General features: G+C 29.8%; 53 protein-coding genes (2 of these 53 running past the window's edge). 50 read left to right on the plus strand and 3 right to left on the minus strand.

Annotated features, from left to right (window positions below; translation table 11 throughout):
• From B0A65_RS04035 to B0A65_RS04165, 27 genes are all read left to right on the plus strand, one after another.
• Positions 1 to 860: the 3' portion of an NAD-dependent epimerase/dehydratase family protein gene (locus B0A65_RS04035; RefSeq protein WP_074659395.1), read on the plus strand. 193 nt of this gene lie to the left of the window's left edge; the window shows 860 of its 1,053 coding nt (coding positions 194–1,053); its start codon lies off the left edge, out of view; the stop codon is at positions 858 to 860.
• 40 nt (positions 861 to 900) lie between these two features.
• The gene (gene rfbH / locus B0A65_RS04040) at positions 901 to 2,205 is read left to right on the plus strand and encodes a lipopolysaccharide biosynthesis protein RfbH (protein ID WP_074659396.1); all 1,305 of its coding nucleotides are present in this window, start codon (positions 901 to 903) and stop codon (positions 2,203 to 2,205) included.
• Positions 2,205 to 3,572 carry a lipopolysaccharide biosynthesis protein gene (locus B0A65_RS04045; protein WP_074659397.1) on the plus strand — a complete coding sequence of 456 codons (1,368 nt, stop codon included), beginning with the start codon at positions 2,205 to 2,207 and terminating at the stop codon, positions 3,570 to 3,572. The genes rfbH and B0A65_RS04045 overlap by 1 nt, the downstream gene beginning before the upstream one ends.
• Complete coding sequence (locus B0A65_RS04050) at positions 3,565 to 4,512, plus strand: glycosyltransferase family 2 protein (RefSeq protein ID WP_074659398.1); 948 nt, start codon at positions 3,565 to 3,567, stop codon at positions 4,510 to 4,512. The genes B0A65_RS04045 and B0A65_RS04050 overlap by 8 nt, the downstream gene beginning before the upstream one ends.
• Before the next feature lie 10 nt (positions 4,513 to 4,522).
• A complete protein-coding gene (locus B0A65_RS04055; protein ID WP_074659399.1) occupies positions 4,523 to 5,650 on the plus strand; it encodes a glycosyltransferase in 1,128 nt (375 codons plus the stop codon).
• Between the two features lie 111 nt (positions 5,651 to 5,761).
• The gene (locus B0A65_RS04060; protein ID WP_123890272.1) at positions 5,762 to 6,604 is read left to right on the plus strand and encodes a glycosyltransferase family protein; all 843 of its coding nucleotides are present in this window, start codon (positions 5,762 to 5,764) and stop codon (positions 6,602 to 6,604) included.
• Between the two features lie 22 nt (positions 6,605 to 6,626).
• Complete coding sequence (locus B0A65_RS04065; protein WP_074659401.1) at positions 6,627 to 7,550, plus strand: glycosyltransferase family 2 protein; 924 nt, start codon at positions 6,627 to 6,629, stop codon at positions 7,548 to 7,550.
• A 190-nt stretch (positions 7,551 to 7,740) separates the two neighbouring features.
• Positions 7,741 to 8,907, plus strand: coding sequence for a glycosyltransferase family 4 protein (locus B0A65_RS04070; RefSeq protein WP_074659402.1), 1,167 nt, complete (start codon positions 7,741 to 7,743; stop codon positions 8,905 to 8,907).
• A gap of 3 nt (positions 8,908 to 8,910) precedes the next feature.
• Positions 8,911 to 10,098, plus strand: a complete 1,188-nt coding sequence (locus B0A65_RS04075) for an EpsG family protein (protein WP_074659403.1) — start codon at positions 8,911 to 8,913, stop codon at positions 10,096 to 10,098.
• Positions 10,088 to 10,855, plus strand: coding sequence for a glycosyltransferase family 2 protein (locus tag B0A65_RS04080; protein ID WP_207556406.1), 768 nt, complete (start codon positions 10,088 to 10,090; stop codon positions 10,853 to 10,855). Before B0A65_RS04075 ends, B0A65_RS04080 begins: the two co-directional genes overlap by 11 nt.
• 86 nt (positions 10,856 to 10,941) lie before the next feature.
• The gene (locus B0A65_RS04085) at positions 10,942 to 12,048 is read left to right on the plus strand and encodes a glycosyltransferase (protein ID WP_083370423.1); all 1,107 of its coding nucleotides are present in this window, start codon (positions 10,942 to 10,944) and stop codon (positions 12,046 to 12,048) included.
• Complete coding sequence (locus B0A65_RS04090; protein ID WP_074659405.1) at positions 12,041 to 12,946, plus strand: NAD-dependent epimerase/dehydratase family protein; 906 nt, start codon at positions 12,041 to 12,043, stop codon at positions 12,944 to 12,946. Before B0A65_RS04085 ends, B0A65_RS04090 begins: the two co-directional genes overlap by 8 nt.
• Positions 12,946 to 13,911: an MraY family glycosyltransferase gene (locus B0A65_RS04095; protein ID WP_074659406.1), complete on the plus strand. Its 966-nt coding sequence runs from the start codon at positions 12,946 to 12,948 to the stop codon at positions 13,909 to 13,911. Before B0A65_RS04090 ends, B0A65_RS04095 begins: the two co-directional genes overlap by 1 nt.
• Complete coding sequence (locus B0A65_RS04100; protein WP_074659407.1) at positions 13,908 to 14,333, plus strand: cupin domain-containing protein; 426 nt, start codon at positions 13,908 to 13,910, stop codon at positions 14,331 to 14,333. Before B0A65_RS04095 ends, B0A65_RS04100 begins: the two co-directional genes overlap by 4 nt.
• Entirely contained in the window at positions 14,326 to 15,465 is a 1,140-nt protein-coding gene (locus tag B0A65_RS04105; protein ID WP_074659408.1) for a DegT/DnrJ/EryC1/StrS family aminotransferase, read from the plus strand. Before B0A65_RS04100 ends, B0A65_RS04105 begins: the two co-directional genes overlap by 8 nt.
• A gap of 23 nt (positions 15,466 to 15,488) precedes the next feature.
• The gene (gene rfbC, locus B0A65_RS04110; protein WP_074659409.1) at positions 15,489 to 16,037 is read left to right on the plus strand and encodes a dTDP-4-dehydrorhamnose 3,5-epimerase; all 549 of its coding nucleotides are present in this window, start codon (positions 15,489 to 15,491) and stop codon (positions 16,035 to 16,037) included.
• Positions 16,037 to 16,882, plus strand: coding sequence for a dTDP-4-dehydrorhamnose reductase (gene rfbD / locus B0A65_RS04115; RefSeq protein WP_074659410.1), 846 nt, complete (start codon positions 16,037 to 16,039; stop codon positions 16,880 to 16,882). Before rfbC ends, rfbD begins: the two co-directional genes overlap by 1 nt.
• A gap of 70 nt (positions 16,883 to 16,952) precedes the next feature.
• Positions 16,953 to 17,837 (plus strand): glucose-1-phosphate thymidylyltransferase RfbA, encoded by an 885-nt coding sequence (gene rfbA, locus B0A65_RS04120; protein WP_074659411.1) that lies wholly within the window; start codon positions 16,953 to 16,955, stop codon positions 17,835 to 17,837.
• 84 nt (positions 17,838 to 17,921) lie between these two features.
• Positions 17,922 to 19,889 carry a polysaccharide biosynthesis protein gene (locus tag B0A65_RS04125; protein ID WP_074659412.1) on the plus strand — a complete coding sequence of 656 codons (1,968 nt, stop codon included), beginning with the start codon at positions 17,922 to 17,924 and terminating at the stop codon, positions 19,887 to 19,889.
• A gap of 176 nt (positions 19,890 to 20,065) precedes the next feature.
• Positions 20,066 to 20,908 (plus strand): ABC transporter permease, encoded by an 843-nt coding sequence (locus B0A65_RS04130; RefSeq protein ID WP_083370424.1) that lies wholly within the window; start codon positions 20,066 to 20,068, stop codon positions 20,906 to 20,908.
• Positions 20,909 to 20,910: 2 nt separating this feature from the next.
• Positions 20,911 to 22,116: an ABC transporter ATP-binding protein gene (locus B0A65_RS04135; RefSeq protein WP_074659413.1), complete on the plus strand. Its 1,206-nt coding sequence runs from the start codon at positions 20,911 to 20,913 to the stop codon at positions 22,114 to 22,116.
• A 279-nt stretch (positions 22,117 to 22,395) separates the two neighbouring features.
• Positions 22,396 to 24,138, plus strand: coding sequence for a methyltransferase domain-containing protein (locus B0A65_RS04140; RefSeq protein ID WP_074659414.1), 1,743 nt, complete (start codon positions 22,396 to 22,398; stop codon positions 24,136 to 24,138).
• A 1-nt stretch (position 24,139) separates the two neighbouring features.
• On the plus strand, positions 24,140 to 25,234 hold the full coding sequence (locus tag B0A65_RS04145; RefSeq protein WP_074659415.1) for a glycosyltransferase WbsX family protein: 1,095 nt from the start codon (positions 24,140 to 24,142) through the stop codon (positions 25,232 to 25,234).
• Positions 25,221 to 26,300: a glycoside hydrolase family 99-like domain-containing protein gene (locus B0A65_RS04150; RefSeq protein WP_074659416.1), complete on the plus strand. Its 1,080-nt coding sequence runs from the start codon at positions 25,221 to 25,223 to the stop codon at positions 26,298 to 26,300. The genes B0A65_RS04145 and B0A65_RS04150 overlap by 14 nt, the downstream gene beginning before the upstream one ends.
• Positions 26,297 to 27,238 carry a glycosyltransferase family 2 protein gene (locus B0A65_RS04155; RefSeq protein ID WP_074659417.1) on the plus strand — a complete coding sequence of 314 codons (942 nt, stop codon included), beginning with the start codon at positions 26,297 to 26,299 and terminating at the stop codon, positions 27,236 to 27,238. The genes B0A65_RS04150 and B0A65_RS04155 overlap by 4 nt, the downstream gene beginning before the upstream one ends.
• Positions 27,239 to 27,259: 21 nt before the next feature.
• The gene (locus B0A65_RS04160; protein WP_074659418.1) at positions 27,260 to 28,384 is read left to right on the plus strand and encodes a glycosyltransferase; all 1,125 of its coding nucleotides are present in this window, start codon (positions 27,260 to 27,262) and stop codon (positions 28,382 to 28,384) included.
• On the plus strand, positions 28,374 to 29,315 hold the full coding sequence (locus B0A65_RS04165) for a glycosyltransferase family 2 protein (protein WP_074659419.1): 942 nt from the start codon (positions 28,374 to 28,376) through the stop codon (positions 29,313 to 29,315). Before B0A65_RS04160 ends, B0A65_RS04165 begins: the two co-directional genes overlap by 11 nt.
• On the opposite strand, the gene B0A65_RS04170 is transcribed toward B0A65_RS04165, so the two are convergent.
• Positions 29,308 to 30,261 carry a beta-1,6-N-acetylglucosaminyltransferase gene (locus B0A65_RS04170; RefSeq protein WP_074659420.1) on the minus strand — a complete coding sequence of 318 codons (954 nt, stop codon included), beginning with the start codon at positions 30,259 to 30,261 and terminating at the stop codon, positions 29,308 to 29,310. The genes B0A65_RS04165 and B0A65_RS04170 overlap by 8 nt on opposite strands.
• Positions 30,262 to 30,337: 76 nt before the next feature.
• Here B0A65_RS04170 and B0A65_RS04175 point away from each other — a divergent pair, with 76 nt between their 5' ends.
• From B0A65_RS04175 to B0A65_RS04285, 23 genes are all read left to right on the plus strand, one after another.
• A complete protein-coding gene (locus tag B0A65_RS04175) occupies positions 30,338 to 31,399 on the plus strand; it encodes a glycosyltransferase family 2 protein (RefSeq protein WP_074659421.1) in 1,062 nt (353 codons plus the stop codon).
• Positions 31,396 to 32,637, plus strand: coding sequence for a glycosyltransferase (locus B0A65_RS04180; protein WP_074659422.1), 1,242 nt, complete (start codon positions 31,396 to 31,398; stop codon positions 32,635 to 32,637). Before B0A65_RS04175 ends, B0A65_RS04180 begins: the two co-directional genes overlap by 4 nt.
• Complete coding sequence (locus B0A65_RS04185) at positions 32,634 to 33,644, plus strand: glycosyltransferase family 2 protein (RefSeq protein WP_074659423.1); 1,011 nt, start codon at positions 32,634 to 32,636, stop codon at positions 33,642 to 33,644. Before B0A65_RS04180 ends, B0A65_RS04185 begins: the two co-directional genes overlap by 4 nt.
• A complete protein-coding gene (locus B0A65_RS04190) occupies positions 33,641 to 34,564 on the plus strand; it encodes a glycosyltransferase family 2 protein (protein WP_074659424.1) in 924 nt (307 codons plus the stop codon). The genes B0A65_RS04185 and B0A65_RS04190 overlap by 4 nt, the downstream gene beginning before the upstream one ends.
• Positions 34,564 to 35,676 carry a non-hydrolyzing UDP-N-acetylglucosamine 2-epimerase gene (gene wecB, locus B0A65_RS04195; protein WP_074659425.1) on the plus strand — a complete coding sequence of 371 codons (1,113 nt, stop codon included), beginning with the start codon at positions 34,564 to 34,566 and terminating at the stop codon, positions 35,674 to 35,676. The genes B0A65_RS04190 and wecB overlap by 1 nt, the downstream gene beginning before the upstream one ends.
• Positions 35,673 to 36,914, plus strand: a complete 1,242-nt coding sequence (locus B0A65_RS04200) for a glycosyltransferase family protein (RefSeq protein ID WP_074659426.1) — start codon at positions 35,673 to 35,675, stop codon at positions 36,912 to 36,914. Before wecB ends, B0A65_RS04200 begins: the two co-directional genes overlap by 4 nt.
• Before the next feature lie 99 nt (positions 36,915 to 37,013).
• A complete protein-coding gene (locus B0A65_RS04205) occupies positions 37,014 to 37,898 on the plus strand; it encodes a glycosyltransferase family 2 protein (protein ID WP_074659427.1) in 885 nt (294 codons plus the stop codon).
• A gap of 81 nt (positions 37,899 to 37,979) precedes the next feature.
• Entirely contained in the window at positions 37,980 to 38,996 is a 1,017-nt protein-coding gene (locus B0A65_RS04210) for an N-acetylneuraminate synthase family protein (protein WP_074659428.1), read from the plus strand.
• Between the two features lie 99 nt (positions 38,997 to 39,095).
• Positions 39,096 to 40,253 (plus strand): UDP-N-acetylglucosamine 2-epimerase, encoded by a 1,158-nt coding sequence (gene neuC, locus B0A65_RS04215; RefSeq protein WP_074659429.1) that lies wholly within the window; start codon positions 39,096 to 39,098, stop codon positions 40,251 to 40,253.
• Entirely contained in the window at positions 40,253 to 40,951 is a 699-nt protein-coding gene (locus B0A65_RS04220) for an acylneuraminate cytidylyltransferase family protein (RefSeq protein ID WP_074659430.1), read from the plus strand. The genes neuC and B0A65_RS04220 overlap by 1 nt, the downstream gene beginning before the upstream one ends.
• Positions 40,932 to 41,882: an NAD(P)-dependent oxidoreductase gene (locus tag B0A65_RS04225; protein ID WP_207556407.1), complete on the plus strand. Its 951-nt coding sequence runs from the start codon at positions 40,932 to 40,934 to the stop codon at positions 41,880 to 41,882. Before B0A65_RS04220 ends, B0A65_RS04225 begins: the two co-directional genes overlap by 20 nt.
• Positions 41,883 to 41,889: 7 nt before the next feature.
• The gene (locus B0A65_RS04230; RefSeq protein WP_074659432.1) at positions 41,890 to 43,290 is read left to right on the plus strand and encodes a hypothetical protein; all 1,401 of its coding nucleotides are present in this window, start codon (positions 41,890 to 41,892) and stop codon (positions 43,288 to 43,290) included.
• Entirely contained in the window at positions 43,272 to 44,360 is a 1,089-nt protein-coding gene (locus B0A65_RS04235) for a glycosyltransferase family 4 protein (RefSeq protein ID WP_242670220.1), read from the plus strand. The genes B0A65_RS04230 and B0A65_RS04235 overlap by 19 nt, the downstream gene beginning before the upstream one ends.
• A 25-nt stretch (positions 44,361 to 44,385) precedes the next feature.
• On the plus strand, positions 44,386 to 45,819 hold the full coding sequence (locus B0A65_RS04240; protein ID WP_074659433.1) for an MBOAT family O-acyltransferase: 1,434 nt from the start codon (positions 44,386 to 44,388) through the stop codon (positions 45,817 to 45,819).
• Positions 45,819 to 46,700, plus strand: a complete 882-nt coding sequence (locus tag B0A65_RS04245; protein ID WP_074659434.1) for a hypothetical protein — start codon at positions 45,819 to 45,821, stop codon at positions 46,698 to 46,700. The genes B0A65_RS04240 and B0A65_RS04245 overlap by 1 nt, the downstream gene beginning before the upstream one ends.
• A gap of 4 nt (positions 46,701 to 46,704) precedes the next feature.
• On the plus strand, positions 46,705 to 47,850 hold the full coding sequence (locus tag B0A65_RS04250) for a glycosyltransferase family 4 protein (RefSeq protein ID WP_074659435.1): 1,146 nt from the start codon (positions 46,705 to 46,707) through the stop codon (positions 47,848 to 47,850).
• 3 nt (positions 47,851 to 47,853) lie between these two features.
• Complete coding sequence (locus B0A65_RS04255; protein ID WP_074659436.1) at positions 47,854 to 49,398, plus strand: glycosyltransferase family 2 protein; 1,545 nt, start codon at positions 47,854 to 47,856, stop codon at positions 49,396 to 49,398.
• Positions 49,395 to 50,393 carry a glycosyltransferase family 2 protein gene (locus B0A65_RS04260; RefSeq protein ID WP_074659437.1) on the plus strand — a complete coding sequence of 333 codons (999 nt, stop codon included), beginning with the start codon at positions 49,395 to 49,397 and terminating at the stop codon, positions 50,391 to 50,393. Before B0A65_RS04255 ends, B0A65_RS04260 begins: the two co-directional genes overlap by 4 nt.
• Positions 50,390 to 51,379, plus strand: coding sequence for a glycosyltransferase (locus B0A65_RS04265; RefSeq protein WP_074659438.1), 990 nt, complete (start codon positions 50,390 to 50,392; stop codon positions 51,377 to 51,379). The genes B0A65_RS04260 and B0A65_RS04265 overlap by 4 nt, the downstream gene beginning before the upstream one ends.
• Position 51,380: 1 nt before the next feature.
• The gene (locus B0A65_RS04270) at positions 51,381 to 52,499 is read left to right on the plus strand and encodes a glycosyltransferase (protein WP_074659439.1); all 1,119 of its coding nucleotides are present in this window, start codon (positions 51,381 to 51,383) and stop codon (positions 52,497 to 52,499) included.
• Positions 52,496 to 53,578, plus strand: a complete 1,083-nt coding sequence (locus tag B0A65_RS04275; protein ID WP_074659440.1) for a glycosyltransferase — start codon at positions 52,496 to 52,498, stop codon at positions 53,576 to 53,578. Before B0A65_RS04270 ends, B0A65_RS04275 begins: the two co-directional genes overlap by 4 nt.
• Positions 53,578 to 54,918: an O-antigen ligase family protein gene (locus tag B0A65_RS04280; RefSeq protein WP_074659441.1), complete on the plus strand. Its 1,341-nt coding sequence runs from the start codon at positions 53,578 to 53,580 to the stop codon at positions 54,916 to 54,918. The genes B0A65_RS04275 and B0A65_RS04280 overlap by 1 nt, the downstream gene beginning before the upstream one ends.
• 71 nt (positions 54,919 to 54,989) lie before the next feature.
• Entirely contained in the window at positions 54,990 to 56,381 is a 1,392-nt protein-coding gene (locus B0A65_RS04285; protein ID WP_074659442.1) for an exopolysaccharide biosynthesis polyprenyl glycosylphosphotransferase, read from the plus strand.
• A 5-nt stretch (positions 56,382 to 56,386) separates the two neighbouring features.
• On the opposite strand, the gene B0A65_RS04290 is transcribed toward B0A65_RS04285, so the two are convergent.
• Both B0A65_RS04290 and B0A65_RS04295 read right to left on the minus strand, forming a co-directional pair.
• Complete coding sequence (locus B0A65_RS04290) at positions 56,387 to 57,523, minus strand: Lnb N-terminal periplasmic domain-containing protein (protein ID WP_074659443.1); 1,137 nt, start codon at positions 57,521 to 57,523, stop codon at positions 56,387 to 56,389.
• Positions 57,524 to 57,560: 37 nt separating this feature from the next.
• Positions 57,561 to 57,671: the 3' end of a putative type IX sorting system protein PorV2 gene (locus B0A65_RS04295; RefSeq protein ID WP_394335681.1), read on the minus strand. Its footprint extends 957 nt past the window's final position; 111 of the gene's 1,068 nt are visible here — the last part of the coding sequence; its start codon lies beyond the right edge, outside the window; its stop codon occupies positions 57,561 to 57,563.

Consider the following 57,671-nt stretch of genomic DNA (forward strand, 5'->3'; position numbering starts at 1 on the left):
GTAGAGATATAGTTAAGTTTAAAGATGAAGTTCCTCATTTAGCAGAAAAAAGCTTTATAAATTTCATAGAGCAAGATGTTAGGTATTTGCATGACTTACCTAGTGACCTAAATTATATTATTCATGCAGCAGGTTCTCCAGATAATAGAGAGCACGTGTCTGATCCATTAAAAACAATTGAAACATTTTATAAAGGAACTCAATCTTTATTAGATGCCGCATCTAGAATTCAGGATTTAAAAAAAATAGTGCACTTAAGTTCACACCAAGTGTATGGTAAAAATGAAACAGAACAATTAATAAGCGAAAATTCTTTTGGACCTTTTGAAGCACTTAATATTGCTAATTGTTATGCTGAATCTAAGAGAATAGCTGAAACTTTATGTTCTTATTACAAAAATAATTTAAGATTGCCTATTATAATCTTGAGACCATTTGCCTTCATAGGTCCATATCAAGACATAGAAAAACCATGGGCAATTAATAGCTTTATTAGAGATGCAATTTTAGGTGGACCAATCAGAATTTTAGGAAATGGTCTAACCGAAAGGAGTTATTTATACGCAAGTGACATGGCATATTGCATTTTAAAATCATTAATTGATGGTAAAATTGGTGAAATATATAATTTAGGCAGTAGTACCCCAATATCTTTAAATGAATTGGCAATCAAGATACAAAATCAATCTGGATCTAAAATGGAAATTTTAACAAGATCATCTAAGGATTATTTAAGTGTTTCAAAACTAGTGCCTAATACTGATAAAATTAAAAAGGAATTAAATTTTAAAGAAGTATTTACAATTGACGAAGCAATCAATAGAACAATTTTGTGGAATCAGTTAAAAAGGAATAATTAAACTAAAAGATAAAAATTAAAAGATTTAATCAATCATTGATATGTTACAAAATTTAAAAGAAGATTCTCTATTAAATAGTTTAAGAGAAATTGCAAAAAAGAAATCAACTCAAATTATTGTTGCTGGAGAAAACTATATACCAGTTACGGGAAAAGTATTAGATGAAGAGGATATTTTAATGGGAGTTGATGCTGCCTTAGACGGATGGTTAACAGCAGGACGCTTCGCAAATAAGTTTGAAGCAGATTTCGCTGCATATTTTGGTGCACACAGATCTCTTTTAGTAAATTCAGGATCCTCTGCTAACCTTGTAGCATTTTATGCTTTAACTTCTCCGAAATTGGGAGAAAGAGCTATAAAACAGGGAGACGAAGTTATTACCGTAGCTGCAGGTTTTCCAACAACAATAAATCCAATAATTCAATTTGGAGCTATTCCGGTTTTTATAGATGTGGATATTGCTACACATAATGTGAAAGCAGATATGATTGAGGCAGCAGTAAGTCCTAAAACAAAAGCAATTATGATTGCACATTCACTAGGAAATCCTTTTGACTTGGATGAAGTAATGCGTGTTGCTAAAAAATATAATCTTTGGGTAGTTGAGGATGATTGTGATTCATTAGGAGCTACATATAATGGAAAAAAAACGGGAACCTTTGGTGATATTTCTACTTTTTCATTTTATCCGGCACACCATATAACAATGGGAGAAGGTGGAGCAGTTTTAATTAATAATCCTGTTTTGTCAAAATTAGCGGAAAGTTTCCGTGATTGGGGACGTGATTGTTACTGTGAACCCGGAAAAGATGATACCTGCGGATGTCGTTTTGGACAGCAACTTGGAACATTGCCATATGGTTATGATCATAAGTATACATATTCTCACATTGGTTTCAACTTGAAAGTTACAGATATGCAGGCAGCTTTTGGTGTTTCGCAGATAAAAAAGATCGATCAATTCGTACAGCGTCGTAAAGAAAATTATGCTGCTTTATATGAGAGAATGAAAGAATTTGAAGAAGTTTTTATATTACCTGAAGCAACTCCAAATTCAGAGCCATCTTGGTTTGGGTTTTTATTAACACTTAGGGAGGGTGATGCAAATGATCGCCATATGTTAGTACAACATCTGGAAAAGAATAAAATTGGTACTCGTTTATTATTTGGCGGAAATTTATTAAGGCAACCTGCTTATGCAAATATTGAACATAGAGTAGTTGGTTCATTAGAAAATACTGATATTATTATGAATCAATCATTTTGGCTAGGAGTCTGGCCAGGATTAAATGAATCACATTATGATTATATTGCTCAGGTAATACGTGAATATTTAAATTCATAATGCTTAAATTAATAAAAAAGAGCTCCTCTAAAATTGGAATTGATGGAGCTATAGCTTATACTGTTTTGTCAAGGATTATTCAAGCTGGTGGCGGAGTGATTACATTATTATTCGTGGCAAGGTGTTTGACTAAAGTTGAACAAGGCTATTATTACACATTTGGTAGTATATTGGCCATACAAATCTTTTTCGAATTAGGGTTATCAGGAATAATTACTCAGTTTGTAGCTCATGAAAATGCTAATCTAACTTGGAACGATCAAACCAGTTTTGTAGGTTCATCAGAATCGAGTTCAAGGTTGGCTTCTTTGTTGCGATTTACTGTAAAATGGTTTGCTGTTCTTTCTGTATTATTAATTTTCGGTCTTTTAATTGCCGGTTATGTGTTTTTTAATAAATATGGTAAAGAAAATGTTGCTGTAAACTGGCAAATTCCTTGGATTATCCTCTCGTTAACAACTTCATTGTCACTAATGATTTCGCCTATCTTAGCCTTTTTTGAAGGTTTAGACCGAGTAAAAGAAGTAGCCAAAATTCGATTAGTACAACAAGTTATGCAACTGGTTTTAGTGTTGTTGATGTTTTTTTTAGGGTTTAAACTTTTCTCTGTTCCAGTAGCTGCAATAATATCTTTTTTAGTGTTTCCAATTTGGATTTTCTTTGGAAACAAAAAAAAGATATTAATTTTTATTTGGAATAAACTTGATAAATGGGGCGTAAACTACCGATTGGAAATATTTCCCTATCAATGGAAAATAGCGTTGAGTTGGATAAGTGGCTATTTTATATTTCAACTTTTCAATCCCGTTCTATTTGCTACTGAAGGAGCAATTGTAGCCGGACAAATGGGAATGACTTTGGCAGTTTTGAATGCGATATTTTCTTTAGCGTTTAGCTGGATGTCAACTAAAGTGCCTGTTTTTTCTGGGTTAATTGCGCAAAAAGAATATGACAAATTAGACAATTTGTTTAATACAACTCTTATACAGTCAACTCTTTTAAACTTGCTTGCACTCACTACCCTTTTTGGAATTGTTTTTATATTGCGTCATTTTGAAGTAAAAATAGGAGGTAAGAATTTTGCAGATAGATTTCTTCCCAATTTACCTATGCTTTTTATGATGATTCCAATTTTACTAAACCATGTTGTTGCAAGTTGGGCAACGTATATGCGTTGCCATAAAAAAGAACCTATGTTAATTCCTAGTGTCGTAATAGGAATACTTTGTAGCGTTTCAACTCTTACTCTTGGGAACTATTTTGGAGTACTTGGTCTCACATTAGGTTATATGATTTTGACTGTAATAGGTTTTATATGGACCTATTTTATTTTTAGAACGAAGAAAAAAGAATGGCATAATGGATAGTAAATTACAAATAGATTATCCAATATTAACTATTGGTATACCTACTTATAATCGACCTGGGGAAATAAAAAAACAAGTAAGATTACTGTTGCCCCAATTGAATGAACGTGTTAATTTGATTGTTTATGACAATCACTCTAATATACCAATAGAAAGTTACTTCACAAGTGGTGAATTATCTAAATTTACTTTGATTAGGAATAAGGTTAATGTCGGAGGTGATGCTAATATCGCACGATGCTTTGAAAATTGTGAAACTAAATGGTTGTGGACCTTATCTGATGACGACTATGTGAGAAAAGATGCTGTTGCGTTCATGTTAGACATTATTGATAAAAAAGGTGATGCTGTATTTCTGAACTTTTGTAAGGGAGTATCGTTTAAAACTAAGGGCTTTGATGAGTTGATAAATAAGTTTAAGTGCCCCACTGTTTTTTCAAGTTCTTTTACTATGTCTTCTTGCTTGTATGATATCAGTAAACTTCAACCTTCATTGCAGAATTACTATACAAATCTTTCCAGTATGGTGGGTACTATTATTTTAGTTTTGAAATATGTACAAAAAAATGAAGACGTTATTTGTGAATTCATTGATGAAACACTTATTGACTCATATAATGATGAAGTAGGTTGGGATTACAGAACTTATATCCCTCGTACAAGAATTTTTTTGGAGGCTTTTTATGATAGTAAACGAAATAGTTTATATAATGGGACTCTTTTTCTGGGGTGTCACTTAACAAATTATTGGTTAATTGCTAATGACAGGAATAAAAAGAAAGTTTCGTATATTGAAAGATGCAGTTTATTTATATTAACACTGAATAATCAGGGCATCTTGAATTCATTTATTTACTGCCCTAAAACAATTGTCCGTCTTACTCTAACTTTGATTTTAGATCATAAATTTCTTAAAGGATTAAAAACAAGAGACAAATAGCAATATAATTATGGAAAATAGGATACTATTTATAGCAAATGATGCAGGACTTTATGGCGCAAATCAGTCTTTGATAAATATTATATCATCGTTAAAGGAGAAGAATGTTTTTGTAACTGTTGTTTTTCCAATTAAAGGTGCTATTTGTGATGTTTTTGATGAGAAAGGGTGGGATTACCATATTGTTTATTTCAGGACCGAGTTATGCGCACGACCTAGTGGAGTTATTGAATTATCGATAAATATATTAAGGAATTATAAAAAGAAATACATAAATGCAAATGCATTGAATGCTTTATTTGATATTGTTGAAGTCAATAAAATAAATATTATTCATTCAAATTCAAGTGTCGTTTCTATTGGTGTTGATCTAGCGAAAAAGATGGTTATTCAGCATGTATGGCATTTAAGAGAACATATACATCCTAATTTTGATATGTATGTATACGGCGGACTTGAAAAATATAAACGTAAAATTCAAAAAAATAAAAATATTATTTGTATAACTAAAAGTGTGGCACATGGTTTTGGTGTTGATAAGACAGCTTTCGTTTTACTCGATGCTGTACGAAAAATGCCGAAATTTAAAGAGCCAGTTCAGAAAGATAAATATTTTTTATTCTGTGGTTCAATAGTTAAAAATAAGGGCATAGAGGAGGCTATAGAAGCTTTTTACGAAATTTCCATAAATTATCCAAATTATAAGTTTTTAGTTGTTGGAGAAGGGGCACCAGATTATGAAACCTATTTAAAAGAAAGGGTGAAAGGTCTGGGGATGGAGAAAAAGATTGAATTTTTAGGATTTAGGAAGGATGTCGATAATTTAATGGCTAATGCGACTGCTTTTTTGATGTGTTCACGAAATGAAGCTTTAGGAAGGGTTACCGTAGAAGCTATGATTAATTTTTGTCTTGTTATTGGCTATAATGATAGCGGTACAGCGGAGATTGTTGAAGATGGTAAAACAGGATTGTTATATAAAAGTAAAGAAGAGCTCGTTAAACACATGGGTTATAGTATTGCTAATTATCCAGCCCTAGAAATAATTTTAAATAATGCCTATAAGTTTGCTTTGAATAATTTTTTGGAAGAAAAATTTAGCACTGATTTAAATAATTATTACAATAATTTGGATTAATTTATATTGTAAAAAATTAATTCTATCATAAAATATTCAGTAAGAGCAATATGTTTAATATAGGTATATAAAAATTTTATTGCATTAAATTTAAATATGGATAATAAAAAAATGAAATTAGCAGCAATAGTAATAATTTATTATCCAGATATAAAGGACTTACAAAAAAATATTTTTAGATATATTGATGATATTGATAAATTGTTAATTTGGGATAATAGTCCAAGTGATAGTCAGACGTATAGAATTGCCTTAGATGGCTATGAGGATAAGGTAGAAGTCTTGACTACAGGAAAAAATGAATTTATCGCCTATCCATTGAATCAAGCCGTTAAATGGTGTATGGAAAATAATTTCACCCATTTACTTTCTATGGATCAGGATAGTTTATTTGACGTGGGAGAATTTAAATTATATAAAAACAGAGTACACAAAAACTTAGGAAATAAGAATGTAATATTTGGAGTTAATCCCAATAATAAGTTTAGAAAGCAAAATGATTTTTTACCTGTTAATTGGTTTATTACTTCAGGATCAATATACGATGTTAATATAATTAACAAACTAGGGGGGTTTAGAGAAGATTATAAAATTGATTGTGTAGATAATGAAATTTGTTATAGGACTAATTTGAATGGATATAGGACAGTAGTAGATACAAAATGCCATTTAAACCAAATATTTGGCAATCATAAAAAAACAATATTTGGATTTACAACCTTGGGGTACTCTCCTTTTAGAACATATTCTATCTTATGTAATCATATCTTGCTATGGAAACAATATCCACAGCAAATTGAGAAAGAATTAAAAAAAGAAATTGTTAAAGAATATTTTATTTACAGATTTGTAAAAATACTATTATCTGAAAATAGAAAAATTGATAAATCAATGGCTTTGTTTTATGGTTTTGTCGATGGTATTAGAGGCGTAAGAAAAAATAGATTTTGTTAAATTTAAATTTTTAATAAATAAAATGAAATGTTTCGTTTCTATAATAATAGTAAATTACAAAACAAAAGATTTACTGGTAGACTGTATCCTTTCCATATATGAAAAAACGGAGGATTTAGATTTTGAAATAATAATTGTTGATAATGACTCATGCGATGGTTCAGAACAACTAATTATTAATAAATTTCCAGAAATAAATTTTATTCAAAGTGGTTCAAATCTGGGATTTGGTCGAGCAAATAATTTAGGAATACATCAAGCAAAAGGGGATTATATTTTTTTTCTAAATTCTGACACAATCTTACTTAACAATGCTGTTACTATTCTTAGTAATTATTTAGATCAAAATATTGATGTTGCTATTTGCGGAGCTAATTTATATGATGAACATAAGAATCCTACCAATTCATTCAATCAGCTAATGCCAGGTCTCTATACTGATGCAGATGTTCTATTAGGTGGTTTTTTTTCAAAGATTTTGCATGGGAAAAATATTATTTTCAATTATTCTGAAAGAAATTTAATTTTAAATGGATATGTAACGGGTGCTGACATGATGGTTAGAAAAGATGTTTTGGATAAAGTGGGTTTTTTTGATCAGGACTTTTTTATGTACTATGAAGAGACTGAGTTAACATGGAGAATTAAAAGAGAAGGATATCTTGTCGTATCTGTTCCAGATGCCAAAATTGTTCATTTAGAAGGAGCCTCCGAAATAATAAAAGAAAATACAATGCGTCGTATTATAAAAAGCAAATATCTATACTTTGAAAAGACAAATAAAAAAGGATTGATTAAAATTTCATTCGTTCTTTTCCTTTTAACTGCATGGTCCAGAATAGCTCTTTTTAAAATTAAAGGTAACCAAGAACGAATTTCTTACTGGTTATCGTGTCTAAAATTAAATCATCAAGAATACAGTTTGTATAAGGAATCAAAAAATTAAGTAGTACAAAAATGAAAATAGATGGTGAATATTTAAATGTACTCCTTCTAAAGTCGACTATTAAAGAGGGTGTATTTGTTAGATAACAATCTATATTGAAAAAATAATAAATTAATAATGCATACTTCAATTATATGTGAGAGCTGGAAAGCTTGATACGTATGGTTTTTTAAGTTTAACTTCAACACTAATGAATATCTTATATTGTTGTTCTCCTCCTTTACTGGATTACTCTGCTGAACAAATAAATGATTTAAAAAAGCATGTCAACCTAAATGTAATTGTTTGGGTAAGTTTACATGCGCCTAATCATACAATTTTTAAATTAAAGGAACATGCTGCTTTAAATGGGATCTATACATTCGAAGAAATAAAGGACAAAATTGAAAATGTGCAGTTATTGGAAGAATATTTTAAAGGGTGTTCATCTGTTCATTTTGTTTTTTTTCCTCCAAAAATTGGAGTCAATATATTAAATATTACTTTGGCACTGCTCAAGCTCGTAAAACATATTAAACCTGAAATTGTTCATTTTGATGATATATCGGGAAGAATGTTAGCTTTTTTGTTAGTCTTGAAGAATAGAAATATCGTATTGAATGTTCACGATCCAGTTGCGCATTCTGGAGAAAAAAAATTAGGTTATTTTGTGATGCGTAAGATTATTTTTAGAAAAATTGCCGCTTTCGCCACCTTTTCGCATTACAGTAGAAAATTGTTTAAAAAAGTATTTCTTCCAATAGTACCCGTTGCTGATTTGAGACTTGTTCCGTACAATTCGTATGAAACATTAGGTACTAAAAAGATAATTGAGATCAATAAATCACCCAATGAAAAGGTACTTCTGTTTTTTGGAAGAATATCACCCTATAAGGGAATTGATGATCTACTTCATGTTTTTTCTAAAATAATTCAAAATTACCCTGAGAGTAAGTTAGTGATTGCAGGTAAAGGAAATTATTGTTATAAGATACCGGAAGAATTAGTTGGCTCATCATCATTAATTAGAATTAATAGATATATAGAAGAAAGCGAAATTAAATCATTATTCGAACAAGCTGATGTTTTGATTTGTCCGTATAAAGATGCGACTCAAAGTGGTGTTTTAATGACTGCTGCAGCTTTTAAAACTCCTGTGATTGTTTCTAATGTGGGAGCCCTTCCTGAATATATAAAGGATGGAGGTATTGGGTATGTTTACGATTTGAATGATGACAATGGGCTACAAAATTGTCTAATATCTTTTCTTACAGAGTCGGAGTCTATGGAAAAGCGTGTTATTTCTAATAATAATTTAGCAGTTTCAAGAAACAGTAGATTGCTGGTCAATCTATACGCTCAACTTTTATCACGATAGTAAATGATTCCATATGTTTTGTTTTTTAGTTTCCTTTTTATTATTTCATTATTCAATTTAGTAAAGATTGATTCCTTTGAAAAAATAGAGAAACTGCTTTTTTTTACGTTTTGGTTTGTAGTTGTATTTTTTATTGGGTTTCGATATAAAATGGCGAATGACTGGTATAACTATAATAACATAATTATTAGCATTGAACCATTTTGGGACGTGTTGTCAGGAAACGCGACAAATTTTCAAGCGGAAAAAGGTATTGAGTATGGATTTAAGATTTTAATCTCTCTAATCAATATGATTTTTGATCCTGAAACTAGCAGTAGTCTACAAGCGTTGACTGTCTTAGTTTCTGTATTTTGTTATACTGTACTGTTTTATTTTACATGGAAAGAAGATATCATAACTCATAAATTTTTATTTTTAGCTACTTTTCTCTCTTTTACGATGTTTAGGGAGTTTGATATTTTAAGACAGTCTATCGCTTTTTATATTTTTCTATTAAGCATCAGGTATATTAATAAAAGTTTTTTTAAATTTTTCTTTATAAATGTAATCGGATTCTTTTTTCATGTAAGCGCGCTGATCTTTATCCCTTTGTATTTTGTCTTTAAAAAAAAATTTAGTCGTGCTTTTGTACTGACTCTTTTGCTTTTGCACTTAATTACAATGATTACACATTTTTCTTTTGTTAATACTATATTAGAAAGGTTGAGTAATTATTTTCCAGAATTAATTTTTGCACAAAAATTGTACTTAAATTCAATAATGGTAGAACCGCAAAGTTCAATTAGTATCGTAGGGATTTTGTATGCGATATATCTTTTATTACTATTTGTTAATTATAAAAAAATTGATTTTAATAATTATAAATTAAGATTCTTTATTAATTCTTTTTTTATTTTTATAATAATCAATATTTTTTTCTCGGACTCAAAAGATATTGCGGATCGGTTCTCTTACTATTTTTATTTTGGTGTAGCTTTTGTTTTTGTTTATTTGATTAAATATATTCCCAAAATGCTCTATTTTCCCTACGTCTTATTAATATTGATTTTTCCTACTATTCGTTTTTCTAGAGTTATTTCTAATCCTATGACAAAAAGTGTTCTAGTACCATACCGAAATTACTTTTTTGTAACGCCAAGGGATGAAGATTATCTTTTGACTAAATGGAAAGAAAAGAATGAAGAATAATAATATGAAAATGAAAATATCTGTTTGCGTAGCCACCTATAATGGAGGGGATTTTATTAAAGCACAATTACAAAGCATATTAAAACAGCTATCTTATAACGATGAAATCATCATTTCTGATGATGGGTCGACTGATGAAACCATAAGTATTATTTCGTCCTTTTCCGATGCAAGAATCAGATTAATCCATAATGATTCATCTTATCTGAAATCCATAAAATCAAGTAGGTCTTATCAGGTTACTAAAAATTTTGAAAATGCCCTTGCTTATGCTACCGGAGAATATATTTTTTTATCGGATCAAGATGATGTATGGGAAGATGGCAAAGTAACAGGATGTATTTCACTACTTAAGGGCGAAAAGTGTAATCTTGTAGTTCATGATGCTACAGTTGTAGACGAATCGGATAATGTTATAATGCCTTCCTATTTTCGGAAGATAAATGCAAAGAAAGGTTTTTTTAGAAATATAATTAAAAATTCTTATTTAGGGTGTTGTATGGTTTTTGATCGAAGTGTATTGTTGCAGGCACTACCCTTTCCACAAAATCTTATCGCACATGATATGTGGATTGGTCTTGTTGCAGAGAAAATAGGGAAAGTGGTTTTTGTTGAAAAAAAATATATTCGCTATAAAAGACATAGCGCAGCAGTAACTGCTTCAGGTATGAAAAGTGATAACAGTCTAAATTTTAAAATATATTATAGAGTGCAATTTTTCTTTCAATACGTTAAAAAATTGTTTTTGATTAATTAAATATACACAAAAGCAGGAGTATTTGATTGCATGATAAGAGTGCGCAAAATTAATAAAAGAATAGTAATAAATAGTTAAGTTTCGTCATGAAAATACTGAATATCGTAAAATATTATCACCCTTGTCAAGGTGGAATGGAATCTGTTGTCAAAAATATTGTGGAAGGAGTAGTTGCCAATTCAGAAATAGCTGACTTTACAGTTTATTCCAATAACCATTTAAGAAGTTTTGGTAAAGATACGAAACGATTTGACCGTATTTGTGTAATCAAAGAAGTGACCCCCTTCTACTTAAAAAGCCAACCTCTTAATTTAAGATATCCGTCATTAAAGCAATTAATAAACGATCATGATGTCATTCATCATCATTATCCTTTTCCAACTATGGAAGTGTCCTTGCTAAGATATCTTGAAAGATTTGGCAGTAAGAAATTTATAATTACGTGGCATGCCAATATAAAAAATTCACGTTGGAGTTGGATAGAAAAGTATTATAATCCTGCAATAAAAAAATTGTTAGATAGAGCAGATCATATTGTTGTTACTTCACCGCAACTTTTTGAAGCTTCAGATGTTCTAAAAAATTACAAAGAAAAGATCAAAATTATTCCTTTAAGTTTTGATCCTAAATATAAAATTTTAAATAGTAAAAAATATCCTGAAAACAGAGAGTTTGAATTGCTTTTTGTAGGTAAACTAAGAAAATATAAGGGTGTAGAATACTTAATTAAAGCAATTGAACACTTACCCATTAAACTTAGTATTGTGGGAAATGGGGAAGAATTTTATAATTTAAACAAACAAATAGATGATTTAAAGATTCGGAATAAGGTAAGATTCATAACATTTGCTTCTGACGAAGAACTTGATGAAATTTACAAGAAATCAGATTTATTTATTTTACCTTCAATAAATGAAGCAGAAGCCTTTGGAGTAGTGCAATTAGAAGCAATGGCTAATGCATTACCAGTTATAAATACTTATCTTGATTCGGGAGTTCCTTTTGTATCATTGAATGATTTTTCGGGAATAACCGTTGAGCCTAAATCGTCAGAAGCCTTAAAGGCTGCAATTGCTACAATAATAAAAAATAAAGAGCTTTACGAATTCTTTTCCTCGAATGCTTTAGAACGATCGGGTTTGTTTACAAGAGAAAAAATGTCTCAATCTTATATGCGTATTTATAATGACTAAAATAATTTCGATAACGGGTAGTTCTGGTTTTGTCGGGCAAAACTTAATACAGTATTTAATGAGAAATTCGTTTTTAGTTGATCCTATTACTTTAAGACACCCAAATTGGAAGATCGCTGTCGGATCGGAAGCAATTATTCATTTAGCAGGTAAGGCACATGATACAAAAAATGCTAGTGATGCTTCAGAATATTTTAAAGTAAATACTGAATTAACAAAAGAATTGTTTGATATTTTTTTAGAAAGTGAAATTCACGACTTTATTTATTTCAGTAGTGTAAAATCAGTAGCTGATGAAGTTTCAGAGATTTTATACGAAAATGTCTTAGGTAATCCAATAACTCCATATGGACAATCCAAGTTACAAGCTGAAGAATATATTTTGTCGAAAAAGCTTCCTGAAGGTAAAAGACTTTTTATTATAAGACCTTGTATGATTCATGGTCCGGGTAATAAAGGAAATTTGAACTTACTCTATAATGTGGTGAAAAAGAGAATTCCTTATCCTTTGGCTGCATTTCAAAATGAAAGATCTTTTTTAGGAATTGATAACTTAAATTTTTTAGTTAAAGAAATTCTACTAAATAAAGAAATTCTGTCTGGAGTTTATAATTTTTCTGACGATGAAGTTTTATCAACAAATGACTTAATTCAAATTATATCTTCGACGTTAAATAAAAAAAATCTATCAATTGCTATCCCCAAACCGATTATAAATACAATAGCCAAGTTGGGAGATTTAATTAAACTTCCTTTAAATTCAGAGACTGTACAGAAGCTGACTGAAAATTATAGGGTGTCGAATCAAAAAATTAAGACAGCTTTAAAAATCAAAAAATTGCCATATACAGCGCAACAGGGATTAGAAAAAACAATTAAAAGCTTCATAAATAAATAATGGAATACACGATATTAGGAATTCTTTTAATGATTTTAATGTTACTCTACTTTAAAGTAGCAGACCGTTTTAATATTATTGACAAACCCAATGAAAGGAGTTCTCATACAGAAATAACATTAAGAGGCGGTGGAATCATTTTTTGGTTTTCTGCCTTGCTTTATTTTGTACAAAATATTCAAACCAATTATTTTTTCTTTACCGGAATTACTTTAGTTAGTTTGGTTAGTTTTTGGGATGATATTCAAAGCTTATCAAATAAAATCAGAATTTCAATTCATTTTTTATCGATTAGCTTAATTTTTTATGATTTAGGATTATTTGATCTGGTTCCGATTTGGGGAATTGCTATAGCTTATATTTTTGCAATTGGATTAATAAATGCCTATAATTTCATGGACGGAATTAATGGTATCACTGGACTTTATACTTTGGTAGTGATGGGATCATTACTATATGTTAATACAAAAATTCAGTTGTTTACAGACAGCAGTTTCATAAAATACGGAATGATTGCCAGTTTGGTTTTTCTGTTTTTTAATTATAGAAAAAAAGCTAAATGTTTTGCTGGTGATGTTGGGAGTATAGCAATTGCATTTTGGGTTATTTATCTCGTTTTAAAACTTATTTTAAATACGAATTCACTCGTCTGGCTTTTGTTTTTAGCAATTTATGGTGTTGATGCTATTTGTACAATTTTACATAGGCTGTATTTAAAACAAAATATTTTTGAAGCGCATCGTCTACATTTGTATCAGGTTTTGAGTAATGAATATAAAATTCAGCATAGAGTAGTTGCTGTCTATTATGCGTTAGCGCAAATTTTGATTTCTATTTTAGTTGTATTTCTCTATCAGAAAGTACAGGATGTAATATTGTTTTTGATTGTGATTGTTCCTTTACTGTTTGTTTATTCTTCTAAATTTTATTTGTTGAACAAGATTAATTTAAGACTAAAAGCATGATTCCTAAAGTAATTCAGGGTGGAAACTTCTCTGATAATCGGGGTACGATTTCTTATGTAAATGATTTTAGCTTCGAAGAAATTGAAAGATTTTATATCATTAGCAATTCTGATGAAAATCCGATTCGAGCCTGGCAGGGCCATAAGTTAGATGCTAAAAATTTTTACTGTCTTGCAGGATCTTTTAAAATTCATTTTATAAAAATTGATAATTGGGAAAATCCTTCTAAGGACCTGGTCTGTGAAAGCGTTTTTATGTCAGAAACTGATAGTAAAATAGTTCATATTCCAGCGGGATATGCAAATGCTGTTGAATCTTTAGAAAGTAATTCAAAATTAATATCATTTTCAACTTTACCCTTATCAAAAGTAAAAGAAGATGATGTTCGTTACCCATCAGACTATTGGAAAATAAATGGATAACAAACGAATTTATTTGTCCTTATCTCAACAAAGTGGTTTTGAGCTAGAATACGTTGAGAAGGCATTAGAAACGAATTGGATCACATCGGGAGGTCCTAATGTAAATGCTTTCGAAAGTATACTAGAGAATTTTTTGGCAGATGAACCATTTGTAACGGCCTTAAATTCTGGAACGTCAGCAATTCATTTGGCATTAATTTTATTAGGTGTAAAATATGGAGACGAGGTTATTTGCCAAAGTATGACTTTTTCAGCATCGGCAAATCCAATTTTGTACCAGGGAGCAATTCCTGTTTTTGTAGATAGCGAGCCGGATACCTGGAATATATGCCCAGATCAACTCGAAATTGCAATTAAGGAGAGAATTAAAAAAGGAAAAAAACCTAAAGCAATTATTACGGTACATTTATATGGCAATCCGTATAAGATTGATGAAATTCATGCAGTAGCAGATCGTTATGAAATTCCAATTATTGAAGATGCTGCTGAGGCTTTAGGAAGTAGTTATAAAAAAAAAAAATGTGGGACTTTTGGAGATTTGGGAATTCTTTCTTTTAATGGAAATAAAATTATTACAACCTCCAGTGGAGGAGCATTAATCTCAAAGTCAGACAAGTTAAAACAGAAAGCTATATTTTACGCGACTCAGTCCAAGGATGAAGCGGCGCATTATCAACATAGTGAAATTGGTTATAATTACAGAATGAGTAATATTTGTGCGGGAATTGGTCTCGGACAAATTAAAACTCTGGAAGATGCTATAACGAAAAGAAGAAATAATCATCTTTTCTACAAAGATGTTTTTGAAAAAATTAAAGATGTTGCGCTTTTTGAAGTTTTAAATGAAAATTATTTTTCTACTTACTGGCTTAACACTATTTTGATTGAGCCTGATAGTGAAAAAAATAGAAACCAGAAAAGTTTGAGATTAGCTTTTGAAGGTGCAAATATAGAAAGCCGCCCATTATGGAAGCCGATGCATTTACAACCCGTTTTCAAAAAATATCCGTATTACGGAAAAAAAGTCGCTGAAAGTTTATTTGAAAGAGGATTATGCCTGCCATCCGGATCTAATCTCACCAGTGAAGACAAAAAAAGAATCAAAGAAGTGATTGTTAATTTCTTTAAATAATTAAATAAGAATTATATTGGAATATGAAAATTGAAGAAACATTTATAAAAGACTTAGTAGTTGTTGAACCAACAGTTTTTGGAGACGAAAGAGGTTATTTTTTTGAAGCCTATAGTAAAACAAAATTTAAAGATTTAGGAATTGAGATCGAATTTGTTCAGGATAACCAATCTTTTTCAAAGAAAGGAACTTTAAGAGGTTTGCATTATCAGAATCCACCTTTTGCACAAACTAAATTAGTTCGTGTTTTAGAAGGTGAAATTATAGATGTAGCAGTCGATTTAAGAAAAGATTCTCCTACTTACGGAAAATCATTTAGTGTTTTGTTGTCAGCAGAAAATAAAAAACAGCTTTTAGTACCGCAAGGTTTTGCACATGGTTTCTCTGTTATAAGTGAAACAGCATCTGTAATGTATAAATGTGACCAGTTTTATAATAAAGCTTCTGAAGGAGGAATTAAATTTGATGATCCATCATTAAATATTGACTGGGGTATGAATTTAGATGAAGCGATCGTTTCAGAAAAAGATCAAATCCTGCCTTTTATAGATAATTGTAATAGTTTATTTTAATGAAAAAAATTCTTGTTACGGGTGCAAATGGTCAGTTAGGTTCAGAGTTGTCTGTCCTGGCCGCAAATTATCCAAAATACGAATGGATTTTTGCAGATAGAACTAAAGTTACATTAGATAATTTAGATTTACTTCAATTTCAGTTAAATGAAATTAATCCAGATATAATTTTTAATTGCGGGGCCTACACAGCAGTTGATAAAGCTGAAACAGAAAAAGAACTGGCTTTTACCATTAACTATTCTGCTATAGAGGTAATTGCAAAATATGCCAAGAAGAATACTGTGAAATTAATCCATATTTCGACAGATTATGTTTTTGACGGATCTTCCTCTGTAGCTTTAAATGAAGAGGCAGAAACAAATCCGATAAATATATATGGTGAAAGCAAAAGAGCTGGAGAAATAGCCTGTTTAAAAGAAAATCCGGATTCAATTATCATTAGGACTTCGTGGGTGTATAGCAAATTTGGAAATAATTTTGTTAAAACCATGCAACGATTAATGCAGGAAAGAGATGAAATTAATGTGGTAAATGATCAGATAGGTTCACCCACTTATGCAGCAGATTTGGCACAGGCAATGATCACTGTTTTACAATCTCCGAACTGGATTTCCGGAATTTATAATTATTCGAACGAAGGCGAAATAAGCTGGTATGAATTTGCATTGGCTATAAAAGAATTTGGAGGATACAATTGTAAAGTTGGCGGAATCGCATCAGCATCTTATCCAACTCCCGCAAAGCGTCCGGAATTTTCATTATTAGATAAGAAAAAAATTAGGGAGATTTATAATTTAGAAATTCCAAATTATAAAGAAAGTTTAAAAAAAATATTTATATAAATAATAGAGATATGATGGTTTCAGGTTTTCAGTAGGAAAATCTAAAATCTAAAATCTAAAATCAAAAATTATGAAAGGAATTATTTTAGCCGGAGGTTCTGGTACACGTTTACATCCTTTAACGCTTGCCATGAGTAAGCAAATGATGCCGGTGTATGACAAGCCTATGATTTATTATCCATTGTCAACATTAATGATGTCAGGAATAAGTGAAATATTGATTATTTCTACACCACATGATTTGCCGAATTTTAAAAAATTATTAGGTGACGGATCTACCCTTGGATGTAAATTCAGTTATGCAGAACAGGCTATTCCAAATGGTTTAGCACAGGCTTTTGTAATTGGAGAAGAGTTTATTGGTGATGATGATGTTGCATTAATATTAGGAGATAATATTTTCTTTGGTTCTAACATGCAGGAACTTTTAAAATCAAATACAAAACCACAAGGTGGAGTTGTTTTTGCTTATCATGTTTCGGATCCTGAACGTTATGGTGTTGTCGAATTTGATGAAAATTTTAAAGCTATTTCTATCGAAGAAAAACCAGAAGAGCCAAAATCTAGTTTTGCAGTCCCTGGTCTATATTTTTATGATAATTCAGTGGTTGAAATTGCTAAGAATATTAAGGCAAGTGCTCGTGGTGAATATGAAATTACAGATGTCAACAAAGTATATTTAGAAAAAGGGTTGTTAAAAGTTGGTATTTTAAGCAGGGGAACTGCCTGGCTGGATACAGGAACCTTTAATAGTTTGATGCAAGCGGGACAATTTGTCCAGGTACTAGAAGAAAGACAAGGATTGAAAGTAGGATGTATCGAAGAAATTGCCTGGAGACAGGGATTTATTTCAGATGATCAATTAGAAAAACTAGCATTACCTTTAGTTAAATCTGGATACGGTTCCTATCTAATTGAATTCTTAAAACAAAAAAGAAAAGGTGTTAAAGTCTAAATTACTAATAGAAATAATTTTTTAATACCTTTAATTTGTATTTTTGTAAGACATACAAATTTTGCAGAATCAAAATCATAAAAATTGAATACAGATAAACAGACCAAAGTAGCCGATTTGTTGCATAATTCTTTTTCTCCAAGGAATCTAAGGGCGCATATTAATAACCTTAGTTATTTGCCTAGGTGGATAATTATTGGAATAGATGTAATGGTTTTGGCGTTTTCTTTTACATTTACCTACATGCTGTTTGAAGGTACTGCATTAGGATATATAATTACCTCACATGATTTCTATTTTGTTGGTAGTTTATTAATCATAAATGTATTTTTCTTTTGGTTATTTCGAACTTATTCTGGAATTATCAGGCACTCTTCTTATATAGATGCTATCAAGCTACTATTTTCACAAATGTCTGTTTTGGTGTTTTTCTTGTTTTTCAATCTTGTTTTTGAATTGTATACAGGACATAAAGCTTTTTTAAATACTGCCCTTTTTATCAATTTGGTTCTGTCATTTTGCGGCTTGTTTTTGTATCGCGTAATTGTGAAACAAACTTTCGAATTATACTTTTCAGAAAAGGCTAGCACGAAGTTAATCAGAACAGTAATCTACGGAACAGATGCTAATGCTATTTCGGTAGCTAATGCTTTAAAATTTGAAACACCTTCCCGATTTAAAATTGTTGGTTTTGTAGATAAAAATAATCAAAATGCATCGAAGCGAATGCTGGATTTGCCTATTTTGATTCTGAGAAAAAAGTTACCTGCCCTAATGAGATCAGTAGCAGCTGAAGGTGTAATTATAGCCGACAAAAGTTTATCTAAAGAAGAGCAATTAATTATTGTTGATCAATGCTTAGAGTTTAATTATAGAGTATATACAGTTCCATTGATTTCGGATTGGGAGAATCAAAAAGAAATTTCTCAAAAAGTAAAAAATATTCAGATTGAAGATTTATTAGAAAGAAAACCAATTGTGTTGGATAGTAAGTCTATCTCTAAACAATTAAAAGATAAAACAATTTTGATCACCGGAGCTGCCGGATCTATCGGAAGTGAAATAGTAAGACAGGTTCTTGGATTTAATCCTAAAACAGTGATTATTTTAGATCATGCAGAAACGCCTCTTCATAATTTATGTCTAGAGACATTAGCCATAAATTCAGAAACAAAAATCGTGGCGGTAATTGCTGATGTAAGAAGTAAGAAAGCATTAGAAAAGGTATTTAAAAACCATAATCCACATGTTGTTTTTCATGCTGCAGCTTACAAACATGTTCCATTGATGGAGGAAAACCCTGCCCAGGCGATATTAACAAATATAAAAGGAACTAAAAACTTAGCCGATTTGGCCTGTAAATATCATACCAAAAAATTTGTTATGGTTTCAACAGATAAAGCTGTCAATCCTAGCAATGTTATGGGAGCCAGTAAAAGAATAGCAGAAAAATATGTTCAGTCTCTCTTTTTAAAGAATCAGCGTGAGAATAATGAAGGCTCAACAAAATTTATAACCACACGTTTCGGAAACGTTTTAGGTTCAAACGGATCTGTTGTTCCGTTATTTACCAAACAAATTGCTGAAGGTGGACCGGTTACCATAACCCATCAGGATATTATTCGTTATTTTATGACGATTCCTGAAGCTTGTCAGCTGGTTTTAGAAGCGGGTGCAATGGGCAACGGAGGTGAAATCTATATTTTTGATATGGGTAAACCCGTACGAATTATTGATTTGGCTAAAAAAATGATCAAATTAGCAGGATTTATTCCTGATAAGGAAATCAAAATAAAAATTGTAGGTTTGCGACCAGGTGAAAAGTTATACGAAGAATTATTAAATGATACTTCTAAAACGTTACCAACCTATCATAACAAAATCATGATTGCACAGGAAATTCAGGATGAATACGAAAATCTACATCTGGATATTGATGAACTTATTGGAATTGCTGATTTCTATGATAATGATGACATTGTTACTAAAATGAAAAAAATAGTTCCTGAATTTAAAAGTATGAATTCTACTTTTGAAGTGCTGGATAAATAAAATAGGAATTATATTTTAATTCAAATAAATGATAGAAAAAGGTGTTTTTTATAAACGCCTTTTTCCATTTTTAAATGTTTGTCACGGAAGTAAAAATCTTGTTAATTAGTGATAATTATTAGAAATTGTAAAAAAATAAAATGACTGGTTGTTTAAAATAACCATGTAGTTAAAAAATGAATCTAGAAAAACATATTTATACCAGTTCCAATAGTTATAGTTTTTTGGACGTACTAAAGGCTAGCCTAAAAGGATTTCAAAATTCTTTTTATTTGGCCAATCAATTAGCCAAGCGCGATATAAAAGCACAATATCGTCAATCTTTTTTAGGTGTTTTTTGGGCCATTTTTCCATTATTAGTCAATTCGTTAGTATGGATATTTTTGCAATCATCGGGAACTATTCAGGTAACAGCAACAAAGGTGCCTTACCCTGCTTTTGTATTAATAGGAACAACATTATGGGGTATTATTGGAGAATGTATTAACTTAACTACACAAAGTGTAAATGCTAACAAATCTATTATCACTAAAATAAATTTCGATAAAGAGGCCCTGATTACACTTGGCTTAATTAAGTTTTTCTTTAATTTTCTAATTAAAATAGGATTAATAATCCTCTTTTTGATCTTCTTTAAAATAGTTCCTTCAATTGAAATTCTTTTTTTTATACCTCTTTTATTTTTATCAATTGTCTTTTTTGTTGCTATTGGAACTTTATTGATGCCAATAAGTTTATTATACAATGATATTAGTCGTTTAATACCAATAGCATTACAGTTTTTGATGTATGCTACCCCAGTAGTTTATGCTATACCTCATCAAGGGGTGATGCGTGGTATAATGCTATTAAATCCATTGACTTATATTATTACAGATTTACGCAATTTACTGACTGGTTATAGCATTGAAAATCCTGTTTTTTGGTTTTCTGGTGTATTTATAACAGCAATTTTGAGTACTATTGCTTTAGTGGTTTATAGGGTTTCAATGCCAATACTAACAGAAAGAATGAGTTAACTATGGGGGAAGTATTAATAAAAGTTGATGGGGTTTCAAAGAAATTTGCTAAAGATCTTAAAAAAAGTTTGATATATGGATTGTCTGATGTTTTTAGCGGTATTATTGGGAAGAAACAAGATAAATCTCTGAGAGGTGATGAGTTTTGGGCTGTTAAAGATATTAGTTTTGAAGTACGCCGTGGCGAATGTTTAGGCTTAATAGGACATAATGGAGCAGGAAAAAGTACATTACTTAAGATATTAAATGGCTTGATTTCTCCCGACGAAGGTAGTGTAACGATGTATGGAAAAATAGGTGCTTTGATAGAATTAGGGGCTGGTTTTAATCCTATACTCACAGGGAGAGAAAATATCTATAACAATGCAGCTATAATAGGTTTTAACAAGCAAGAAATTGAAACAAAGTTTGAGGATATCGTAGCTTTTGCCGAGTTGGAAGATTTTATTGATATGCCGGTTCAAAATTACAGTTCAGGAATGAAAGTACGTTTAGGTTTTGCTATTGCTGCTCAGATGGAACCGGATGTTTTAATTATCGATGAGGTTTTAGCAGTGGGCGATTTAGGATTTATTTTGAAATGTTTTAAACAAATTGATAAATTATTACCTCATACTGCAGTGGTTTTTGTTTCTCATTCGATGCCAATGATATCCCGCGTTGCAAACCAAATTCTTTTGCTAGCAAGAGGAGAGACTGAATATTTGGGAAATGAAGTAGGAAAAGGAATTGATATTTATTATAATCGTTTTGTTGATAATGAGTCTACTGTGTTTTTAGATGATGGAATTTTAGAATTAAAAAAGGTACAATTACTTAATGTAAAAGAATATTATAAAGAAGTACCAGTTATAAAGTGGGGAGATGATTTAATTATTTTTTTTAAAATTATATTCAAACAAAGTGAAGAGTTGCCTTTGTTTAGGATCATTATAAATGACAAAGAACAAAAACCGGTAGGGATTTTTCAAACTAATACTTTAAATTCTGATTTAACGATTGAAGATAATCAATTAAATTTTTATTTATTACATGAGAAAATACAACTATCTAAAGGTTTTTATTCCATTGATTTATCCGTATTTAAATTTAATTCCAATAATCCAATTTATCGTATTAATAATGTGTTGTCTTTTCAAGTTGTTCATGATGAAGATGTTTGGCCTCCATTTTTGTTGAATGCTTCTTATTTTAATGTTAAATCATGATAATTTTTACTCATATATAAAATGCGCTTTATGTAAATATTAAATAAAAGTATTTATAATTTTTGAAGAAATATAAAATTCAAATTATTACCAATTTAAGTTTAGATTTATCGAAGTATTTGGTTGACTTTTTAACTGTATGTTTTTTATTTACACTAAAACAATGCAGAGTTTTTAAATTATCTAAATACATAGTAAATATTTTTTAAAATTATTTTTTAATACAAATGAATTCAAAGATCAAAATTGTAAGTGTTTCAAAAATCAATACAACAATAAATGAATAATACAGATAGTTTTAGGTTAAATAGTTTTGTTCTACAATCTGGTTTTAAGAGAACATATATATCTAGCATTGATAAAATTGACTATAGCGATGGGCAAGTTGAAGATGAAATTTTTACTGTACTTTGTGATTTGGAAGACTGTAATGTTGAAAAACATGAATATTTAGAAGATCAAATAAAAGATTGGCCAACTAAATATCATTTTGGATGGGAACGTCAAAATATATTGAGTACAATTAAATTTGATGAAAATGATAAAGTTTTAGAATTAGGTGCAGGAACTGGAGTTTTGACAGATTTTCTAGTGAAAAATGTTGAATATGTGTGCTCAATTGAAGGAACTTTTTCTAGGGGTAGGTGTATTGAAAAAAGATGTTTTGATTCCACAAATTTTGATGTAATTATTGCAAATTTTTTAGAAGTTGATTTAAATAGTCTTTTTTCAAATTTCAAATTTGATAAAATTTTGCTTATTGGAGTTTTGGAATATATTCCAAAATATTCAAATTTATCATCGGAGGAAGCTATTCAGAAAATTTTAAATACATGCAATCAATTATTAAGTGAAAACGGAGAATTGATAATAGCTATTGAGAATAAGTTAGGCCTTAAATATTTAATGGGATGGGATGAAGATCATAATGGGCAAAAGTTTTATAGTGTTGAATCTAAATATAAGACAAGAAATGATTTCGCCACATTTTCTAAGAATGAAATAGAAAGAGAAATAAAAAAGGCTAATTTTCAGGTTGTTAATTTTAGCTATCCTTTTCCCGATTACAAATTACCTTCTTTAATAATTAATGAAAGTGAGAATTTAAAAAATAAAGAATTTAAAGAGCTTTTAAAAAATCTTTTATATGAGATTAAAGTTCCAAATTATGATTTAAAACATACAATACATGATTTGAATCAGATTAAATTTGGGAGAGTATTAAGTAATATAATAGACGAAGAGATCTTACCTTCGATTAGCAATTCTTTTTTAATAGTAGCAGAAAAAAACCCAAAACAAATAAAAAACAATATTTTAGCGGTTTATTTTTCAGCACAGCGAAGATATAAATTTGCTAATAAAATCTTGTTTAAATCACAATTTCAGAATATGTTTATTGAAAAATCATGGTTATATACAGATCAAGATCAAGGTAAAAATATTTTAAATCTAAATTGTAGAAAAGATATTATTCAAGATTGTGTTTTAGGAATTTCTCTTCACGTAAAATTTGATAATTTGTATTATATAAATGATGAGGTTGCGTATAAAGTGTTACTAAATAAGTGGATTCAATTTTTGAAAACAAATTTAAATGGATTTGAGTTTACCTTTGATATAGTTCCATTTAATGCAATTTTATCTGAAAATGATATAATTACAATGATTGATGTCGATGAGTGGGAGATGGGCAAAAAATTGAGTATAGCTCAGTTGTTATATAGGTACTTTATTTTAAATAAGGAACATTTAGTTTGGTTATACCCAAATATTATAGGTTTTGAAAATAAAATGCTTGAATTACTTGAAGATTATCAAATAAATTTAATTAATATTTCGGAATTTCATGAAATCGATATTTTACATCACTATTCCCAAATTGCAATTATGAGAAAACCCTATAGTACTTCACTTATTAGTCCTACTGCAAAGGAGATAACTTTAAAACAAACCGTTAAACTTGTTTTAAAAAAGACATATGCTGTATTCAAAAGACGAGTTTATAAAATTTTGAAGTAATATGTCTGGGAATAAAATCAAAGCTATAGCAATTTATTTACCCCAATTTCACCCTATTCGAGAGAATGATGATTGGTGGGGAAAAGGTTTTACTGAATGGACTAATGTTACTAAAGCTAAGCCTTTATTTAAAAAGCATTTTCAGCCACAATTGCCATCAGATTTGGGTTTTTACGATTTACGTGTAGAAGAATCGCGATTGGCTCAAGAAGCTCTGGCGAAACAATATGGAATTTATGGATTTTGTTATTATCATTATTGGTTTGATGGCAAACGTTTGTTACATGAGCCACTTGATAGAAAGATAAAAAACCCAAAAGAAGACTTTCCTTTTATGCTTTGTTGGGCAAATGAAACTTGGAGCAGAAGATGGCTGGGGGAAGAAAAAGAAATCTTAATTGAACAGACTTATAGCGAAGAAGATGATTTAAAGCATATTAAGTGGTTGATTGAAATTTTTAAAGATTCAAGATATATAAAAGTTAATGACAGACCAGTTTTTGTTTTTTATCGCCCTTCATATCTTCCTGATGTAAAAAAAACAATTGCTCTATTTAGAAGTGAATGCTTAAAAAATGGTTTGAGCAATCCTTATTTGATTGCCTCAAACTCTCATTTAAAAACAAATTATCATGATTTAGGGTTTGACGATATATTGAATTTTCAACCAAAATTGGATCGTTTGCCCAATGCTTTTAATGATAATAAATCTCTTAGAAAGTGGTTTGCTAACTTAAAGAAAAGTATTCTTAGCTCAACTTTGAAAATTTATGATTACAAAGAAGCTAAACAAAGAATGAAAGTCACTTTCAATTATAATTATATTCCCTGCTCTTTTGTTGGCTGGGACAACACGGCAAGACGCGGTAAAAAAGGAATTATAATAAAAAATCAAAATGTAGATTCTTTTATTAAGGAGGTAAAGGAAAATATAGATGATATTCAGAAACAAGAAAGAGTAAAGGAAAGTCAATTTATTTTTATAAATGCCTGGAATGAATGGGCAGAAGGAAATCATCTTGAGCCAGATATGAAAGATGGATTAACGTATTTAAAAGCATTGAAAAATTTATTGGATAAATATGCAAAAAATTAAACCTATAGCTATACATCTGCCACAATTCCATCCAATACCTGAAAATGATGAATGGTGGGGAAAAGGTTTTACAGAGTGGACGAATGTAACAAAAGCTAAACCATTATTTGAAGGGCACTACCAACCTCAATTACCTACCGATTTGGGATTTTATGACCTACGATTGCCAGAAGCTAGAAAAGCTCAAGCAGATTTGGCTAAATCTTATGGAATTCAAGGTTTTTGTTATTATCATTATTGGTTTAATGGCAAAAGACTTTTAGAACAGCCAATAGATGGAATGCTTCAACAAAGTGATTTAGATATGCCTTTCATGTTGTGCTGGGCAAATGAAAACTGGACACGCAGATGGGATGGTAAAGAAGAGGACGTCTTAATAAAACAAGATTATAATTTTGAAGATGATAAGGCACATATGCGATGGCTATGTGAAAAAGTTTTTTCTGATTCAAGATATATTAAAGTAGATAATAAACCTGTCTTTATACTTTACAAACATAGTTTATTGCCTGATATAAAAAAAACTGTTGACTTATGGAGAGCAATAGCAATCGAAGAATTTGGTTTTGAAGATTTATATTTATGTATTACTGACAGTTTCGGAGATACAACTGATCCTAATCAAATTGGTTTTGATGCTTCAATAGAGTTTTCCCCGCTTGCGGTGATTAAGAATAAATTGGAGATCAAAGAAAAAAAAGGATTGTTAGATCTTTTAAAAAGGAAGCAAAAAGAGACTCCAATTGATTATAGGGATTTTGAACTTGGTGTTACGAACTGTATCGAAAAAAACATACCAAGTTATAAGTTTTTCCGATCTGTTACACCATCTTGGGATAATACGGCAAGAAAAAAAGAAAAGGGTACTGTAGCTTTAGGAAGTAGCCCTGATCTTTATTATAAATGGTTGCGTCATATTGTAACCCATTTTAAACCATATTCGGAGGATGAAAATTTTATCTTTATAAATGCTATGAACGAATGGGCCGAAGGAAATCATTTAGAGCCATGCATAAAGTATGGTAATGCTTATTTAGAAGCAACTAAAAAAGCGTTAGAGATTTGAATCCAAAAGTTTCCATACTTATTCCAAATTATAATCATGCGGCTTTTTTAGCTCAAAGACTTGAAAGTGTTTTCAATCAGACTTATCAAGATTTTGAAGTCATTCTTCTGGATGACAAAAGCACCGATAATAGTGTAACTATTTTACAACGATGTATTGATCATCCCAAAGTATCTCATTTTATAATTAATAATGAAAATTCAGGAAGTCCTTTCAGACAATGGCAAAGAGGAATCCAATTAGCTAAAGGCGAATATATTTGGATTGCGGAAAGTGATGATTATTGTGAACGTACCTTTTTAGCTAAATTGATTAACTATATTGATGAGGACGCTTCAATTGGTATTGCTTATTGTCAGACAAATGATGTTAATGAAAAGGGCACTTATTTAAATAATCGTATAAATTATACAAATCCATTTCAGCCTAATATATGGGAAACGGATTTTGTGAAAAACGGACGAGAATTCATTGATTTATATTTAAGTTTTTTTAATGTTATTCCTAATGCAAGTGCAGTAATTTTTAAAAAAGAGTTGGTAGACGATTCTATTTTTTCAACATCCTTAATACAGATGAAAATGTGCGGAGATTGGTATTTTTGGATACAGTTAGCTCTACAGTCAAAAGTTTGTTTTCTCTCTGAAACGTTAAATTGTTTTAGGGAACATCAATCTGTAAGTCGCAATCACAACGACGCATATAAGAAACAACTAAGATTGCTTGAAGAAAAAAAAGTGCGCTCTTTAATGCATTCATACCAAATTATAAATTTACAATCGGAACAGCTGTTATATTCTAAATGGTTTAATCTGCATGCTTTTCGGACAATTTTTGATAGATCTTTTTATGATGTAAAATTGGAGAATGTATCCTTTTTTACTTTTTTGAAGATGTATGTTCAAAGTAAATTGTCTATGCTCAAACGTAAATTTTAATTTGTATTATAATTATATTATATGGAATTGCAAAAAAATAGAATAGCTATAGTTTCTCCTTCTCAAAATGTCTATTCCGAAACCTTTATTCAAGAACAAAAAAAAGGATTAAGAGGGGAAATTTTTTTTTATTATGGAGGTCAAGTGCCACAATTTTTAGAAGGGTTTGGTAAATTATGGAATCGCACCATTGTATGGTCAATAAAAATAAAACGTAAACTAGGATTTAAAACGCTTTCGGTTTCGGAAACAGCTTTTATGAATTCACTTCGGAAAAACAGAATACAAGTTGTCTTGGCACAGTACGGAACTACAGGTGATAAAATAGTTAATGTTTGCAAAAAAATAAACATTCCTTTAATAACTCATTTTCATGGTTATGATGCGTCAGTTATAACGGTAATAGAAAACTGTAATTATTATAAAGCCGTTTTTGAATATAGTACCTATGTAATTGCGGTTTCAATTTCGATGCAAAAACGATTGATTGAATTAGGCTGTCCAAAAGAAAAATTGATATACAATATTTATGGACCAGATAATTTGTTTGTTAATATTATTCCTCAATTTAGTAACCTTACATTTATTTCGGTAGGGCGTTTTGTAAATAAAAAGGCACCTTACTATACGATATTGGCATTTAAAAAAGCACATGATTTATTTCCTGATGCAAGATTAGTTATGGGAGGATCAGGAGAATTATTAGAGACCTGTTTCAATATTATTAAAACATTAAAGATACAAGACGCTGTGATGTTACCAGGTATTATTGATAAAATACAATTTGTAGAATATTTATCAGAAGGACTTGCTTTTGTACAACATTCTGTTACCGCAATGAGTGGTGATCAGGAAGGAACTCCTGTCGCTATTTTGGAAGCGAGTGCGGCTGGACTACCTGTTATTTCAACAAAACATGCAGGTATTCCCGATGTAATTATTGAAGGTGAAACTGGGTTTTTAGTCGAAGAACATGATGTTGATAGTATGGCTGAAAAAATGATATTGCTTTTAAAAAATAAAGAATTAGCTAAAACATTAGGCAAGAACGGAAAAGAGAAAATAAAAAGAGATTTTACATTAAAAAGACATTTAGATGTTATTGATGATTTAATTGAAACAATAATCAAAAAAAATGATGAATAATCCTCTTGTCTCAATTATAATTCCTACTTATAATCGTGCTAATTTGATTACAGAGACGCTTAATTCAATACTTATGCAATCCTACGAAAATTGGGAGTGTATAGTGGTAGATGATGGTAGTACAGACAATACTAAATTTATAGTTGATTATTATAAAGAAAAAGACAGTCGTTTTCAATACCACATTAGGCCAAAAAACAGAATGGGTGGAGGCAATGCAGCCAGAAACTACGGATTTGAATTGAGTAAAGGAGAATTCATACAATGGTTTGACGATGATGATTTGATGGATAAAAATAAAATTAAAAAGAAACTTGATACTATAATTTCTTTTAAATGTGATTTTGTTATTTCCAAGACTCAAAATTTTACATGTAGTTCCTTTCAATCCCCATATAAATATAATCTTAAAGAAAATAAATTTGATTTATTTTTGTTTTTGATAAGGAATATCCATTGGTATACTTATGATTGTATGCTTTCTAGGGAAGTAGCGTCGCAAATTAGTTTTTTTGAAAAAATGAAATCTTGGCAAGACTATTATTATTTTGCTAAAATGTTAAGCATATCAAATAATGGTATATTTATAGATGAGATTTTAACTTATAGAAGATTACATGAAAACTCAATTCAAGATAATATACATAGATCTGAAAGTGAGTTTCATAAAAATTTGCTATTTGCAAAATTTTATACATACAAGGAAATAAGGACTAAATTAAACTTAAAACAAAAAAAGAGTTATTTCAAAGGTTGTATAAATCATTCTTTTTATTTGATGAGATATAAATATGTTTCGAATTTAGTGCCTGAAATACTTTTAGAAACGTTACATCTTTATAAGTTTAAAAATGTCCTATTACTAGTTGTAGGTTATATATTAGTTTTTATTACTGGGAAAGGGGAAGGACTGGTAAATAAGATTAAATAAGATTTTCATCTATCCAATCTAAAATACCTTCATCTATCTCTATGTCAAATTTCCTTGCGAACAATTTGATTTTAGACTGTTCTTTGAGTTCATTTTGATCATAAGTAGTATTTGTAAATGTGACAGGAAGAGAGGTATTTTTTCTTATCCAATTTACATAGGTAATACTTAGCTCTGTTTTTAAATTGGGATTATTTTTCTCTAAATGTTTTATTATAGTTTGAAAAAAAATTTCATCAGGTAATAATGTGTACTTGTGCTCCTTAATATAATTAGGATTGTCTTTTAAAAACGATAAAATATCTCGAGCCGTATTTGTAGGCATGGCCCACCATTGACCACCACAATATGGTTTTAATTTAGCAGGTAGTGCTCTTTTAGTTAATAAAAATTTTATGGCTTTTAAAGGAGAAATTTTGAAGATTTTAATAAAGTTCAATAAATTTTTTTTGTTAAAAAAAGACTTATTAAAAAAAGGAACTAGTTGAATAAAATCTTGTCTGTTTTTGGAAAATTGTATTTTGTAAAAATTGATTCGGTCCAAACCACCATGTTTTCCAAATCCTTTGTAAGGAAGAGGGAAAATATGCATAAAAATTGTACCTATATTTTTTGTAAAAAAAAGCTTTATTTTTTGTCTGTCCATTAAGGGGTAATCCTGACCACTTAGTAACACACAAAAACCATTATTGTTATGTTTGGTTATTAGTTTTAAAGCCTCAATAGTACCTTTCACAATTCCAAGATCTCCCCAAATTCCATATTCTCTCTTATTATCTGGAATGAAAAAAATGTTTTGTCCTATGATCTGTTTTTTAAAAAAATCTATATTTACATTTTTATCAACATGTATATAAAAGTTCACATTGTCATCGTTTAACTTTGTTATCAATCTCTTAACCTGAGCAGGGTTTTTATGAACTAGTAAGATATAATTTATATACATAATTATTGATGTTTAAGCAAAAATATGAATTTTAATTCCTTAAAAAAAACTAATTAATCCCTATACAAAAAGGAGTATGGAAGAAACTGTAAGAAGTATTGACAATAGAATTATTGATGGTCCACATATTCCGCTTATATCGGTTATTTTGCCAGTTTACAATGTCGGATCCTATATTAAAGAAGCTATAGGTTCAATTCTAAACCAGACGATTCAGGATTTTGAAATTATTGTTATTGATGATCATTCAACAGATAATACTATTAATGTGATAGAGTCTATTAAAGATTCCAGAATAAGGATACTAAAAAAAAATGAAAATAAGGGGCTTATAGATAGCTTGGATATAGGTTTTAAGGAAGCAAAAGGAAAATATATTGCCCGGATGGATGGTGATGATATTAGTTTGCCTGATAGATTTCAAAAGCAATATAAAATTTTAGAAAATAATCCCAGTATAAAAGCTTGTGGCTGTTGGCTTAAAGAGTTCGGTTATTCAAACAAATTAATACTCCATAAAGAAAATCATGATGAAATTGTTTCAAGGCTCTTATTATCGTGTTCGATGTCACTTGGCAGTGTTATGCTAGAGCGATTATGGGTCAGAGATTATAAGTTTGATAAAACAAAAATTCATGTGGAGGATTATGATTTTTGGTCAAAGATGGCATGGACTGGAAAATTTTATAATATTCAGGAAGTATTGTATAATTATAGAGTTCATAAGTCACAAGTCTCTACACTTTATAAATCAATACAGATAAAGGGAGATATAAATATAAAGTTGTTGTTGTTTAAAAAGCTACAATATGATACGGAAATATTTTCGGATGAAATAATAATAAAAATATTATTATTGAATACGCCAATTGAAGTAAAAGAATTCAAGTTGTTTTTGAAATGGCTTAATCAATTAATTTTTTTGAATAACAAAACTCGTATCTACTCTCCAATTGAATTGAAGAAAGTTTTGAAAATTATAAAAAGGTCGACACTTTTTTCTCTTTACTTTAAAAAAACACCCACAGGTATAACAAAAAAATGGAGAATAAAGATGTTATTTAACTTATCGATGAGTGACCTCTTATTTATATTAATAATAAAAGAACGAGAAATCAGAAAGAGGATCTTAAAATGAATCAGTCAAAAATAATAATTTTCAAAGTTCCTGAATTTCCGCACCTTTCAGAAACATTTATTGTCGCACAGATTATTACTGGAATAAAGCTGGGCTATGAAGTGAAAATCTTGATTAGAAAGCTTCTTGATAATGATACAGCAGTTAATTCTATTTTAATTAAGGAGTATGGTTTACTTGATAAAATAATTATTGAAGATTATAATATTCCAAAAAATAGGTTAGTACGTTTAATTAAATGGATTTTTTTATTAATATTAAATTTTAGAGACTTAAATTATATAATAAAATATTATAAAGAATTCTCTAAATTTAGTTTGACATGCTTATATCAATGGCTTTTTTTTCAAAGATTTAAGAATGCTACTCTTTTTCACGTTCAATACGGAACCAATTCTAAACCTTTAGATATTTTAAAAAAAACAGGTTTTAAACCCGCTGTAATTGTTACTTTTCATGGACATGATGCATTTTTTCCTATAAATGGTTATATTCCCAATAATGGTTATTATGACAATTTGTTTAAGTATGCAGATTTAATAACTGCTAACACTCCATATCTAGCCGATAAAATTATTGAGCTAGGCTGCCCTAGAGAATTACTTTCAATTATTCCTGTTGGTGTTGATACTGATTTTTTTTATGCCAATAAAGAAAGTAAAATAATTCATAGTACATTAAAACTAATCACAGTTGGTCGTTTAGACAAAGTCAAAGGTCATGATTATTGTATCTTGGCTGTGGCAGATTTAATTAATAAAGGGGTAGATGTAACATTGACAATTATTGGTGAAGGTAAAGAGCGCAAAAGTCTCGAAGACTTAATAGCACAATACCAACTTGAAGATAAAGTTTTTTTGAAAGGAAAAAAAACACAACTAGAGGTTAGGCAGGAATTGTGGGAACATGACCTTTATTTGTTGACGGCAGTTGCATTAGGAGATGGAAGAAGAGAAACACAGGGATTAGCTACTCTTGAAGCGCAGGCTTGTGGATTGCCAGTTGTTGCTTTTGATTCGGGTGGCATAAAATATACTATTGAAGATGAAAAAACGGGATTAATTTGTAAAGAATATGATGTACAAGAAGTTTCAGATAAAATCAAATTATTATATTCAAATCCTATACTTAAAATAGAGATGAGCATGAATACGAAAGATTTTATAAAACAGAATTTTTCACAAAATTATATTGATAGTATTTGGGAAAAAGAATATTTACAATTACTTAAAGCATGACGGATTTAAAAATTTCTATTATTCTTCCAGTCTACAATGGTGAAAAATACCTCTCTCAATCTATAGAGAGTTGCCTGAATCAGACTTTTAAAAATATTGAACTAATCATAGTTAATGACTGTTCTACCGATAAGACTTTGAGTATTGCTACTCAATATGCACAAAAAGATAATAGAATTAAGATTATAAGTAATTTTGAAAATAAGAAGTTACCAGCAAGTTTAAATATTGGGCATAATGCAGCAAGTGGAGATTTTTTAACATGGACAAGTGATGACAATTTTTATGAGCTTGATGCTTTAGAAAAACTTTTAGAATCATTGTTAGAAAATGAAGCTGATATTGTTTATAGTAATATTTTCTTAATTGATAATTTTGGTAACAGAATAAGAGAGGTTAAATTATTAGGAGTAGAAAATTTAATTTTTGGGAATGTTATAGGGTCCTGTTTTTTATATAGGCGAAATGTTTTTCAAAAAAATAAGGGTTATAATGAAACTTTATTTTTAGTTGAAGACTATGATTTTTGGATACGTGCTCTCTTACATAGTAAATATTGTAAACTTGATCAGTTTTTGTATAATTATAGAAAACATGGAGATAGTTTAACGAATCAGATTAAAACAGTTAATAATAAACAAATTATCTGGATAAAAAACATAGAGACAATGTATCTTGAATTTTCAAGAAATTTCATGGATCACGATTTTGAAGTTTTTTCAGAATTGCAAACTAAAATATTAAGTTGTCAACAAATAAAATTTGAGTGGGTTATAAAAAATTATTCTGCAATTAAAAAATTTAAAGAAAATATTTTCAGGAATAAAAACTTTCAAAATAGAAAAGTAATTGAGAAAGTCTTTTTAAATCAGATAATTCTGTTGATGATAGGAGATTTTGTTAGAAAAAAAAGTAAATATTATTGTTTTTTTATATTTAAAAACTATTATTTATTTTTAGATAAAAACACTATGAAAATTTTAATAAAGTATTCCTTTTTTAAATGAAAAAAAAAGTAACTATAATCATGGCGACTTATAATAGGAGTCATTTTATTTTAGAATCTTTACTGTCTATTCAGAATCAAACCTATTCAGAATTTGAATGTTTAATAATTGATGACGGGGGAACCGATAAAACTTTAGAAGTTATTACACCAATTTTAAATAAAGATTCTCGTTTTAAGTTTTTAAAACGGCCTGAAAATTATACAAAAGGATTGCCGGGATGTAGAAATTACGGAATTGATTTAGCAAAAGGTGATTATATCATATTTTTTGATGATGACGATATTGTGCATCCACAAAATTTGGAATTGTGTACGACTGAATTAAATAAAAATAAGGTTGCCTTCTGTAGGTATCAGAGAGAGGTTTTTTTCAATGAATTCCATTATAATTTTGATTATTCGAAGGAGTATTCTTCATTCAAAGTTGGAGTTAATGATGTTGGAAGCATTTTAACTCATGAATTACCATTTAATTCATGTGCCGTAATGTGGAAAGCAACATGTTTTGAAAAGAATCGTTTTGCGGAACATTTGATGTACGCTGAAGAATGGGAATTATATTCCAAAATTATATCTTCAGGATTTGAAGGTCTTTCTATAAACAAATGTCTGTTTTACGGAAGAAAACATGCTAATTCAAATACTGGTGAATTTTTTCAAAATAATCCTGTTAGAATGGCTTCTCAAGCTGATGCAGTTATTTTAGTTGTTCAAAATCTTAAAGAAAAAAAAATACTTACAGATTCATTGATTCAATATTTTATAACTATTTCTATTGGTTTTAAAGAGTACAATTTGTTTAATAGAATATTAAATATTTTGGATTTAAGTATTTTTGCACGTTTAAAATGGATTTTTTTTTACCAGTCTTATCCTTTACGTTTGCCTATTTATAAAATAAAAAAAAGATTTAAGTAATGAAAATTCTACTTTGCTTCGGTACGCGTCCAGAAGCTATTAAAATGGCACCATTATATCATAAGCTTAAAAAAGAAAATTTTGAAGTTATTGTTTGTGTGACTGCACAGCATCGTGAAATGCTAGATCAGGTTTTAGATTTTTTTGAAATTAAACCTGATTTCGATTTAGATCTTATGCAGGCCAATCAGTCTTTAAATAGTTTAAGTGCACTTATTTTGTCTAAAATAGATGGTGTACTTCGGGAAACTAACCCTGATTTAGTTTTAGTGCATGGTGATACAACAACATCTTCGATGGTCGCTTTGGCGGCTTTTCATCTAGGTATAAAAGTGGCGCATGTAGAGGCTGGATTAAGAACATACAATAAAATGGCACCATTTCCAGAAGAGATTAACAGACAAATAACCAGTAGATTAGTGGATATTCATTTTACACCAACAGCTGAAGCAACACAAAATTTATTAAATGAAGGGATTTTAAAAGAAGATATTATAAAAACTGGCAATACTGTAATTGATGCTTTACTTTGGACAACAAACAAAATTGAAAAAAATGACTATTATCATCCCGAAATAGAAATGTTAAAAGGTAAAATAACTAAAAATAAAAAAATAGCTTTAGTGACAGGTCATCGAAGAGAAAACTTTGAGTTGGGCCTGGAGAATCTCTGCGAGGCACTTTTAGAAATTTCTCAAAGGGAAGATGTTCTTATTATATACCCTGTTCATTTAAACCCAAATGTTAAGAAAACGGTTTATGATTTATTATCAGATAAAAAAAATATTTTGCTAATTCCTCCAGTATCATATCCGGTTTTTGTCTGGTTAATGAAGCAATCTTTTTTAATTGTAACTGATTCCGGAGGTATTCAAGAAGAAGCGCCTTCATTAGGTAAACCTGTTATAGTCACCAGAGAAGTTTCTGAAAGGCCTGAAGGTATAACAGCTGGATTTTCAACTTTAGTAGGAACTGATAAAGGTAAAATTATAAATACTATTCAGGAAATTTTGAATAATTTTAAAGGTTTTGAAAATTACATAAACCCTTATGGTAGTGGAGATGCATCTGAAAAAATTATTGATTTTTTGCTAAATAAGATTAGAAAATGAAAATATTAGTAATTGTAGATTCAATAAACATAGAAGACAGTAGCGGATCTAAAGCTAATGTAGCCTTGATTAATAATTTACATACAGAGGGATTCGAAGTTTTGGTTTATCATTATACACTAAAAGATATTGAATTAAAAAACATACAGACATACGCAATTCAAGAAATAAAAATAAGCAAAACCTATGTTTTAAGTAGATTGCAGCGGTTTATAAGCCGAAATTTAAAAGTTAATTTAGCCCCTTTTTTAGAAGGGTTGTTTGGTTTTTCCTTTACATTTTTTAACGATACTAGAAGTATTCAAAAAACAATAGAAAAAATTGCATTTCAGCCTGATTTTGTATTGACTCTAAGTAAAGGAGCAAGTTTTAGATCACATTATGCAGTTCTTAAATTAACACATTTACATAATAAATGGATAGCTTATGTACATGATCCATTTCCATTTCATTTTTACCCTAGACCATACAATTGGGTACAATCAAGTTATCGACAAAAAGAAAAATTCTTTAATGAAGTTGCTATAAAAGCAAGATATAGTGCTTTTCCTAGTCAATTATTGAAAGAATGGATGAGTAGCTACTTTCCTGATTTTGAAAAAACAGGAATTATTATTCCACATCAAAATGAAAAGTATAAAATTCAAAATACTTCTTTTCCGTCTTATTTTAATGCTTCAAAATTCAATTTACTGCATGCCGGAAATTTAATGAAACAGCGTTCTCCTGAAGGTTTAATAAAAGGCTTTAATTTATTTTTAGAACAAAATCCAGAAGCCAAAATAGATGCCAGACTTCTATTATTAGGAAATGCTTCTTATCATGCTGAAATGCTGAAAAATTATAAAAAAAATAGCCCTGAAGTATATATTTACAATGGAAACAAACCTTTTGATGAAGTCTATAATTTACAAAAGAATGTATCAGTTAATATAATTTTAGAAGCAAAAGGAGAAATTAGCCCTTTTCTTCCTGCTAAATTTCCTCATTGTGTTGAAGCAAATAAGGTTATTCTTTTGCTTGCTCCCTATTATAGTGAAACAAGAAGATTGTTGGGGAAAGATTATGAATTTTGGTCAGAAGTGGATGATATACAAGGGATTGCTTTGTTAATAGAAAAACTTTATTTTTTATGGAAGGAAAAATCTGTTAATTTAAATTTAAATAGACACGACTTAGTCGAATATGTTTCTTCACGCCATTTAAAAGAAATATTAGAAAAAATAACAACTAATTAAAAAGAATCTAATTCAAAAAAAATCATTTTGCAGTTTTAATTTTTAAACTTGTGTGATTATTACCATAATTGTTTTGCATAAAATCCCTAAATTTTAAGAATGAGAGCCTCAATATTAATCGTATCAAAAAACAGAAAAGAAGATTTATTTAAGACTTTAAGAATATTAGATTCGTTAATAATTAAATTTGAAGTTGAAGTTTTAGTTTTTTTGGATGGATGTACAGATGATTCCGAATGCCTTCAAAAGGAGTTAACCTGGGTAAAATGGTTTGTTTCTGCAAAGTCAATTGGAGCCTCTGCCGCAAGACATCAAATTTACCCAATTGCAAATTCTGAATTATTGATTGGTTTAGATGATGATGCACACCCATTAAATACCAATTTTGTTTCTATAATAGAAAATTTGTTTGATAAAAATCCAAACGCAGGTATTCTTGCTTTTGAAGAAATAAAAGGAATCTTCGAATCAGATTCAGAAGCAATAAAAGCAGGTGAAAAAGAAAAGAAAGAATTCCTTACCGCTGAATTTATTGGTTGTGGATTTGCTGTTCGAAAATCAGTTTATAATCTTACAAATGGTTTTCCGGTTTGGATAGATATTTATGGAGAAGAATCCTGTTTATCTATTGAGGTTATGTCTAAAGGGTTTGATATTTTGTACTCAAATGAAATTAAAATAAATCATAGGGTCAATAAAGAACTAAGAAAATTAGGAAACCACAATTATTTTAGATTTGAAAAGCAATTAAAAAATTCAACTTATTATTTTTTGGTTTATTATCCGTTTCCTGTTTTTAATATATTAAAGATGTATTGGCATAATTTTAAAAAATATGCCTTAATTGATAAGGAATATTTCAAAAAATATATTAAAACTATTTTTGTGGTCTTAGTTCATGTTCCTAAAATTTTAAGATATCGAAATGCTGTTGATAAAATTTTAATTTTAAAAATGAGAAATTTGTCAGGTTTAAAATTTTAAAATTTTCATGATTAAGAAGCTTCGAACCGAATTAAAGTATCAAGAATAAAGTATTTTTGTTATAGAAAAGAAAACTTAAATATGCCGTCAAAAAAAATATTACCGTATATAATCGCCGAAATTGGTCAGGCCCACGAAGGCAGTTTAGGAATTTTACATTCTTATATTGATGTTGTTGCTCAGACCGGTGTTAATGCTATAAAGTTTCAGATGCATATTGCAGAAGCCGAAAGCAGCGAATATGAACCATTTCGTGTAATGTTTTCTCTGGAAGATGAAACAAGATTTGATTATTGGAAACGCATGGGTTTTTCTTTAGAACAATGGAAAGCAATTAAAAAGCATTGTGATGAGGTTGGCCTAGATTTCATTTGTTCGCCATTTAGCAATTTGGCAGTTGACTGGCTAGAAGAAATTGATGTTAAATATTATAAAATTGGTTCAGGCGAGGTTAATAATTTTTTGATTTTAGAAAAAATTGCCCAGACCGGAAAACGCATTATAATTTCATCAGGAATGAGTTCTTATCCTGAATTAGACGAAACTGTTAATTTCTTAAAAGAGAGAAATGTCGATTTTTCGATTTTACAATGCACAACAGCCTATCCTACACAACCAGATCAATATGGACTAAATGTTATCTCTGAACTAAAACAGCGTTATAATGTACCAATAGGATTTTCAGATCATTCTGCTAAAAAAGAAGCTTGTATAGCCGCAACAGCTTTAGGTGCTTCTATTTTAGAATTTCATGTTGTTTTTGACAGAGCACTTTTTGGACCAGATGCTAAGGCTTCATTAACACTTGGCGAAGCTAAAGAACTTGTGGAATCTGTTAGAAATATTGCCAAAGCAATGGAAAACCCAATTGATAAAAACAATATTGAATCTTTAATACCATTGAAACAGATTTTTGAAAAGTCTCTAGCTATTAATAAAGATTTACCTAAAAATCATATCATTACATTCGAAGATTTGGAAGCTAAAAAACCCAAAGGGTTTGGAATAGATGCTTCTCAATTCCAAAAAATAATTGGAAAGACATTGAAAAAAGAATTAAAGCAATGGGATTTTTTGAATGAAACAGATTTGGTATAAGAAACAAAAAAAATAATTTTTTTAGCTTAATAAATTCGAAAAAAATAACATTTTGCTTTTCCTCTTTTTTATCTACTTTAGCCCTTTAATAAATTAAAAATGCCAAAAAGAAAAATAGCTGTGGTAATCACAGCCCGACCTTCTTATAGTCGTGTAAAAACTGTATTATCAGCTATTCAAAAGCACCCGGATTTAGAATTGCTTTTGGTTGTAGCGGCTTCGGCGTTATTGGATAGATACGGTTCTGCCGTGAATTTTATAGAGAAAGACGGTTTCAATATTGCTGCAAAAGTTTTTAACGTATTAGAAGGAGAAAATCTAACTGCTGCAGCCAAAACGACAGGAATTGGGATTTTAGAATTATCTACGGTTTTTGATAATTTAAAACCAGATATTGTGATAACAGTAGCCGATCGATTTGAAACAATGGCAACTGCTATTGCAGCTTCTTATATGAATATTCCTCTAGCGCACATTCAAGGAGGTGAAGTTACTGGAAATATTGACGAAAAAGTACGTCACGCAATCACAAAATTATCAGATTATCATTTTGTAGCTTCAGAGAACGCAAAAAATCGTGTTATAAAATTAGGAGAAGATCCAGAAATGGTTTTTAATACTGGCTGTCCCTCTATTGATTTAGCAGAAGAGATTATTAAAAGCGAAAAACTTCCATTTGATCCTTACCAAAAATATGGAGGAGTAGGCGCAACACCAGATTTATCAAATGGATATTTGGTCGTAATGCAACATCCTGTTACCACAGAATACAAAGATTCCAGAAAGCATGTAGAAGCTACTCTTGAAGCTATTTACAAAATAAATAAGCCTACACTTTGGTTTTGGCCAAATGTCGATGCAGGAGCAGACGGAACTTCAACTGGAATACGTGCTTTTAGAGAGCAACATCAGTTGCCTAATGTTCACTTTTTCAAGAATATGGAAGGGAAAGATTTTCTTGAATTATTAAAGCACAGTGAATGTTTAATAGGGAACTCTAGTGTTGGTATTAGAGAGTGTGCCTTCTTGGGAGTTCCAGTAATTAATATTGGTTCGCGTCAAAATCGAAGAGATCGTGGAGGAAATAGTGTAGATGTTGATTATTCACAGGAACAGATAGAAGCTGCTATTGTTTCTTCAGTACAAAAAGGAAAAACTATTTCATCATCTATTTATGGAAACGGAAAAGCAGGTATACAAATAGCCGAGCTACTCGCTGATTTGCCTTTGCAGTTTCATAAAACAATTATGTATTAATGAGAGTTTTAGCCATTATTCCAGCACGTGGGGGGAGCAAAGGTGTACCCGGGAAAAATATTAAGCTGTTAGGGAGCAAGCCTTTGATAGTTCATGCAATCGAGTGTGCTAAAAAATGCAAGAAGGTTACGAAAACAATTGTTTCCACAGATTCTGATGAGATTTTAAATATCGCCCTAAAATTTGAGGCAGAAGTTATTAAAAGACTTACAAGTTTAGCACAGGATACCAGTAATGTTGTAACTGCTGTTGAAGAAGTTTATCAAAAGCTCGAGGAAGAATTTGATTTGATAGTTCTATTGCAACCAACATCTCCACTTAGAACCTCAGTTGATTTGGAAAACATAATAACAATGTTTGAAAAAGACGAATTTATTGATGGAGTTATTAGTGTTGTTCATTTAGAAGATTATCATCCTGCAAGAATGTATAATTTAGAAAAAGATAATAAGCTAATTCCTTTTGTAAATGAGGGAGAAACTAAAAGAAGACAAGATCTGGAGCCTGTGTATTTTAGAAATGGATGTTTTTATGCAGTACGGGTAAAAGCTTTTTTAAAAGAAAAATCTTTTATGGTAGAAAATAAAAAAGCTTATGTGATGGATGTAAATTGGTTAGTGAATATTGATTCTTTTCGCGATTTTAAAATAGCTGAAATGTTGTATGATGATTGGAAAAATGAAAATAGTTGTAACTGAATCTCAAGATTTTAGTGAGCAAGCTTTAGTGTTGCTTTCAGAAATTGGAACAGTAATTTTGTTAGATGTTCAGGATGAAAATTCCTTACAGGATTGTTTAAAAGATGCTGATATTCTATTTGTAAGACTTCGATTTCATATTAGTGTCAAAATTATTGATTCTGCTCCTCAATTAAAGTATATTTTAACTGCTACAACCGGTTTAGATCATATTGATGTAGACTACTTTGAGAGTAATGGAGGAAAAGTGATTTCGTTGAAAGGAGAATATGATTTTTTGAGTTCTATTCCTTCAACAGCAGAACATACTTGGGGATTAATTTTAAGCTTGATGCGCAATGTGACTAGAGCATTCGATGACGTTAAAAATGGTTTTTGGAGAAGAGACCTATTTAAAGGAAATAATCTTAAAGGAAAAAAAATTGGTTTATTAGGACTTGGAAGAGTAGGTTCTCAGGTGGCTAATTATGCGGAAGTATTTGGAATGGAAATCGGTTTTTATGATCATGAAAACATAAAAAAGGCAAATTGTAAAAGTTTTGATAATCCAAAAGAAATGTTTAGTTGGGCTGATATAATTTCAATACATATTCCATTGAAAGTTGAAAATATTCATTTTGTCAATGGGGAGTTATTAGATCAGATTAAAAGTAATGCTTTTCTAATAAATACCTCAAGAGGCGCCGTTGTTGATGAACTATATTTATGCCAGCTTATTGAAAAAAAAACAATTAAAGGCTATGCTTCTGATGTTTTAGAAAATGAAATAATTTCTAAAAATAATTTAGAAAATGAAAAATTAATAATGCTGGCTAAAGAAAACTATAATGTGATATTAACACCGCATATTGCGGGAGCAACTTATGAGTCAATGGAAATGACAGAGGAGTTTGTGGTTAGAAAGCTTTTTAAAATGATAAATAGAAATTAAAATTAAAATGAGTAAATTAGGTATAGTTATTACAGATGGTGTCGGATTTAGAAATTTTGTGCTTACCGATTTTTGTCAGAAGGCTCAGGAATCTTTTACTGAAATAACTATATTTTCCTGTTTGCCAAAGGAAGCTTATAAAGATCTTGACGTGTTTTGTAAAATTATTGAATTGCCTGTATTTGAAGAAAAATTTCCTACTTGGTTCCTTAGAAAACTAAAAGAAGTGGCCCATTTACAACTTCACAAAAGCGAAAATGAAGGAATAACATCGAATTTGAAGAAAAATGAATCTAAAACAAAAAGTATAAGAGGATATTCAACACGATTTATATTTAAACTTTCTTCCTTTCTAAATTCTGAAAAATGGATTCAAAAATTCAATAAATGGCAACAAAGATCCTTTAGAAACAATGCAATCGTTAAGGAATATGCAAACATTCTTAAAAGCGAAAATATTGATATCTTATTTTTTACTCATCAAAGGCCTCCTTTTATAGCTCCATTAATATATCAGGCTGAAAAAAATAAAATAAAAACCGCTTCTTTTATTTTTAGTTGGGATAATTTAGCTTCTAAAGGCAGGATGTCTGGAAATTTTAATTATTATTTGGTATGGAGCGATTTAATGAAATCAGAACTTCTACATTTTTATTCTTCTGTTTCTAATGATCAAATTGAAGTTGTAGGAACTCCTCAGTTTGAACCATATGTCTTAGATAGATATCAATCTGATAAGGTGGATTTTGCCAATAAATTTAACATAGATGTAACTCTTAAAACTATTTGTTTTAGTTGTGGTGATGTATCCACAAGTCAGAATGATGTATTGTATATTGATACTATCGCCAATGCTATTATAGATAAAAAAATTCCCGAAGTTAATTTTTTAGTCAGAACTTCTCCAGCTGAAGATGGAAAACGATTTAAAGATTTGTTAGAAAAATATCCTTTCATTAAGTGGAACTTTCCTAAATGGGAACTTTTACGAAAAAATCATCAGGAAGAATGGTCCCAAAGAGTTCCGACAATTGAAGATATAATCGATTTAAGGAGTATATTAGAATTTTCAGATTTGAATATTAATATGCTTTCTACTATGAGCCTTGATTTTATGCAATTTAATAAGCCTGTGATTAATCCCGCCTTTGGAAACTTAGAAAATGGTTTATATGATGATCAAAGGTTTTTGCGCTATGCACATATAGAAAATGTGATAAAATCTAATGCAACCAGAATTGTTAAAAATAGGGAAGAACTAATAGATTCAATAAAGTTATATATTAAGAATCCAGATACAGACTTAGAATCCAGAAAACAATTAATTCGACTTCAAATAGGTAAACCACTTGAAGGAACTTCAGAAAGAATCGCAACAACTTTAAGAAAATGGAGTCAGAAAAAATAGCTATTCTATGTAATTATGAATTACTTCCTGAACGAGTAGGAGGTATGGATTATTTTTTCTGGGATTTTGATAAAAAATGCAAAGAAAATAACATCCATGTTGACTGGTTTTTTCCAAATAAATCAAATCATGGAAAGTATTCTGATTTAAATATCTATACAAATAAAATTGAAAGTGTCGAAAATAATTTTCTTTCTTTTTGTAAACAAAATAATACAGAATACACTTATATTATTACTCATTTTGTAGAATTATGTACTCCATTTTTTTATAAAATCAAGAAATTTTCAAATGCTAAAGTGATTGCTGTCGATCATAATCCAAGACCTTTAAATGGTTATTCATTCAAGAAAAAGATAAACAAAAAAATAAAAGGAATTTGGTTTTCGAGATTTATTGATGTTTTTGTTGGTGTATCTAATTATACTGTAAAGGAAATTTTAAAAGATTTTGGATCTCACTTGAAGCCTAAAACAAAAACAATTTATAATGGAGTTATTTTAGATACTATTGTAAGTAGAGAAGCCAGAAATACAATTAAACCTATTTTTTTAGTAGCATCACATCTTAGGGAATCAAAAGGAATTCAGGATTTAATTGAAGCTGTGCAACTTCTTCCTTTGAAAATAAAAAAGGAAATTAAAATTACAATTTATGGTGATGGCCCATATAAACAACAATTGATAAATAAAATCAAAGAATATTCGCTTGAAAATTGTTTCGATTTCATGGGAAGTAAGTCAAACCTTAATGAGATTTTTTCTAAGTATGATTATATGTTGCAACCGACACATATGGAATGTTTTAGCTTATCAATTTTAGAAAGCCTTGCAGCAAATGTACCTGTAATTACAACAAATGTTGGCGGAAATACCGAAGTTGTTTCATCTGGTAAAAATGGATATATTTTTCATGCAAAAAATATTCAGGAATTAAAACAAATTCTCGAAGATGTTTACTTAGGAAACAAAAAGATATCAATTAATACAAGAGAATTAATTGCCAATTCCTTTTCTTTGCCGAAAATGGTGGACAATCATTTAAAACTAATTTTAGAAGAAGTCTATTAAATTTAAAATTCCATAAATCTTAAAGATGTTTTTTAACTCATTAGCATTTGCTGTTTTTTTGCCAATCGTTTTTTTTCTGTATTGGTTTGTCTTTAATAAAACCAAAAGTACACAAAATGCTTTATTAATTGTTGCTAGTTATTATTTCTATTCTTGCTGGGATTGGAGGTTCTTATTTTTACTGGTTTTCTCAACATTTTTAGACTATTACACCGGAATACAAATTGAAAAAGGAAAATCAGAAAGAAGTCGTAAATTTTGGTTTTGGTTAAGTATTATTGTCAACTTAGGTTTCCTCGGAATTTTTAAATATTACAATTTTTTTGCAGCTTCATTCTCTGAATTATTAAATTCAATTGGAATTCAGGCTAGCCCAATTTTATTAAATGTCATTCTTCCAGTTGGAATTTCATTTTATACTTTTCATGGCTTGTCGTACGTAATTGATATTTACTTTAAACGAATTAAAGCCGAATATAACTTTATCGATTATTCTCTTTTTGTAAGTTATTTTCCGCTTTTGGTAGCTGGTCCAATTGAGAGAGCTACCCATTTATTACCTGAAATAAAAGTAAAACGAGAATTTGACCTAGAAAAAGCTAAGGAAGGCATTTATCAAATTATATGGGGTTTAGTCAAAAAAGTGGTCATTGCTGATACCTGTGCGACTTATGCCAATGCCATTTTTGATAATTATACGGCAATGAATTCAGTTTCACTAATATTAGGTGCCATTTATTTTGCGTTCCAAATCTATGGAGACTTTTCCGGTTATTCTGATATTGCATTAGGAGTCTCAAAATTGTTTGGTTTAGATTTGTTACGAAATTTCAATTATCCTTATTTTTCAAGAGATATTGCAGAGTTTTGGCGTCGTTGGCATATTTCCCTTTCTTCTTGGTTTCGCGATTATTTATATATTCCGTTAGGGGGAAGTAAAGGCGGACTTTGGATGAAAATAAGAAACACTTTTATAATTTTTGTAGTAAGCGGTTTTTGGCATGGTGCTAATTGGACTTATCTCGCATGGGGATTTATTAATGCTGTTTACTTTTTGCCATTGCTTTTGTCTAATAGTAATCGAAATAATATGGGTGAAATTCAGCTTAAATTTAATTTTGATTCTGCTAAAGTAGTACTTAGTATTTTTTATACTTTTTTATTGACTTGCGTGGCTTGGGTATTTTTTAGAGCAAGAACGATAACAGATGCAGTTTTATACTTAAAACGAATTTTTACAAGCAAAGATTTTAGTTTTCAATATTTAGATAATGAGCGTTATAGCTATGAATTATTACTTATGATTGGTTTATTTGTTTTAGTTGAATGGAATAATCGTAATAAAATAGAACCTCTTTCAGGAAAAAAAAGCATGTTGAAAGTAGCCTTGGCAATTCTTGCCATTCTTGCTTTCGGAACTTATTCAGATTATAAAGAATTTATATATTTTCAGTTTTAATGAAGCGTTTTTTAATTTATGCAGTCAAAATTTTAATCGTAACTGGTTTAGTAGCGATTGCTTTGGACGGATTATATACGGCAGTGTTTCTGCGATCTAAAAACAGAGGAAAAATAGAAACCGTTTTTAATTCAGAACCGCAGCAATACGATGTCATTATTTTGGGGTCATCAAGAGCAAATAATCATTTTGTCTCAAAGATGTTTGAAGATAAAGGATTTAAAACGTTTAATTATGGTATGAGTGGGGGGCATTTATTTGAAGCTTCTTTAATGCTGAAATTGATGATTGAAAGAAAATATTCAATTAAAAATGTCGTCCTCGAAGCTGATTTAAATCTATCTAATGACAATGAATCCGAAGGCGTATCGGCTAAATTTTTACCATATATTCATAATTCAGAAGTTATAAAAGATCATTTTTCTTCTCAGGAAAATTTTAATGAACTTTATTATATTCCTTTTTACAGATATATAAAATATGATTCAAAAATTGGCTTTAGAGAGACTTATAAAATTGTAACGCATCAAACAACAAATGCTCTGGATAATCTAGGATTTTACCCTTTAAAAAAACACAAAAATGGCAATATGAAAAATAATATTGTTAACTTGAATCCTTTACCTCATAATAAATATTACGAAGAAATTAAAAACATTTGTAAAGCAAACAACATTAATTTTATTGCCGTTATGACACCAATGTGCGAAAATGTTACAGGCATGAATTATTTTGAGAAAGTTAAAAAAGCATATCCGGAAATTCATAATTATGAAAATATAGTTATCGAAAACAAATATTTTTCGTCTTGTGGGCATATGACTGATGAAGGAGCAAAGATGTTTACAGCCAGAATTTTAAAAGATTTTTTTAAGAAGTAAAACCATGAAAATAGCCTTTTTAACACCAGAATATCCGCATCCTTTGACAGGGAATTCGGGTGGTATAGGTACAAGTATAAAAAATTTGGCAACAGGACTTTTACAAAAAGGTATTGTAGTTAGAGTTTTAGTGTATGGACAAAAGGAAGATGACATTTTTGATGATAATGGAATTGTGATTCAACAGATTAAAAATGTAAAATTGAAAGGCTTATCCTGGTTTTTGACAAGAAAGAAATTAGAAAAAATAATCAATAAATTGTATTCTAATAAGGAAATTGATCTTGTTGAAGCACCTGACTGGACAGGGATTACATCCTTTATTAAACCAAATAAATGTCCAATTATCATTCGATTGCATGGTTCTGATACTTATTTCTGCCATTTGGATAATCGCCCTGTGAAAAGGGTAAATAAATTTCATGAAAAAAGAGCGATTAGCAAGGCAGATGGTTTACTATCAGTAAGTCAGTTTACTGCAGATTTGACAAATGTAATTTTTGATTTAAATAAAGAATATACAATTCTTCCCAATCTTATTGATACTAGTTTATTTGAAATTGATACTAATCACAGTCAGAAAGAAAAAAGCATTTTATATTTTGGAAGTCTAATTCGTAAAAAAGGTCTTTTAGAATTACCTTTAATTTTTAATAAAGTAATCGAGAACAATCCTGAAATTAAATTAATTTTAATTGGTAAAGATGTTCCTGATATTATCTCCGGGAATTCATCTACCTGGCAAATGATGCAGAAATTGTTTTCTGCTGAAGCCATTGATAATGTAACCTATTTAGGGAGTGTTGCTCATGTTGAAATAAAACAAAAAGTACAAGAGGCTAGTATTTGTGTTTTTCCTTCTTTTGCAGAAGCTTTCCCAGTTTCATGGTTGGAAGCTATGGCCATGGGAAAACCAATTGTTGCATCAAATATTGGCTGGGCATACGAAGTGATTGATGATGAGAAAAATGGTTTTTTAATGAATCCGAAACATCATTACGATTTTGCAGAAAAGATTGCGGCTATTTTAGAAAATGAAGAGCTAAGTCTCAGAGTTGGGGAATTCGCGAGAAAAAAAGTAGTAGAGTCTTTTGATACAAAAGTTTTAGTAAAGAAAAATATCGAATTTTATGAATCGGTTAAATTTTAAATTTTGATAATAGTTTACCATAATAATAAACATGTAGTAAAAGTTACTTCAAAGGATAATGAAGACTTATTGCATAACAGTAATGCTCGAATTGCAACAGTAATAACTGAATTAGCTTTGCAGTATCCTGAATCAAAAATAGTCTGGTGTAATGAAAATTATCAAAACTACCTTAATTTAGAAGCTGTAAGAGAAAGTTTTCATCATAATAAAATGATGTTATCCTATAATCCGAATCATACTGATTTTTTAGGTAGAAAAATAGGCTATATTGATCAATCTCCTTTTATTAAAATCAATAAGCATGTAACTTATCCAACCTGGCAAATGAGCAGTTTGGCAGGAGCTATTCATGCCAAAGTATTAATTGAAATCAATCAGAAAATAAGACCTGATTCAAATTTTAATTATTATTTAAATTCAGTAGCTAAAATTTGTATGCCACTTGGCTTGTTGTGTTATTCAGAAAGAAAATTGTTTACACAGGATATTAGCTTAAAGGTTCCTCAAAAATATTCAAATTTTACTCTTTTTAGATTTGTAAAACAGCACTACAGAATACGATGGACATTTTTATTATTTTTAAATTTAATGGTTTTTGAGTTTAGATTTCCATTTTTAGCTTTGATATACAGTTGGTTTTTTAAAAATAGAAATAATGAAAACATAAGTTTAGATAAAATAAGTACTTTTTCTTCGTTGAAAACAACCCATTCTGAAACAATCGATATCATAATTCCGACTATTGGACGAAAAAAATATCTGTATGATTTTTTGAAAGATTTGTCGAAACAAACCCATTTGCCTAATAATGTAATAATTGTTGAACAAAATACTTTACCAAAAAGTGTTTCAGAACTAGATTATTTAGTTTCTGAAGTTTGGCCATTTAAGATTAAACATACTTTTACAAATCAGGCAGGAGCTTGTAATGCTAGAAATATGGCCCTTAAAGAAGTTGAAAGTGAATGGCTTTTTTTTGCTGATGACGATATTAGAATAGAAGAAAATTTTATAGAATCTTCATTTAGTTTCATTGCTAAATATAAAAGTAAAGTAATGACTTTTAATTGTTTGCAAAAGAATCAAAAAACGATTAATAAAGAAATATTTCAATGGGTATCATTTGGGTCAGGATGCAGCATTGTTAAGAAAGAGGTAGTTCAAGATATGTCTTTTGATTTAAAATACGAATTTGGATTTGGGGAAGATGGTGACTTTGGAATGCAGATTCGAAATAAGGGACATGATATTTTTTATTTTCCTGCTCCTCAAATTTTACATTTAAAAGCACCTATAGGAGGTTTTAGAACAAAACCAGATTTAGCTTGGAATAAAGATAAAGTTAAACCCAAACCATCTCCAACAGTAATACTTTATAAAATATTGCATGAAACTAAAGAACAAATGAATGGATATCAAACAATTTTGTTTTTTAAATATTATAGTAGACAATCTGTTAAAAATCCAATAAAATATTTTTTTAAATTTCATAAAGAATGGAGGCAAAGTTTATATTGGGCAAATGAATTAATTAATAAAGCATGAAATTTTCCCTAATCATTTGTACCTATATGCGTCCGGAACCATTGCTTACATTATTGCAATCAGTTCAGAAACAAACTTTATATCCTCATGAAATTTTAATTGTAGATGGATCTACGAATAATGAAACTGAAGCGATTTTAAGTTTAAATCAGTTTGAAAATCTTAAATATTTTTTGGTCGACAACCAAAATCGCGGTTTAACTAAACAAAGAAATTTTGGGATTCAAAAAGTTAGCGATTATGTTGAAATTGTTTGTTTTTTAGATGATGATACGGTTTTAGAACCGGATTATTTTGAGATTTTGCTAAAAACTTATGGAATTTTCCCAGAAGCCTTAGGAGTTGGTGGTTATATATACAATGAAATAAAATGGGAGAAAACATCAAAAGATTATATTCCTAAAATCAGCGAATTTTATTTTGATGGATGGAAACGCAAAGACGGAAGTCGTTTTATTCTTCGAAAAAAACTAAATCTGGATAGTGATTGCATGCCTGGTTTTTCACCATTATTTTCGCACGGGAGAAGTGTTGGATTTCTACCGCCAAATAATGAGGTTTATGAAGTAGAGCAATTAATGGGAGGTGTTTCATCTTTTAAAAAATCTGTTTTTGAAAAACTTTCATTTTCTACTTATTTTGAAGGCTATGGTTTATATGAAGATGCCGACTTTACTTTAAGAGTTGCTAAAATCGGAAAATTATATCTAAATACAGGATCTAAATTACACCATTTTCACGCTGAATCCGGTCGACCAAATCAATATCAATATGGTAAAATGGTAGTGAGAAATGGTTGGTATGTTTGGCGTGTTAAAAATATAAAACCAGATTTTAAAGCCAGATTAAAATGGAATGCAATAACGATTTTACTTACCTTAATTCGTTTTTCTAATGTTATTACGGACAATAATAAAATGGTCGCGTTCACAGAAGCATGCGGAAGGACAGTGGGATGGTGGAGCTTGTTTTTAAATAAACCTAAGGAGGTATGACGAAAACTAAAATCTATATATACGGACTTTGTAATGTTTTTTATGATGGCTTTTATATTCAGGGTATAAAAGAAATTTGTCAGGATTTTGAATTTAATATTTCAAAGTTTCCTAAATTCAATCAGGGGACTTTTGCTTTTATTATTGAAAATGACAACTACTCGAAGAAAATTATTATTGATTCAAAAGATTCGAATCAAATTAATAGTATTGAGTTAGAATGGTGCAATGTATATGGTAAAGTAAATTATAATCTGAATCATTTACCTGTCGAAAATAGTGAAAAGGTTGTTGCAATTGGACCCAGCTTTGGTATCAAGATTTGGAACTTGTTTCAAACGTTTTATTATTTGATTTTAAATTTTATGAGATTTAGAAATTCTATCTCAAACACAAACAGACGAGAGTTTGTGGCCAACTATTGGAGACAATATAGAAGATTGAAATTGGAAAAGTATAATTCAGTTCCATCATCTTCTAATGAAGTTTTTTTTATAAATAGTATTTGGAAACAAGAAAAAGAAACCAATAGAAATCGTGCTTTGTTTATGAAATCATGTAAAAGTAATTCAGATATTATTTTTGAAGGAGGTTTTGCGGCTAGAAGCAATGGAGATAATTTAGGATTTGATGATTTAGTGTATTCAAAAAAAATTCCTTTAAAAACCTATGTTAAAAAAATCCAGAATTCGGCTTTTGTATTTAGTACTCCGGCAGTTCTATCTTGTCATGGTTGGAAATTGGGTGAGTTTTTGGCTTTAGGAAAAGCAATTATTACAACTCCCCACTATAATATATTGCCAAAAGATTTGTTAAATAATGTCGATGTCATTTATGTAAACGATGGAGAAGATATTAGTAATGCAATAGAAAAAATAATAAAAAATTTTGATTTTAAAAGAAAGCTCGAATTAGAAAGCAAAAACTATTTTGATCAATATTTGGCGCCGAAAAAAGTTATTACAAGATTACTGGAAAATACATAAAATGAAATTTGTAATAATTACGCATGTGAATCATATTAAAAGTAGCAATCATTATTTTGGTTATGCACCTTATGTGCGTGAAATGAATATTTGGTTGAAATATGTTAATGAGGTTATAGTTGTTGGGCCATTTTTAAATGGAAATCCGGCAATAATAGATATTCCATATAGTCATAGTAAAATTGATTTTAGAAAAATTCCTGATTTTAATTTTATGAGTTTTAAAAACAATATAGTTTCGTTTTTTAAATTGCCAATAATTTTTTGGGAAATATTCTGGGCAATGAAAGAGGCAGATCATATTCATTTGCGTTGTCCTGGAAATGTTGGTTTGATAGGATGTTTGGTTCAAATGTTATTTCCAAGGAAAATAAAAACTGCAAAATATGCTGGAAATTGGGACTCGAAAAGTAACCAGCCTTGGACATATAAATTACAAAAGAAAATTTTGAATAGTTCTTTTCTAACCCGAAATATGAAAGTTTTAGCATACGGTGATTGGGAGAATCAGTCTAATAATATAAAATCTTTTTTTACAGCAACATATTCAGAATCAGAAAAACTGTTGCCTAATAAAACAGATTTAAAGAATTTGATAGAATTTGTTTTTGTGGGAACCCTCGTTGCAGGGAAAAACCCAATGTATGCTATTAGGTTAGTGGAGCAATTTATTAAAGAAAACAAAAATGCAATCCTGAATTTATTTGGAGAAGGAAGTGAAAGAATTGCTTTGGAAGAGTATATTAGGAAAAATAATCTGGAAAATTATATTTTTTTAAACGGAAACCAAAATAAGGAAACAATAAAAAAAGCCTATCAAAAAAGTCATTTTGTTATTTTACCATCTAAAAGTGAAGGCTGGCCCAAAGCTATTGCTGAAGGTATGTTTTGGGGATGTATTCCAATAGCGACGAAAATTTCATGCGTTCCTTTTATGCTCGACTATGGAAATAGAGGTATTTTGCTTGAAATGGATTTAGAAAAAGATGTATCTCAAATTGAAAACATAATAAGTAACAGAGAGTGCTTTTTATCAATGAGTAAACTAGCTGCAAGCTGGTCACAGCAATATACGACCGAAATTTTTGAATTAGAAATAAAAAAACTACTACTAGAATGAGAGTTGTACAGATTATAGATTCTTTAGAACTTGGTGGTGCAGAACGAATGGCTGTAAATTATGCTAATGGACTATCTAAAAATATAGATTTTTCAGGTTTAATTGCAACGAGAAAAGAAGGTGGCTTAATAAATCAAATAGATTCTGATGTCGCTTATCTATTTTTACAACGTAAAAAGAGTGTGGATCTAAATGCTGTATTGCGTCTTAGAAAATATCTTGTAAAAAATAAAATTGACATAATGCATGCACATAGTTCGTCATTTTTTATAGCGGTGTTAGTAAAGCTGACTTTACCACGATTAAAGATATTTTGGCACGATCATTATGGCACAAGATCACAAGAAACTAAAAAGGAAAATATATTTTTGGTTTTTTTATCAACTTTTTTTTCTTCTATTTTTGTAGTCAATCTTCAGTTAAAAGAGTGGAATGAAAAAAATCTTAATTGCTCAAATGTAATTTTTATCCCTAATTTTACTAAATCTCATAATGTTTCTGGAAGTGAACAATTAACAGACTTAAAAGGATCAGAGGGGAAAAGAATAGTTTTTCTGGCTAATTTAAAAAATCCTAAAAACCATCTTTTAATCTTAAAAGCTTATGCTGAATTAAAATTATTTGAATTAGACTGGAGCTTACATTTAATAGGAAGAGATTATTTTGATTCTTATTCAGAGGCAATAAAAGACTTTATAAACGCATATAGTTTAGAAAGATATGTTTATTTGTATGGAGAAAAAGGGGATATTAAAAATATTTTATCTCAGGCTTCAGTTGGTGTTTTAGCTTCAACACAAGAGGGGTTTCCGGTAACTTTACTCGAGTACGCTTTAGAAAATGTTGCTGTAGTCTCTACCAATGTTGGATATTGTTCTCTTCTTATAGAGAATGAAAATGATGGATTATTATTTGATCCTTTTTCTGAATTGGAAGTTAAAAATCAATTGAAAAAAATAATTGAGGATGAAAGTTTAAGGAATACTTTAGTTGAGAAATTTAAAACAAAGGTTTTGCAGCATTATTCAGAAGAAGCAGTAATTGAAAAGCTAATTTTAGCGTACAAAAAAAGTAAATAATGAAAAGCTTTCGATTGTCTTATATTCATATTGTTTTAATTCATTGCATACTTGCTCTGGTTATTTTTGCAGTACCTTTTTTTTCCAAAGTATTAGCACTTTTAATTCCGATCATTGGTTTTTACTTCGTACAGAAGACAAAAAACAAGAACAATGAAGTTATCTTAGTAGCCGCATATTTAGTAGGTATTGAAGTTTTTTTAAGAATGACTGGTGGAAATCTTAACAATGAATATGTTAAAATAAGTGTTGTTTTTTTCATGCTTTTAGGAATGATATACAGTAATTTTTCTTTAAAGGCATTCTTTTATTGGTTTTTTTTGATTCTCCTGATTCCTGGTGTTATAGTAGCTTCAACAGTAACAGATTATAATGTAGACGTGAAAAAAGCCTTATTTTTTAATTTATCAGGACCAGTATGTTTAGCTATTTGTGCAATTTATATGTTTAAGAGAAGAGTTATGTTTTCAGATTTACAAAATATTGTTCTCGCAATTGGTTTACCAATATTAACAACAACTGTTTATTTGTTTTTATATAATCCGAGTGTAAAAGATGTAGTAACCGGAACGCAATCTAATTTTGAAACATCTGGAGGATTTGGTCCAAATCAGGTTTCTACTATTCTAGGACTAGGAGTTTTTGTTTTTTTTACACAATTAATATTATTCTCGAAAACTAAAAAAGAAATGATTCTAAATGGGGTTTTATTACTTCTTGTAAGTTATAGGGGAATTGTAACTTTTTCTAGAGGTGGTGTTATTACCGGAATAGTAATGATTATTTGTCTTTTGTTTTTCTTATATTCTTTTTCAAACGCAAAAGGTAAAGGAAAATTTATTTTAATTTTTATTCTGACTGGTTTAATGGGTGTTGGAATTTGGACCTATACTTCTATTCAAACGAGCGGTCTTATTAATAAGCGCTATGCAAATCAGGACGCAAGAGGAAGAGAGAAAAAAAGTCAATTGAGTGGCAGAGAGGAAATAATTGAGTCTGAAATTACTTATTTTTTAGATAATCCTATTACCGGAATTGGTGTTGGGATTGGAAAAGAAATGAGAGAAAAATCTTTTGGTACTGCTGTCGCTTCGCATAATGAAATAACCAGAATGTTAGCCGAACATGGTCTATTTGGTATTTTAGGACTTTTGATACTTTTTATTACTCCATTTGTTCTTTATATCCACAATAGACAGCACTTGTATTTTTTATCTTTTTTCCTTTTTTGGCTTTTAACCATAAATCATGCGGCCATGCGAACCGCTGCCCCGGCTTTCGTATATGCGCTAACTCTTCTTTCGGTTCATATTAAAATTCCTGAAAAAGCTGAGAATTAGATAGTTTATATTCTTTTTTTTATGATACATTTGTTCAAAGTTTTAGCCCCAAACCAAAACCTAATAGATCAATGTTTACAAAAAATAAAATTCATTTCGAGATATCGGAACGGAAGGTATTGCTGCATGCTTTCGATGCGATTTTCGTCCTGCTCGCGCTATACCTCTTAAGCCTGCTTTTTAATTTTCAGTATTTTCAATTTTCAATTGCAAATTATTATTGGGAAATAGTCCTGATAGCTTATATATACATATTCGGTTCGATTTTCGAAATGTATAATTTACAAGTTGCCAGTAATCAGTTTCAAATTCTTAAGAGTACTATTTTTACGGTAACAACTACTGTATTGGTTTATCTCTTAACCCCCATTTTATCACCTGAATTGCCTAAAAACAGAATTGCAATAATTATATTTTACTTTGCAGTTTTATTTGCCTTATTGTCCTGGAGGTATATCTATGTTTACTTTCTTGCATCCCACCGTTTTGTTCAAAATGTAATTTTAATTTGTGATGAGAATCAGGTAGAAGATTTGGTTTTAGGACTAGAAAGCGTCGATCCTCATTATAAAATTATCGGTTTTGTGAGTTCAGATTCTGTTTCTGAGGATGATTCTGATTTTCATTATGTAAAAGAAATTAAAAAGGATGAGTTAGAAATCTTTGTTAGTAAAAACAATGTTTCTGAAATTGTAATTGCATCACAGAAAACAGATGGTATTACGGCTGATTTATACCAACAGTTACTACATCTTTTAGAATCAGGAAATATTATAAGGGAGTACACACAAGTATACGAGAGTAAAACACAACGTATTCCGGTACATTATATCGCAAGAGATTTTTATCGCTTTTTCCCTTTTAGTCGAAGCAATAATAATAAACTGTATTTGTCTTTAATTCGGCTTATTGAATTTTTGCTCTCGTTCATTGGTTTAGTTACCTGCATGGTTTTTATTCCTTTTATTTTTATTGGAAATCTTGTGGGGAATAAAGGAAGTTTGTTCTACACTCAGGATCGTGTGGGTAAAAACGGTGTTGTTTTTGAGATTTATAAGTTTAGAACAATGGTTAAAAATTCGGATGTAAATGGTCCTTTTGCCACTTCAAATGATAAGCGGGTTACTCCTTTTGGTAAATTTATGCGTAAATCAAGAATTGATGAACTGCCGCAATTTTTTAATATTATAAAGGGCGATATGGGGGTTATTGGCCCAAGACCGGAACGTCCTTACTTTGTTAATGAAATCGCCCGGATTATGCCTTTTTATGAAACGAGACATGTTATAAAGCCTGGTTTGACAGGATGGGCACAAGTTAATTACTCCTATGGAGAATCGATTGATGAAAGCTTAATAAAATTGCAATACGATCTTTATTATATCAAACATCGAAGTATATTTCTGGATTTAAGTATTACCTTCAAAACCATTACCACTGTTTTATTTTATCGGGGTCAATAACCTATTTAAATAATAATCGGAATACGTTTTTTGTTTCTGATTGCAACTCTTACTAAAACAAAACCGCTAGTTACAATCATTGGTAAGACAATTAAAAAGTGCGCTTTGTTGATCATAAATAATGTGTAAACGATCAAAAAGAGGATATGCAAAATGGCAAATCGATACGTTCCTCTTTTATTTTTCAGGATAGATAAAAGAATCAAAATCAATAAAATAGGGCTGAATAAAAGCATATTGTAATTCATCGCCAGTTCCTGGTGAGAAGAATAAAATCCCATAACCAGAAAAAAGATTCCGATTAAAGATAAAATCAAAAGATAGATTTTGTCTACGATTTTATTATGTGCCAATACGACGAAAGCCAATATGAAAAGATAAGTGTAAACATTATTCCACCAGGAAGTTGGGGTTTCTTTTTCAAAAAGTAATAATGTTTTGCTTTTGCTTGCTAAAGGGTGATTTTGAAAATTGGTTTTCTCTAAACTGTTTTTCAATTCAAAAGGCAGGAATATCTTGGTGCCTAACTGATCCACTTTGGTTCCGAAAATAATACTGGTTCCTAACTTATCATAAAAATGGCCATCAAAATATGGAAATAGAATAGAACGATAAGTACGTTCGGTATCGCCTTTTTTTGTTATTACAGCTCCGTTCAATGTTTTATTGATAATGTCAACCACCATTGAAGTGCAGTTTTTATCAATGAATTTATAAGTGTAGTAACGTTCTTCAGAAAGCAAAGTAGTATTTAAGTTGTCAAATAGTTTTTGTTTTGACTCTTGTGAAATAAGAAGTTCTTGCTCAAAAACACTTCTTTTTTCATAATTATATTCATTCATGAAGTCAGCAAATGGATGAACGACCACAAAATATTGCAAATCGCCTTTTGCAAACCTGGCAACAAAATTGGGCGTTGCAAAATCAAAAGCCCCATAATTATAAACCAAATCAATATTGTTTGCAGAATCTGCAACACGGATAGCGGTATGACCAAAATAAGAATAAGTTTCATTGCCTAATCCGCAAGTAAGAACACTTATTTTAGCATCCTTTGATAAAGGTAAATTTTGGCTGAAACCAAGACAACTTAGTAATAATAGTAAACTAAAAAGTGTTTTTTTGAAAATGACATTTTTCATAATTTAAAATTTTAAGAAGTGTAATGGTTTGTAAAAATTATCTAAAGATACCTAAATCTACTTTTAAAGAAAAAATATTCGAATATAAAGCCGTGCTTTGGTTTCCTAAATCGGTCAGTGCATAGTCAACCTGGATGCCTTTGTATTT

It is taken from the genome of Flavobacterium frigidimaris (assembly GCF_002217275.1).
GTDB lineage: Bacteria > Bacteroidota > Bacteroidia > Flavobacteriales > Flavobacteriaceae > Flavobacterium > Flavobacterium aquidurense.

Coding starts and splice junctions, on each gene's coding strand:
- rfbH (WP_074659396.1), top strand. CDS start 901: ATGTTACAAAATTTAAAAGAAGATTCTCTATTAAATAGTTTAAGAGAA.
- B0A65_RS04045 (WP_074659397.1), top strand. CDS start 2,205: ATGCTTAAATTAATAAAAAAGAGCTCCTCTAAAATTGGAATTGATGGA.
- B0A65_RS04050 (WP_074659398.1), top strand. CDS start 3,565: ATGGATAGTAAATTACAAATAGATTATCCAATATTAACTATTGGTATA.
- B0A65_RS04055 (WP_074659399.1), top strand. CDS start 4,523: ATGGAAAATAGGATACTATTTATAGCAAATGATGCAGGACTTTATGGC.
- B0A65_RS04060 (WP_123890272.1), top strand. CDS start 5,762: ATGAAATTAGCAGCAATAGTAATAATTTATTATCCAGATATAAAGGAC.
- B0A65_RS04065 (WP_074659401.1), top strand. CDS start 6,627: ATGAAATGTTTCGTTTCTATAATAATAGTAAATTACAAAACAAAAGAT.
- B0A65_RS04070 (WP_074659402.1), top strand. CDS start 7,741: ATGAATATCTTATATTGTTGTTCTCCTCCTTTACTGGATTACTCTGCT.
- B0A65_RS04075 (WP_074659403.1), top strand. CDS start 8,911: ATGATTCCATATGTTTTGTTTTTTAGTTTCCTTTTTATTATTTCATTA.
- B0A65_RS04080 (WP_207556406.1), top strand. CDS start 10,088: ATGAAGAATAATAATATGAAAATGAAAATATCTGTTTGCGTAGCCACC.
- B0A65_RS04085 (WP_083370423.1), top strand. CDS start 10,942: ATGAAAATACTGAATATCGTAAAATATTATCACCCTTGTCAAGGTGGA.
- B0A65_RS04090 (WP_074659405.1), top strand. CDS start 12,041: ATGACTAAAATAATTTCGATAACGGGTAGTTCTGGTTTTGTCGGGCAA.
- B0A65_RS04095 (WP_074659406.1), top strand. CDS start 12,946: ATGGAATACACGATATTAGGAATTCTTTTAATGATTTTAATGTTACTC.
- B0A65_RS04100 (WP_074659407.1), top strand. CDS start 13,908: ATGATTCCTAAAGTAATTCAGGGTGGAAACTTCTCTGATAATCGGGGT.
- B0A65_RS04105 (WP_074659408.1), top strand. CDS start 14,326: ATGGATAACAAACGAATTTATTTGTCCTTATCTCAACAAAGTGGTTTT.
- rfbC (WP_074659409.1), top strand. CDS start 15,489: ATGAAAATTGAAGAAACATTTATAAAAGACTTAGTAGTTGTTGAACCA.
- rfbD (WP_074659410.1), top strand. CDS start 16,037: ATGAAAAAAATTCTTGTTACGGGTGCAAATGGTCAGTTAGGTTCAGAG.
- rfbA (WP_074659411.1), top strand. CDS start 16,953: ATGAAAGGAATTATTTTAGCCGGAGGTTCTGGTACACGTTTACATCCT.
- B0A65_RS04130 (WP_083370424.1), top strand. CDS start 20,066: ATGAATCTAGAAAAACATATTTATACCAGTTCCAATAGTTATAGTTTT.
- B0A65_RS04135 (WP_074659413.1), top strand. CDS start 20,911: ATGGGGGAAGTATTAATAAAAGTTGATGGGGTTTCAAAGAAATTTGCT.
- B0A65_RS04140 (WP_074659414.1), top strand. CDS start 22,396: ATGAATAATACAGATAGTTTTAGGTTAAATAGTTTTGTTCTACAATCT.
- B0A65_RS04145 (WP_074659415.1), top strand. CDS start 24,140: ATGTCTGGGAATAAAATCAAAGCTATAGCAATTTATTTACCCCAATTT.
- B0A65_RS04150 (WP_074659416.1), top strand. CDS start 25,221: ATGCAAAAAATTAAACCTATAGCTATACATCTGCCACAATTCCATCCA.
- B0A65_RS04160 (WP_074659418.1), top strand. CDS start 27,260: ATGGAATTGCAAAAAAATAGAATAGCTATAGTTTCTCCTTCTCAAAAT.
- B0A65_RS04165 (WP_074659419.1), top strand. CDS start 28,374: ATGATGAATAATCCTCTTGTCTCAATTATAATTCCTACTTATAATCGT.
- B0A65_RS04170 (WP_074659420.1), bottom strand. CDS start 30,261: ATGTATATAAATTATATCTTACTAGTTCATAAAAACCCTGCTCAGGTT.
- B0A65_RS04175 (WP_074659421.1), top strand. CDS start 30,338: ATGGAAGAAACTGTAAGAAGTATTGACAATAGAATTATTGATGGTCCA.
- B0A65_RS04180 (WP_074659422.1), top strand. CDS start 31,396: ATGAATCAGTCAAAAATAATAATTTTCAAAGTTCCTGAATTTCCGCAC.
- B0A65_RS04185 (WP_074659423.1), top strand. CDS start 32,634: ATGACGGATTTAAAAATTTCTATTATTCTTCCAGTCTACAATGGTGAA.
- B0A65_RS04190 (WP_074659424.1), top strand. CDS start 33,641: ATGAAAAAAAAAGTAACTATAATCATGGCGACTTATAATAGGAGTCAT.
- wecB (WP_074659425.1), top strand. CDS start 34,564: ATGAAAATTCTACTTTGCTTCGGTACGCGTCCAGAAGCTATTAAAATG.
- B0A65_RS04200 (WP_074659426.1), top strand. CDS start 35,673: ATGAAAATATTAGTAATTGTAGATTCAATAAACATAGAAGACAGTAGC.
- B0A65_RS04205 (WP_074659427.1), top strand. CDS start 37,014: ATGAGAGCCTCAATATTAATCGTATCAAAAAACAGAAAAGAAGATTTA.
- B0A65_RS04210 (WP_074659428.1), top strand. CDS start 37,980: ATGCCGTCAAAAAAAATATTACCGTATATAATCGCCGAAATTGGTCAG.
- neuC (WP_074659429.1), top strand. CDS start 39,096: ATGCCAAAAAGAAAAATAGCTGTGGTAATCACAGCCCGACCTTCTTAT.
- B0A65_RS04220 (WP_074659430.1), top strand. CDS start 40,253: ATGAGAGTTTTAGCCATTATTCCAGCACGTGGGGGGAGCAAAGGTGTA.
- B0A65_RS04225 (WP_207556407.1), top strand. CDS start 40,932: ATGAAAATAGTTGTAACTGAATCTCAAGATTTTAGTGAGCAAGCTTTA.
- B0A65_RS04230 (WP_074659432.1), top strand. CDS start 41,890: ATGAGTAAATTAGGTATAGTTATTACAGATGGTGTCGGATTTAGAAAT.
- B0A65_RS04235 (WP_242670220.1), top strand. CDS start 43,272: ATGGAGTCAGAAAAAATAGCTATTCTATGTAATTATGAATTACTTCCT.
- B0A65_RS04240 (WP_074659433.1), top strand. CDS start 44,386: ATGTTTTTTAACTCATTAGCATTTGCTGTTTTTTTGCCAATCGTTTTT.
- B0A65_RS04245 (WP_074659434.1), top strand. CDS start 45,819: ATGAAGCGTTTTTTAATTTATGCAGTCAAAATTTTAATCGTAACTGGT.
- B0A65_RS04250 (WP_074659435.1), top strand. CDS start 46,705: ATGAAAATAGCCTTTTTAACACCAGAATATCCGCATCCTTTGACAGGG.
- B0A65_RS04260 (WP_074659437.1), top strand. CDS start 49,395: ATGAAATTTTCCCTAATCATTTGTACCTATATGCGTCCGGAACCATTG.
- B0A65_RS04265 (WP_074659438.1), top strand. CDS start 50,390: ATGACGAAAACTAAAATCTATATATACGGACTTTGTAATGTTTTTTAT.
- B0A65_RS04270 (WP_074659439.1), top strand. CDS start 51,381: ATGAAATTTGTAATAATTACGCATGTGAATCATATTAAAAGTAGCAAT.
- B0A65_RS04275 (WP_074659440.1), top strand. CDS start 52,496: ATGAGAGTTGTACAGATTATAGATTCTTTAGAACTTGGTGGTGCAGAA.
- B0A65_RS04280 (WP_074659441.1), top strand. CDS start 53,578: ATGAAAAGCTTTCGATTGTCTTATATTCATATTGTTTTAATTCATTGC.
- B0A65_RS04285 (WP_074659442.1), top strand. CDS start 54,990: ATGTTTACAAAAAATAAAATTCATTTCGAGATATCGGAACGGAAGGTA.
- B0A65_RS04290 (WP_074659443.1), bottom strand. CDS start 57,523: ATGAAAAATGTCATTTTCAAAAAAACACTTTTTAGTTTACTATTATTA.